General features: G+C 47.6%; 56 protein-coding genes and 2 pseudogenes (2 of these 58 cut by a window edge). 32 read left to right on the top strand and 26 right to left on the bottom strand.

What is annotated here, in order from left to right; all coding sequences use genetic code 11:
* Positions 1 to 58, top strand: partial view of a type 1 glutamine amidotransferase gene (locus H6G00_RS11350; protein WP_190796797.1) — the end only. Its footprint begins 650 nt before the window's first position; only the last 58 of its 708 coding nucleotides appear in the window; its start codon lies off the left edge, out of view; the stop codon is at positions 56 to 58.
* Entirely contained in the window at positions 59 to 328 is a 270-nt protein-coding gene (locus H6G00_RS11345; RefSeq protein ID WP_190796796.1) for a hypothetical protein, read from the top strand.
* A gap of 94 nt (positions 329 to 422) precedes the next feature.
* Here the strand turns inward: H6G00_RS11345 and H6G00_RS11340 are convergent, their stop codons facing one another.
* Entirely contained in the window at positions 423 to 1,097 is a 675-nt protein-coding gene (locus H6G00_RS11340; protein WP_190644144.1) for a carbonic anhydrase, read from the bottom strand.
* Between the two features lie 331 nt (positions 1,098 to 1,428).
* Entirely contained in the window at positions 1,429 to 1,749 is a 321-nt protein-coding gene (locus H6G00_RS11335; protein WP_190796795.1) for a hypothetical protein, read from the bottom strand.
* A 372-nt stretch (positions 1,750 to 2,121) separates the two neighbouring features.
* Between H6G00_RS11335 and H6G00_RS11330 the strand changes: the two genes are divergently transcribed.
* Positions 2,122 to 2,421: a hypothetical protein gene (locus tag H6G00_RS11330; RefSeq protein ID WP_190796794.1), complete on the top strand. Its 300-nt coding sequence runs from the start codon at positions 2,122 to 2,124 to the stop codon at positions 2,419 to 2,421.
* A 306-nt stretch (positions 2,422 to 2,727) separates the two neighbouring features.
* Here H6G00_RS11330 and H6G00_RS11325 read toward each other — a convergent pair whose 3' ends face one another.
* Entirely contained in the window at positions 2,728 to 3,558 is an 831-nt protein-coding gene (locus H6G00_RS11325; protein ID WP_190796793.1) for an oxidoreductase, read from the bottom strand.
* 115 nt (positions 3,559 to 3,673) lie between these two features.
* Entirely contained in the window at positions 3,674 to 3,880 is a 207-nt protein-coding gene (locus H6G00_RS11320) for a hypothetical protein (RefSeq protein ID WP_190644148.1), read from the bottom strand.
* 182 nt (positions 3,881 to 4,062) lie between these two features.
* On the opposite strand from H6G00_RS11320, the gene H6G00_RS36600 reads away from it, so the two are divergent.
* From H6G00_RS36600 to H6G00_RS11310, 3 genes are read left to right on the top strand one after another with little or no spacing between them, the layout of a single operon-like run.
* Positions 4,063 to 4,206: a hypothetical protein gene (locus H6G00_RS36600; RefSeq protein ID WP_347278171.1), complete on the top strand. Its 144-nt coding sequence runs from the start codon at positions 4,063 to 4,065 to the stop codon at positions 4,204 to 4,206.
* On the top strand, positions 4,145 to 4,336 hold the full coding sequence (locus tag H6G00_RS36595; protein WP_347278170.1) for a helix-turn-helix domain-containing protein: 192 nt from the start codon (positions 4,145 to 4,147) through the stop codon (positions 4,334 to 4,336). The genes H6G00_RS36600 and H6G00_RS36595 overlap by 62 nt, the downstream gene beginning before the upstream one ends.
* A 44-nt stretch (positions 4,337 to 4,380) precedes the next feature.
* A complete protein-coding gene (locus H6G00_RS11310) occupies positions 4,381 to 5,004 on the top strand; it encodes a LysE family translocator (RefSeq protein ID WP_190796791.1) in 624 nt (207 codons plus the stop codon).
* 263 nt (positions 5,005 to 5,267) lie between these two features.
* Here the strand turns inward: H6G00_RS11310 and H6G00_RS11305 are convergent, their stop codons facing one another.
* Entirely contained in the window at positions 5,268 to 5,645 is a 378-nt protein-coding gene (locus H6G00_RS11305) for a cupin domain-containing protein (RefSeq protein ID WP_199318431.1), read from the bottom strand.
* A gap of 108 nt (positions 5,646 to 5,753) precedes the next feature.
* Positions 5,754 to 7,247 carry an FAD-binding oxidoreductase gene (locus tag H6G00_RS11300; RefSeq protein ID WP_190796789.1) on the bottom strand — a complete coding sequence of 498 codons (1,494 nt, stop codon included), beginning with the start codon at positions 7,245 to 7,247 and terminating at the stop codon, positions 5,754 to 5,756.
* Between the two features lie 472 nt (positions 7,248 to 7,719).
* Between H6G00_RS11300 and H6G00_RS11295 the strand changes: the two genes are divergently transcribed.
* The gene (locus H6G00_RS11295) at positions 7,720 to 8,640 is read left to right on the top strand and encodes an AraC family transcriptional regulator (protein WP_190796788.1); all 921 of its coding nucleotides are present in this window, start codon (positions 7,720 to 7,722) and stop codon (positions 8,638 to 8,640) included.
* On the opposite strand, the pseudogene H6G00_RS35270 reads toward H6G00_RS11295, so the two are convergent.
* Together H6G00_RS35270 and H6G00_RS36070 are read right to left on the bottom strand one after the other, a co-directional pair.
* A pseudogene (locus H6G00_RS35270) lies at positions 8,632 to 8,730 on the bottom strand (IS6 family transposase); the annotation flags it as partial. The gene H6G00_RS11295 and the pseudogene H6G00_RS35270 overlap by 9 nt on opposite strands.
* On the bottom strand, positions 8,714 to 8,839 hold the full coding sequence (locus H6G00_RS36070; protein ID WP_277881867.1) for a hypothetical protein: 126 nt from the start codon (positions 8,837 to 8,839) through the stop codon (positions 8,714 to 8,716). The gene H6G00_RS36070 and the pseudogene H6G00_RS35270, both read right to left, overlap by 17 nt.
* A gap of 36 nt (positions 8,840 to 8,875) precedes the next feature.
* On the opposite strand from H6G00_RS36070, the gene H6G00_RS11290 reads away from it, so the two are divergent.
* The 3 genes from H6G00_RS11290 to H6G00_RS11280 all read left to right on the top strand — a co-directional run bounded on the left by H6G00_RS11290 (position 8,876) and on the right by H6G00_RS11280 (position 11,687).
* On the top strand, positions 8,876 to 9,286 hold the full coding sequence (locus H6G00_RS11290; RefSeq protein ID WP_190796787.1) for an NUDIX hydrolase: 411 nt from the start codon (positions 8,876 to 8,878) through the stop codon (positions 9,284 to 9,286).
* A gap of 373 nt (positions 9,287 to 9,659) precedes the next feature.
* Positions 9,660 to 10,844 (top strand): ScyD/ScyE family protein, encoded by a 1,185-nt coding sequence (locus H6G00_RS11285; RefSeq protein ID WP_190796786.1) that lies wholly within the window; start codon positions 9,660 to 9,662, stop codon positions 10,842 to 10,844.
* A gap of 162 nt (positions 10,845 to 11,006) precedes the next feature.
* The gene (locus tag H6G00_RS11280; protein ID WP_190796785.1) at positions 11,007 to 11,687 is read left to right on the top strand and encodes a DUF6629 family protein; all 681 of its coding nucleotides are present in this window, start codon (positions 11,007 to 11,009) and stop codon (positions 11,685 to 11,687) included.
* Positions 11,688 to 11,847: 160 nt separating this feature from the next.
* On the opposite strand, the gene H6G00_RS11275 is transcribed toward H6G00_RS11280, so the two are convergent.
* Entirely contained in the window at positions 11,848 to 12,189 is a 342-nt protein-coding gene (locus H6G00_RS11275; protein WP_190796784.1) for a hypothetical protein, read from the bottom strand.
* 217 nt (positions 12,190 to 12,406) lie between these two features.
* Positions 12,407 to 13,105, bottom strand: a complete 699-nt coding sequence (locus H6G00_RS11270) for an ABC transporter substrate-binding protein (protein ID WP_190796783.1) — start codon at positions 13,103 to 13,105, stop codon at positions 12,407 to 12,409.
* A gap of 324 nt (positions 13,106 to 13,429) precedes the next feature.
* On the opposite strand from H6G00_RS11270, the gene H6G00_RS11265 reads away from it, so the two are divergent.
* Complete coding sequence (locus H6G00_RS11265) at positions 13,430 to 13,798, top strand: hypothetical protein (protein WP_190796782.1); 369 nt, start codon at positions 13,430 to 13,432, stop codon at positions 13,796 to 13,798.
* 355 nt (positions 13,799 to 14,153) lie between these two features.
* Here the strand turns inward: H6G00_RS11265 and H6G00_RS11260 are convergent, their stop codons facing one another.
* Together H6G00_RS11260 and H6G00_RS11255 are read right to left on the bottom strand one after the other, a co-directional pair.
* A complete protein-coding gene (locus tag H6G00_RS11260) occupies positions 14,154 to 14,474 on the bottom strand; it encodes a hypothetical protein (protein WP_190796781.1) in 321 nt (106 codons plus the stop codon).
* Between the two features lie 20 nt (positions 14,475 to 14,494).
* Entirely contained in the window at positions 14,495 to 14,755 is a 261-nt protein-coding gene (locus H6G00_RS11255) for a hypothetical protein (protein WP_190643718.1), read from the bottom strand.
* A gap of 62 nt (positions 14,756 to 14,817) precedes the next feature.
* Between H6G00_RS11255 and H6G00_RS11250 the strand changes: the two genes are divergently transcribed.
* Positions 14,818 to 14,985 carry a hypothetical protein gene (locus tag H6G00_RS11250; protein WP_190796780.1) on the top strand — a complete coding sequence of 56 codons (168 nt, stop codon included), beginning with the start codon at positions 14,818 to 14,820 and terminating at the stop codon, positions 14,983 to 14,985.
* Between the two features lie 109 nt (positions 14,986 to 15,094).
* On the opposite strand, the gene H6G00_RS11245 is transcribed toward H6G00_RS11250, so the two are convergent.
* From H6G00_RS11245 to H6G00_RS11225, 4 genes and pseudogenes are all read right to left on the bottom strand, one after another.
* Positions 15,095 to 15,418 carry a multidrug efflux SMR transporter gene (locus H6G00_RS11245; protein ID WP_190796779.1) on the bottom strand — a complete coding sequence of 108 codons (324 nt, stop codon included), beginning with the start codon at positions 15,416 to 15,418 and terminating at the stop codon, positions 15,095 to 15,097.
* Between the two features lie 168 nt (positions 15,419 to 15,586).
* A pseudogene (locus H6G00_RS11240) lies at positions 15,587 to 15,964 on the bottom strand (TauD/TfdA family dioxygenase); the annotation flags it as partial.
* A 134-nt stretch (positions 15,965 to 16,098) separates the two neighbouring features.
* A complete protein-coding gene (locus H6G00_RS11235) occupies positions 16,099 to 18,726 on the bottom strand; it encodes an S-layer family protein (protein WP_190796777.1) in 2,628 nt (875 codons plus the stop codon).
* A gap of 1,180 nt (positions 18,727 to 19,906) precedes the next feature.
* Positions 19,907 to 20,710 (bottom strand): response regulator, encoded by an 804-nt coding sequence (locus H6G00_RS11225; RefSeq protein WP_190796775.1) that lies wholly within the window; start codon positions 20,708 to 20,710, stop codon positions 19,907 to 19,909.
* 296 nt (positions 20,711 to 21,006) lie between these two features.
* Between H6G00_RS11225 and H6G00_RS11220 the strand changes: the two genes are divergently transcribed.
* Positions 21,007 to 22,326: an ATP-binding protein gene (locus tag H6G00_RS11220; RefSeq protein ID WP_190796774.1), complete on the top strand. Its 1,320-nt coding sequence runs from the start codon at positions 21,007 to 21,009 to the stop codon at positions 22,324 to 22,326.
* Between the two features lie 63 nt (positions 22,327 to 22,389).
* On the opposite strand, the gene H6G00_RS11215 is transcribed toward H6G00_RS11220, so the two are convergent.
* A complete protein-coding gene (locus H6G00_RS11215; protein WP_190643728.1) occupies positions 22,390 to 22,572 on the bottom strand; it encodes a hypothetical protein in 183 nt (60 codons plus the stop codon).
* 184 nt (positions 22,573 to 22,756) lie between these two features.
* Positions 22,757 to 23,839 (bottom strand): AI-2E family transporter, encoded by a 1,083-nt coding sequence (locus H6G00_RS11210; RefSeq protein WP_190681937.1) that lies wholly within the window; start codon positions 23,837 to 23,839, stop codon positions 22,757 to 22,759.
* Between the two features lie 289 nt (positions 23,840 to 24,128).
* Here H6G00_RS11210 and H6G00_RS11205 point away from each other — a divergent pair, with 289 nt between their 5' ends.
* From H6G00_RS11205 to H6G00_RS11185, 5 genes are all read left to right on the top strand, one after another.
* Complete coding sequence (locus tag H6G00_RS11205; RefSeq protein WP_190643730.1) at positions 24,129 to 25,121, top strand: AraC family transcriptional regulator; 993 nt, start codon at positions 24,129 to 24,131, stop codon at positions 25,119 to 25,121.
* A gap of 113 nt (positions 25,122 to 25,234) precedes the next feature.
* Positions 25,235 to 27,811, top strand: a complete 2,577-nt coding sequence (locus H6G00_RS11200) for a TonB-dependent siderophore receptor (protein WP_347278168.1) — start codon at positions 25,235 to 25,237, stop codon at positions 27,809 to 27,811.
* 11 nt (positions 27,812 to 27,822) lie between these two features.
* Positions 27,823 to 28,797 (top strand): iron-siderophore ABC transporter substrate-binding protein, encoded by a 975-nt coding sequence (locus H6G00_RS11195; protein WP_242042227.1) that lies wholly within the window; start codon positions 27,823 to 27,825, stop codon positions 28,795 to 28,797.
* A gap of 2 nt (positions 28,798 to 28,799) precedes the next feature.
* Positions 28,800 to 29,171, top strand: coding sequence for a DUF1636 domain-containing protein (locus H6G00_RS11190; RefSeq protein ID WP_190796772.1), 372 nt, complete (start codon positions 28,800 to 28,802; stop codon positions 29,169 to 29,171).
* A 132-nt stretch (positions 29,172 to 29,303) separates the two neighbouring features.
* Positions 29,304 to 29,741 (top strand): hypothetical protein, encoded by a 438-nt coding sequence (locus H6G00_RS11185; RefSeq protein ID WP_199318430.1) that lies wholly within the window; start codon positions 29,304 to 29,306, stop codon positions 29,739 to 29,741.
* 145 nt (positions 29,742 to 29,886) lie between these two features.
* Here the strand turns inward: H6G00_RS11185 and H6G00_RS11180 are convergent, their stop codons facing one another.
* Positions 29,887 to 30,078, bottom strand: coding sequence for a hypothetical protein (locus H6G00_RS11180; RefSeq protein WP_190643733.1), 192 nt, complete (start codon positions 30,076 to 30,078; stop codon positions 29,887 to 29,889).
* Between the two features lie 102 nt (positions 30,079 to 30,180).
* Positions 30,181 to 31,785 (bottom strand): sodium:proton antiporter, encoded by a 1,605-nt coding sequence (locus tag H6G00_RS11175; protein WP_347278169.1) that lies wholly within the window; start codon positions 31,783 to 31,785, stop codon positions 30,181 to 30,183.
* 84 nt (positions 31,786 to 31,869) lie between these two features.
* Between H6G00_RS11175 and H6G00_RS11170 the strand changes: the two genes are divergently transcribed.
* The 7 genes from H6G00_RS11170 (at position 31,870) to H6G00_RS11140 (ending at position 41,530) form a co-directional block, all read left to right on the top strand.
* Positions 31,870 to 32,016, top strand: a complete 147-nt coding sequence (locus tag H6G00_RS11170) for a hypothetical protein (RefSeq protein ID WP_190796770.1) — start codon at positions 31,870 to 31,872, stop codon at positions 32,014 to 32,016.
* 197 nt (positions 32,017 to 32,213) lie between these two features.
* Entirely contained in the window at positions 32,214 to 33,200 is a 987-nt protein-coding gene (locus tag H6G00_RS11165) for an AraC family transcriptional regulator (protein WP_190796769.1), read from the top strand.
* 179 nt (positions 33,201 to 33,379) lie between these two features.
* A complete protein-coding gene (locus tag H6G00_RS11160; protein ID WP_190796768.1) occupies positions 33,380 to 35,968 on the top strand; it encodes a TonB-dependent receptor in 2,589 nt (862 codons plus the stop codon).
* A 13-nt stretch (positions 35,969 to 35,981) separates the two neighbouring features.
* A complete protein-coding gene (locus H6G00_RS11155) occupies positions 35,982 to 37,091 on the top strand; it encodes an iron-siderophore ABC transporter substrate-binding protein (RefSeq protein ID WP_190796767.1) in 1,110 nt (369 codons plus the stop codon).
* 291 nt (positions 37,092 to 37,382) lie between these two features.
* The gene (locus H6G00_RS11150; protein ID WP_190796766.1) at positions 37,383 to 39,170 is read left to right on the top strand and encodes an ABC transporter ATP-binding protein; all 1,788 of its coding nucleotides are present in this window, start codon (positions 37,383 to 37,385) and stop codon (positions 39,168 to 39,170) included.
* A gap of 62 nt (positions 39,171 to 39,232) precedes the next feature.
* Positions 39,233 to 41,113: an ABC transporter ATP-binding protein gene (locus tag H6G00_RS11145; protein ID WP_190796765.1), complete on the top strand. Its 1,881-nt coding sequence runs from the start codon at positions 39,233 to 39,235 to the stop codon at positions 41,111 to 41,113.
* 126 nt (positions 41,114 to 41,239) lie between these two features.
* Complete coding sequence (locus tag H6G00_RS11140; protein ID WP_190796764.1) at positions 41,240 to 41,530, top strand: hypothetical protein; 291 nt, start codon at positions 41,240 to 41,242, stop codon at positions 41,528 to 41,530.
* Positions 41,531 to 41,676: 146 nt separating this feature from the next.
* On the opposite strand, the gene H6G00_RS11135 is transcribed toward H6G00_RS11140, so the two are convergent.
* Both H6G00_RS11135 and H6G00_RS11130 read right to left on the bottom strand, forming a co-directional pair.
* A complete protein-coding gene (locus tag H6G00_RS11135; protein ID WP_190796763.1) occupies positions 41,677 to 42,360 on the bottom strand; it encodes a class I SAM-dependent methyltransferase in 684 nt (227 codons plus the stop codon).
* A gap of 15 nt (positions 42,361 to 42,375) precedes the next feature.
* Positions 42,376 to 44,010, bottom strand: a complete 1,635-nt coding sequence (locus tag H6G00_RS11130) for a 2-isopropylmalate synthase (protein ID WP_190796762.1) — start codon at positions 44,008 to 44,010, stop codon at positions 42,376 to 42,378.
* A 134-nt stretch (positions 44,011 to 44,144) separates the two neighbouring features.
* Between H6G00_RS11130 and H6G00_RS11125 the strand changes: the two genes are divergently transcribed.
* The 3 genes from H6G00_RS11125 to arsJ all read left to right on the top strand — a co-directional run bounded on the left by H6G00_RS11125 (position 44,145) and on the right by arsJ (position 47,625).
* Positions 44,145 to 44,825 carry a GntR family transcriptional regulator gene (locus tag H6G00_RS11125; RefSeq protein WP_190796761.1) on the top strand — a complete coding sequence of 227 codons (681 nt, stop codon included), beginning with the start codon at positions 44,145 to 44,147 and terminating at the stop codon, positions 44,823 to 44,825.
* Positions 44,826 to 45,326: 501 nt separating this feature from the next.
* A complete protein-coding gene (locus tag H6G00_RS11120; RefSeq protein ID WP_190796834.1) occupies positions 45,327 to 46,382 on the top strand; it encodes an ArsJ-associated glyceraldehyde-3-phosphate dehydrogenase in 1,056 nt (351 codons plus the stop codon).
* Complete coding sequence (arsJ, locus tag H6G00_RS11115; protein WP_190796760.1) at positions 46,363 to 47,625, top strand: organoarsenical effux MFS transporter ArsJ; 1,263 nt, start codon at positions 46,363 to 46,365, stop codon at positions 47,623 to 47,625. Before H6G00_RS11120 ends, arsJ begins: the two co-directional genes overlap by 20 nt.
* A 63-nt stretch (positions 47,626 to 47,688) precedes the next feature.
* Here the strand turns inward: arsJ and H6G00_RS11110 are convergent, their stop codons facing one another.
* The gene (locus tag H6G00_RS11110) at positions 47,689 to 50,832 is read right to left on the bottom strand and encodes an ExeM/NucH family extracellular endonuclease (RefSeq protein WP_190796759.1); all 3,144 of its coding nucleotides are present in this window, start codon (positions 50,830 to 50,832) and stop codon (positions 47,689 to 47,691) included.
* Positions 50,833 to 51,400: 568 nt separating this feature from the next.
* On the opposite strand from H6G00_RS11110, the gene H6G00_RS11105 reads away from it, so the two are divergent.
* The 4 genes from H6G00_RS11105 to H6G00_RS11090 all read left to right on the top strand — a co-directional run bounded on the left by H6G00_RS11105 (position 51,401) and on the right by H6G00_RS11090 (position 55,823).
* A complete protein-coding gene (locus H6G00_RS11105) occupies positions 51,401 to 51,595 on the top strand; it encodes a hypothetical protein (protein ID WP_190796758.1) in 195 nt (64 codons plus the stop codon).
* Between the two features lie 92 nt (positions 51,596 to 51,687).
* The gene (locus H6G00_RS11100) at positions 51,688 to 53,115 is read left to right on the top strand and encodes an ATP-binding protein (RefSeq protein ID WP_190642069.1); all 1,428 of its coding nucleotides are present in this window, start codon (positions 51,688 to 51,690) and stop codon (positions 53,113 to 53,115) included.
* A 24-nt stretch (positions 53,116 to 53,139) separates the two neighbouring features.
* Entirely contained in the window at positions 53,140 to 54,666 is a 1,527-nt protein-coding gene (locus H6G00_RS11095) for an ATP-binding protein (protein ID WP_199318429.1), read from the top strand.
* The gene (locus tag H6G00_RS11090) at positions 54,660 to 55,823 is read left to right on the top strand and encodes an acyltransferase family protein (RefSeq protein ID WP_190796757.1); all 1,164 of its coding nucleotides are present in this window, start codon (positions 54,660 to 54,662) and stop codon (positions 55,821 to 55,823) included. The genes H6G00_RS11095 and H6G00_RS11090 overlap by 7 nt, the downstream gene beginning before the upstream one ends.
* A 17-nt stretch (positions 55,824 to 55,840) precedes the next feature.
* Here the strand turns inward: H6G00_RS11090 and H6G00_RS11085 are convergent, their stop codons facing one another.
* The 3 genes from H6G00_RS11085 to H6G00_RS11075 all read right to left on the bottom strand — a co-directional run.
* The gene (locus tag H6G00_RS11085) at positions 55,841 to 56,683 is read right to left on the bottom strand and encodes an alpha/beta fold hydrolase (RefSeq protein WP_190796756.1); all 843 of its coding nucleotides are present in this window, start codon (positions 56,681 to 56,683) and stop codon (positions 55,841 to 55,843) included.
* A gap of 254 nt (positions 56,684 to 56,937) precedes the next feature.
* Positions 56,938 to 57,513: a PEP-CTERM sorting domain-containing protein gene (locus H6G00_RS11080; protein ID WP_190796755.1), complete on the bottom strand. Its 576-nt coding sequence runs from the start codon at positions 57,511 to 57,513 to the stop codon at positions 56,938 to 56,940.
* Positions 57,514 to 57,599: 86 nt separating this feature from the next.
* Positions 57,600 to 57,671, bottom strand: partial view of an alkaline phosphatase PhoX gene (locus tag H6G00_RS11075; RefSeq protein WP_190796754.1) — the final stretch only. It continues 1,821 nt past the right edge of the window; the window shows 72 of its 1,893 coding nt (coding positions 1,822–1,893); its start codon lies off the right edge, out of view; its stop codon occupies positions 57,600 to 57,602.

The following is a 57,671-nucleotide window of genomic DNA, read 5'->3' as shown; positions in this document are numbered from 1 at the left end:
TGAGGTCATGTACCAGTTTCTGGAACTGCTCTCACATCAATACCAAAGAGGCAAGTGAATGTGTTGGGCAAAAGGCGCTCAGAGTTTCAACAATGACTCCCACGTAGATTTAGAGCAAGTGAGTGCAAAATATCAGCAGATCTTTCAGAGTACTCAGCGATCGATGTTTAATCTGTTCTCAATACGATTCATTCGCTCACTCGAGCGATCGCCACAACAGTTCATTCAGGGATCGACAATGCAGAAAATTTATGAAATCAATTACGATCGATTTAACTCGAATAATTTCTTGCCGATCACACCACAACTGGAGGACAGTACGATCTGATCGAAGGTTATTTTCCATCTGGTTCTCAAACTCCTCTCCATCGCCACACGCGCTATTCCAAACAGCTATACGTGCTAGAAGGAGAGTTCACCGTTTACTCTGAAATAGTTGTGATCAATGGGTCAGGCACCGGGAAGGAGCGCTGCTTCAGCAGCGTAAACTGTCGTAATCCGGCATCATAAGCGAATACCTTGCCGGTCTCTATTTCGTACATCCAAGCATGTAGATTCATCTGCCCGCTATGCAGGGTGGACCGAATAACAGGATACGTTTCTAAATTCTCTATTTGCGTCAACACATTCTGCTCGATCGCGATCTTGAGCAATCGCTCGGGCTCCACGTTCGCATAATTATCTAACACTAACCGCCGGGTCGCTTCTCCATGGCGCTTCAACCAGTCGTAGACCAGCGGCATCTGCTCACTCAGATTGCCGATTTGCAGCAACCCCTTCATGGCTCCACAGTGGGAATGACCACAAACAATGATGTCTCGCACTCCGACTCCAGCTACCGCATACTCTACCCCGGCGGCTTCAGCACCACTAGCGGCTCCATAGGACGGAATGATATTACCCACATTCCGCATCACGAATAGTTCACCGGGCTGAGACTGTGTGATCAAGCAGGGATCAATCCGTGAATCGGAACAAGTAATGAATAGAACTTCGGGGGTCTGCCCGTTCGACAGTCGTTCAAACAGTTCTCGATTTTCGGTGAAGTAGTCGCTGTGAAACGCATTGAGTCCTTGGATCAGACCGGTCACTGACATAAATTGATTCCTACTGTTGATAAAGCTAGTGAGTGTACTCGCACTGCATCCTCAGAAGCGGATGTAGTTCTATCCTTCCCTTACTACACGCGAGTCGTAACATTTTCCGTACTTCCGTAAAGGAATGTTAACAAGTCCTTAGTCGTGTGTCTCAAGCAAAGTTTGTCGAAGTAGTCCTTGAAATTGCTGCTTAGAGAAACACGAATGATGCAAATTGTTCGTCACTCAGGGATCCTACGACACAACCATTTTTGCGACACAACCGGAAGAATTGGGTGAGTAATCTACCACTCAATTAACTTATGCATTAGCTTGATCAGATTGGAGTTAATCAGAGTGAATCTATCCGGTGGAGCGATTCAATCAATTCCTCAACCTCATCATCATTGGGACACTGCTTAACCTGCGACTTGAACCATTCCACCTCTTCAGACTCCACATCTTGCAGTTGATAAACTAGCAATGTCCCAGCTAAACGAGCTAGGGTAATGGGTGCATAAACAATATGACTCAACAAATCAACGGTAGCCTGATAAACCTGCTGGGCGGCTTGCTGATCAATTCGTTGTCCCATTTGCAGAGCAATTTCTTGTAAGCTCTGCTCAATCGAGCGCTGCAACTGTTGTTCATCGTTTGGAGAAGGGGAGTTCATCTGATTCACTGAAATGGGTTAGAAAAAAGCTAAAGGCAAAACGGAGCAGTTGCAAGCAGCAGCAGGGAGAGAGCTGATTCTATCCCAAATAATAAACTGGTAGTAAACAACTGTATAAGCTCCACCAGAATTCACTAACTGCCTTTGTTAACCTGTTTGGTAGGGGTCTAGGATCGGTGGATAGTAGTTTCAAAGTACTCATTGTTGCTGACATTGCGCTTTCAGCAGTCATAGGTCTAGAACGCTAGCAACTTGCTTAGCTCACAAGTTTAAGACGGGGCAACATCAGAATGCACCAGATACGATTGCGTTAGGGGATAATGGTGACTGGTGCGTCAAAGGCACTTAAAAAAGTTACGCCAGATAGATCCGATGAAACCGATTCAAGAAACGTTTTTAGAGCTGGACTGGGAAGATGCCGATGAGGCCCGCCAAGCGAGAGATACAAGGGCTGAAGAACTGCAGGCTCAAGGCTTTGTTTGTGTCCTTGAAAATCTTTACAACGCGGTTGATGGGCGGCAAGTGTTTATGATTGTCGCTACAGAAGCAGAAAAAATTGATGCGCTGAGGACGCGAGACTCGAATCGGAGTGACTCTCGCGATGGTTTCAGGAGCCGATCGCTCGTCCCAAAACGAAAGGGCAAGTCTGTAGCAGAGCCGGAAATCTGCTGAGTTCCTGACGGCAGGACGAATGCTAACTCTACTTTCCCTACCTGAAACCTGGTGAGAGCCCGGTGCTACGGCTGTGTCGAAAAAAAAAGAACTGCTACCCATAGAGCAGCAGTATATGTGCTTCAACGCTACTTATAGCGCTTTCAGAATTTTTTGCGACACAGCAAGCTTTTGGTGCTTAGTTCGATGTTACTGCAACCGCTGAACGCAGCCGTTATGTGCCTCAAGTCCTCGGTAGGATGTAATGTCGCCACCGAGGACTTGAAAGCATTCGTTCGCTATCCTTCCTTCACCCTGCTGCGCTCACTATCTGTAATCAGTCGATTCAGCCAGAGCACGCCATTGTGCCGTTTCTTGCTCGACGTAAGCGTTCTTCTGGGCAATGGCTCGAAGGGTGTCTGTACCGAGCGGCAACCGTAATGGTGGAGTATCTGCATTTGCAAGCTGAAGCATCGCTTGGGCAAGCTTGGTGGGGTCTCCCGGTTGTTGATAGCTCAGTTCAGAGGCAAGTTTACGAACTTTACCAACCGTCTCCGCGTAATCTGGAATTTCTGTCGCGGTTTTCTGGAGCGAGCTACCATCGAGAAAATTGGTCCGAAAGTATCCCGGCTCGACAACCGTCGCATGGATACCCAGAGGCGCTAACTCATCATGCATGGCTTCGGTAATACCTTCGACCGCAAACTTCGTTGAGGAGTAGACACCCCAGCCTGGTGTGGCACGATAGCCGCCGATCGACGATAGGTTGATAATGTGTCCAGAGCGGCGCTGACGCATACTGGGCAATACGGCACGGGTCATATTCAACAGTCCAAAGACATTTGTGCGATAGACCCGCTCAACCTCTTGGGCACTGGTTTCTTCGATACCGCCGAGTAGACCGAATCCTGCATTGTTGACTAACACATCAATCTGCCCAAAGCGTTCCAGTGCTGCTGCAACTGCCGCTTGCACCTGAGTCTCATCGGTAATATCCAGGCTGAGCGCCAACACATTTGGGTTCGACTCGAATTGATCCAGATCAGTCTTTTTACGAGCGGTCGCAATTAATTGGTCTCCTGCTGCTAAAACGGCTTTCGCGATTTCGGCTCCAATTCCACGAGAAGCCCCTGTAACGAACCATGTTTTCTGAGTCATTGGTCTATCTCCTTTATTGCCTTATTCTTTCACTACCTTTTTGGTATGGATTTATCATAGGGTTTAGAGAAAAGGTTCTAAATACCTAAATTTTGCAGGTTCTTGCCTAATTTTCTCAAGCAGGAGGATGGTGCTCAAAAGAATTCTCTACAATAGGCACAACACAACGAGGAGAGGGATGTCTCACGATTGGGTCAAAGTATTTACTCGCCCACGGTTTAGCGTCTTTGGGCAAATCTTTAGTTGATACACCGTTTGAGTGGTTGCAGATTGACGAGGTGCGATCGCCGTCAGCAGAGTAGATGCCAGGATCTGCACTCATTTTGCTGGTCAAAGTATGTTGCCTACTAGAGCATTCCAGCACCGAGACAGCTTTGAGGCATTTGGGTAGAGGAAAAACTCCAAAAGTTGCGCGATGCTGAAAGTAGGACCTACTAAAATTGTTTAACTATGAATCGACCGGATAAGAGCTGCTCAGATGTTGCTTGGTTGTGGGATTCGAGCGTGCCTGGGATTGAGCTCTTCTCTGCCCGATTGTTTCGTCATAGCTTTACCAAGCACGTTCACGAAACCTACACTGTGGGTATTGCAGTACTGCCAACTCCGGCAGGCGAAACAATCACTCCGCACGGCAACACCTCTTTGTGAGATCGCGACCGACCACGGTTTTTACGATCAAAGTCACTTGAATCGCCACTTCAAGCGCGTTTTTGGAGTTACTCCAGGGCAATATCGTGAGTCAGTTTTGTCCAAGACGGTTAGGTTGCACGAACCGTAGGCTGAGGAGATGATTCAACACTTTAGACGGAGGAAGTGAACAAAATGGAACAAATAAACTTTTTGCTGTTTTGCACCACTGCATTAGCCTTGATAGCTACTCCGGGTCCAGATATGCTCTACGTTGCCACCCGGAGCCTGACCCAGGGCAAAGCAATTGGACTCGTATCAATGCTCGGTGTTTGTGCTGGATACCTTGTCCATACCTGTTTCGCCATGATGGGTCTGTCGGCGATTCTTCAAGCGTCGGAAGTTCTATTCAACATTGTTCGCTTGTCGGGTGCTGCCTATCTCCTCTACTTAGGTATCCAAATGTGGTTGAGCAAACCGCAAAAACAGCCAGTGCAAAAGGCTCAAAGCAAACAAGGCAAACTCTTTTGGACTGGACTAATCACGAGCGTTACTAATCCTAAAGGCATTCTGTTTTTCCTTGCGTTTTTGCCTCAATTTGTAGTTTCCCATGCAAACCATGTTCCACTGCAAATGCTAGTTCTAGGCTTAATCTTTACTCTGCTGTGTGCGATCGTCTACGGACTTGTAGCACTGTTGGCTGGAACCGTTGGCGATAATCTCTCTGGTACACCTCGCTTTAGTCAATTAATGCAGCGTGTTACAGGCAGTGTGTTGATTCTTCTCGGAGTGCGACTGGTTGCTCTGGAGTATCGTTAAACGAACAGTGGCTTTATGTTCTTGCCGTTGTATAGCTGTCGAGAACAAATAGTCGTCAAGAGAAACTGTTCCATTTACGATGTTGATCTGATAGCCGTACTATAGCTGATGCAGATAAGTTGTGAACAAAATAGGTTGTGAAATTCACGTCCCTAAGGAATATAACTTTCACAACCTATTTAGGGTTACTACACAGACCGATTGCAGTTAGCGTCTTTGCGGTAATTCAGTGTAGGTTCAGCGGCAGCGTTGGGCGATGGAGCTTAAACAGACAGGGGCGCTCCAACGATCCAAGTGTCGTGCTGGCGTGCAAGATCCATCCAACCTTCGGGTGGAGTTTGACCAATTTGAGGGAAGAACTCGTCGATGCCACCGGGCACGAAGGTGCCGAGCATCCGAGCCCTTTCGGGTCCAAGATTCACCCATGTATGCACGGTGTTACGGGGCACCACAACCGAGGTTCCGGGACCGACCTCAAACTCTTCGCCCTCAACGTGAAAGCGAAAGCTGCCTTCAAGGACTTCAAAGATCTCTTCCCGATCTTGGTGATAGTGAAGTGGCGGACCTGAGAACGCTGGAACATTCACTTCAATAATTGTGAAAGCTCCGTTGACATCTTTGCTATGAACGCGGATAGCCATCTGCTCGCCAGGCATTGTATTGAACCAATCGAGGTTCTCACTCTGTCCGACAATTGCAACTTTGCTTTGGTTGAATTGAGTACTCATTGTTTTAGGGGTGGAGGTACGCTATAAACTCACTGGCTCAGCCAGTGCCATTGGGACAACGGTGGGTTGGATGTTCTGATTCCGATGAAACAGATTGGTCGGGTCATACTGGTTCTTGAGTGCAACGAGTCTTGCATAGGTAGCGGGCGGGTAAACTTCACGAATCCGCTCTCCCTCGTCTGCCAGAAAGCCCACATAAGCCCCGTTAGCGTAAGGTAAGAGTGCCCGAAAGACTCGCTGGGTGCAGGCATCGAGACTGGCAGCATCAGCCGATAGTGGTGCAAAATGAGTGATTAACACCATGCCCTGTTTATCGCGATGAGCAAAGGCTGTTGCATCAGGTGCGACCCGACTCATAGCGCCACCCAGGACACGCAGGGTGACCAGCGTTTCAGGAGATATAACAGATTGAACAGACTCAACTAATGAGTGAATCATTTCGTCTGAGAACGTCTCGAAGAATTGCGATCGCGAATGATGCTGAAAGCCAGGAATTTCACCAGCCGCTGTGAACGCAAACATGGCCGAATAGGGCATGGGCGCAATCAGATCGGCGATCGGGGTAGCAAGCTGACGGAGGGGAGCTACAACCTGCTCACCTTCGCTGATATCACCGGTGTAGCAGACCATAATCGCGACAACCGGGGTTCCCTGTTTGTCAGGGGGAATGAAGGGGGCAGGAGGTGCCGGCATGAGCAGAACTTCAGTGGAAAGTTCATCTGGTGCTGCCGCTGCTAGACGGGTATACTCCCGCAAGATTCGCTCTGCCTCGGTTGCCTCATAAAAGACGGCACCACCCAGAACAGTTCCACCTCGATGCAGGTTTACCTCGAAGGCTGTTGCAATCCCAAAGTTGCCACCACCACCGCGCAATCCCCAGAACAGTTCGGGATGTTCGTCAGCACTGGCACGCAACAGTTGTCCATCCGCCGTGACTAGTTCTACTGCTTGCAGGCGATCGATGGTTAAACCATAGGCGCGAACCATCCAACCAATGCCACCACCCAGCAGCAATCCGCCCACCCCCACAGAGGCAACGTCGCCTGCTGTCAACGCCAATCCATAAGGCTGGAGCTTTTCAGCGACCTCACCCCAAGTGAGACCGGGTTCCAGCCGGGCTGTGTGACGTATGGGGTCGATCGTCATCGTCTTCAGGTTGGAGAGGTCAATCACCAGTCCACCATTATTGGTGCCATGTCCGGCTGCACTATGTCCACCGCTCCTCACGGAGAGCGTCATTGCCTGCTCACGGGCAAAGTTGACAGCAGTTCTGACATCTTCCGCATCGGCACAGCGCACGATCGCAGCAGGATAACAATCATAAGTACCATTCCAGACTTTTCGTTCTGCTTCATAAGCAGGGTTACCCGGAAGGATCAGTTCACCTCGGATCGTTGAGGCGAGTATCTCGATCGCTTCTTTGTAGTCATGCTGCTTCTCTTGTGGAGATGTGATTTGAACATGAGTTTGTTCATGCTGCTCGTATTGAGCCGTATCTTGATGTTGTTGTGTCACTAGTTACTTCCTTTCATTGTTTAGAGACATAGGAATACTTCTGTTCATCCATGCGCTGTGTCATGAACAGTAAGTAATTGATTCACTCCAACACACTCCGCCATTCACCATCTGTTTTGATGGCGCAGTCAACTCCGCTATCAATGGTGATCAATCGTTCAGTAACAATAGAAATGCTGGAACAGAGCCGCAGCAATCACGGAGTTCGACTCATCGCACTCACGTTTGGATTAAGAGTGTCACCTGTGTTGTAGACATGCTCTCCTTCATTGCCTTATCCTTTCATTACCTTTCTGGCATGAATTCATCATAGGCTTCGGACAAAGGGTTCTGAATACATAAACTTTGCAGATTCTTGCCTAATTTTCTCAAGCAGAAAGATGATGCTCAAAAGAATCCTCTATAATAGGCACAGCAAAACGATCAGAGGAATGTCTCACAATCCCTCACTAAGCGTTTACAAGAACCTGATATGGCAGATGAATTCCTAAAGCGCAAGACGACGATTGATGCTTGTCAAGAACTGGCGGAATTAGTGAACCGCCACACTCACGACAGGGGAAACGGTATCCATGCAACGGCGATCGCCCAGTTAGAATTGATGCGGGAATCTGTGGCTCCTACAGTACTCCGCGCTGTGTATGAACCGACGCTTTGCATCATTCTTCAAGGTAAAAAGGAAACCTTACTGGGCAAGGAAACCTATCACTATGGTGCGGCTCAATATATTGTGGTCACGGTCGATCTGCCGCTCAGTGGAAACATTGTTGAAGCGACACCGAATCAGCCATATCTATGCTTTAAGCTAAGCTTGGACGCGACTCAGCTTTGGGATATTATCGATCAACTCCACCGAAGCTCAGATCAGAAAGAGAGTTCAGTGAGAGGCTTGTTCGTAAGCGATGCAAATGCTCCGTTGATTGAGTGTGCCACCCGACTCACACGGCTTCTGGATACGCCCGAAGATATTCCATTCTTGGCACCAATGATGATTCGTGAGATTTATTACCGTCTTTTAATGGGCGATCAGAGCGAAGCGGTTTGGCAGATTGCGACCTCCGGCAGCCATATGCAGCGCATTGCAGAAGTGATTAGACAGATCAAAGCTGAATTTACAAAGGCATTGAGCATGGATGATCTGGCAAAGCAAGCAAGGATGTCTTCCGCATCATTCCATCGTCACTTCAAGGCAGTGACCTCAATGAGTCCGTTGCAATATCAAAAACAGTTGAGGTTACTGGAAGCCCGTCGTTTGATGATAGCTGAAGATGCAGATGCCACCCATGCAGCGTATCAGGTGGGTTATGAGAGCCCTTCTCAGTTCAATCGCGAATATTCCCGCATGTTTGGTGCGCCACCGAAGAAGGATATTGAGCGTTTACGAGTTGCCTGAGGATTGACGGTCTCGATATAGATACTTCCATACGCCCTTGACTTTGCCGTACGTTTCATCCACCTGCTATGAATCATTCGTCGGCTTTAGCTAGCTCACTGTCCCAGACCTGGGCAAGTGGGTCGGGGCGCGTCCGCCACTCGCGCTCTGGGTCAAGTTGTTGCTTTTCGACCCAGCCAAGGTTATTGTCACCAAACACCGCCTCTACTACTGACGCAATACATACGCGAAAAATATGCCTGCAGTTTGGCAATCGGGGGTAATTCCCTATCGAATTAATCGGGGGAAGATAGAAGTATTACTTATTACTACTTCCAGCGGTAAACATTGGGTGATTCCTAAAGGTTGGATTCCGCTTTGGATGACATCATCGTCCTCTGCGGCAAAAGAAGCGCTAGAAGAAGCAGGAGTTACCGGAACTGTTATAACTCCTGCAATTGGTCGCTACTCTAATCAAAAACTGGGATATTCCTATCAGATCGAGGTGTTTTCAATGCGAGTGGAGGAAGAGCTAGAAACTTACCCTGAAGCTAAGCGCCGACAGCGTCAATGGATGAGCCCTTCTCAGGCAGTTAAAAAGGTGCGATCGCCTGAGCTAAAACGCCTTCTTATGCAATTCCGTGAATCCTATATGAATGGTGAATAAACCGCAAGAACGGCGTTGGATCGTATTGCCTTCTCAATTCCAAGACTTTTACAAGTCATTGCCAACGTAGCAAACTTGGTCACCTCTCTGAAAACAACTTAGCTTTGAAGGCATTCTGAAAAATGCAAGAACAATGAGTGCCGGTTTAATACTACATAGCCAAGTAATACTTCATCAAAACTTTAAGTAGGTGTTCTTTTAATGAAATTTGTGTGGATAAAAAGAATTATTGATATGAGTATACAGACGCTCTTCAACAATTCATTCCTCGTTCTGAAGGGGCGATCGCTCTCATTCCTCAGTGATTTTGCTTAGTGAAGCAAATGCAAGCGGGTTCAAAAACATACTGTAAAGTCGCATTTTGGAGATATTTATGTTGAAGCATCTAACCTTTGCAGCAATAGGAGCAACTATTGGCGCTCTTAGTCTCGGAAACACAGCCCATGCTGCGACCTTTGAAGTAATTGCGAGTAATTTAGATAACCCTAGAGGATTAACCATCGGAGCGAATGGTTCTCTTTATGTAACTGAAGCAGGTCGGGGTGGTACAGGACCGTGCATTCCTTCTCCAACAAATCCAACTGCATCAGTTTGTTATGGTGCTACAGGTGCACTTACCCGCATTGAAGATGGCACGGTGACCAGAGTTGTAACTGGATTGCCATCATTAGCAGCACCTGATGGTAGTGAGGCAACAGGTGCCCATGATGTTGCTTTTGATGCAACTGGGCAGCCTTATGTTCTAATCGGGCTTGGGAGTGATCCGGCTGTTCGGAGTGCTTTGGGAGTGCCAGAGTTTGGACAATTGCTGAAAATCAATACCCTCAATGGTGGCTCTGATTGGACTGCGATCGCTAACGTTTCAGCATTTGAGCAAGCTGAAAATCCTGATGGAGGCGGAATAGATTCCAACCCTTACAGCTTTGTCATTCAAAACAACGCCGCTTACGTTGCTGATGCGGGTGCTAATGCTTTGCTAAAGGTGGATCTTGATAACGGGGACGTTGATCTAGCGTCGGTTTTTGATAGTCGTCTGGTGACTAACCCATTTGGGGGTTCTGATATTCCTATGCAGTCTGTACCCAATGCAGTGGCTAGCAGTTCTGATAGCACACTCTATGTCGGTGAATTGACCGGATTCCCATTTCCAGTAGATGGTGCACGGGTCTATCGCGTTGCCAATGGTATTCCTGAGATTTTTGCCGAAGGCTTTACCAACATCATTGATTTGGATTTTGATTCCAATGGCAATTTGTATGTTTTGGAATATGCCACTAACAGCATATTGTCTGGTGATCTTACAGGTGCATTAATTCGCCTCAACCCAGATGGAACACGTACAACCCTTTTACAAGAAGGGTTACTTGCCCCGACTTCATTCACATTTGGAGATGACGGGGATATTTTTATAGCGAATCGAGGAATTGCTGCAGGTCAGGGAGAAATTATTCGATTCAATTCCAATGATGATTCTCAATCGGTTCCTGAACCTTCAAGTTGGCTCGGGTTGCTGGCGATCGCCTCTCTGGGGGGATTCCTAAAAGTGACCCGACGCTAGACGTTACTGTAGTCAATGACCGAAGTGGGACAGATAACCCAGCAAGTCGGCGTGAGAGGGGGCTGTGGTCTAGTATGGGGAGGTCCAGTCCCATCAGATGGAGATGGCGAGAAATCCTTGGCATTGCCGTCCTGCCAGGTGACACACTTCTGAGCATGAGTAATGTGTTTCTCTGCCTCTGTTAGCTTTGCTGTCAGTGGCCTGCTCCTCCCGGCAGGTCTTTATGCGTTGCGGTTGGCTTATGGGCAAAACTCCAGTTATCTTCCACTTGCGTCTATTCCGATCGCTTTTGGGGTTCAGCAAGCCTGTGAAGGATTGGTCTGGCTGGGCGTGGAAGCGAATTCTTCCGCTGAAGTAAATCTGGGAGCTTTCGGCTTCTTAGGGTTTGCCTACTGGTTCTGGCTCTTCTGGGCACCTGGGTCGGTGGCGTTCTCTGAAGCCAACGCCATCGTGCGGCAAGTGAGTTGGAGTTTAGGTGTCCTTGGCTTTATGTATGGAGCGCTGCTTTACCTTCCGCTGGTTTTTCAACCCGATTGGCTATCGGTTCAGGTTGTCCATCATTCTATTGAGTACAATACACGCTTAATTTTTGATCCCTGGCTCTCTCAGGAAGTCGAGCGCCTTATCTATGCGCTCATTATCCTCATTCCCTTTGCACTTGCGTCCAATCGCGCTCTCAAGGGGTTTGGAGCAGCGATCGCGCTGTCGGCAATCGCGTCCCACTGGCTGCTGCATCAAGTCTTTGTTTCGGTTTGGTGTTTCTTTGCGGCAATTCTGTCCCTGCTTATCGTCTTCATCTGCCAATCCTCTTCTAAAGTGAATTGGCAGCAAGGTACGGATTGACTGTAAACGGGGGCAGGTAAGTCTATTCAAATTACGAATGAGAACAATTTGCTAGAACCGTTCTATCAGGCGATTGTCGCTCAACAGCATGGGTTTAGAAGTCGCCCAAACAGCCGAGCTTACTGGTCTGCGATCGCCTCTTCCCTCACATCCCGTTTACTCATCTGATAGGAAAACACCTGAATTCGCCAATGGCCAATCGGTTAACGGCTTCAAATGCCCAATGCTCAGGCGGCACATCAGAGAAAACGGAGGCAAACTCATTACTAGCACATTGAGCAATCTCTCCTTCTAAAGGTGGCGTTAGCTGGGAGTTTGGAGCTAGCTCAGGTTGAGGCTGGGCAGGATTAATTTGCCTAGGAGGAGTAGATGGGCTTGTTTGAGCGGGGGGTTCCGTCGAGGGTAGAGGGACACGAATAGTTTGAGCGGCGACAAGTTGGATGTTTATGAGGTGAAAAGTTCCTACTGCGATCGCCAAATTGAGAAAAGTGCGTAATCTCATAGGTCTGTTAATAGGCTTTGAGTGTTGCGAGTGGTAATAGATCTAATCCACTTAATCTAACTCATTTGACCTGAGCATAGTCTATAAAGTGAGTAACTGTTTTCCTTGCCTCTATCGTCCTGGAAGCAAATAGGGGCGATCGCTCCAATACCCCTCCAACAATCGCTAGTTTCAGCAAGGACGGTTGTTTGCGGTGAAGTTAGTTTTTCACGAGAAGTTACAGTGACTTTACGACGGAGTCATCGTACAAAGAACTAGCCTCAAGCCGTTGAGGAGTAATGTCGAGGTCATAAGCAGCCTGAGCCGTGAATTGTAGATTCGTGACCAAGCTATCAGGATTGTTTGGCTCAAACGCGACCCTCTTATTCTCTTCAATGTTGAGGAACCTGACCCAATCAAGTTGCTGTTTGGTCTCCTCTGGAATGATTCCTAGTGCATCTGCAACAGAGTTGAGAGCTTCCTCATCTCCTGACTTAACTCGCTCAACACCTTGATCAATCGCTTGCAAGTAAGCTTGGAGGTCTGCTGCTCGTTGCTCAATCACTGCCTGGCGGGTAATGAGAACATCAGCAATCAAATTGGTATCCTTGCTGCTGAATATAATTCCTCCTCCACCGACCTCAGCAGCGTTGGCTAGCCAAGGTCTATAGGAGACGGCTGCATCAACCTGCTTTGAAGCAAACGCCGTTGCTGCATCTGCAGCGGTCATATTTCTCAACACGACATCCTTCTCGGTTAGTCCACCCTGCTGTAGATAAGCTCGCAGCAACACATTTACGAATAGTAAATCTTCTCTCGCAATCGTTTTACCTCTCAAGTCCTCAGGACGATTGATGTTACGTCCTAAAATTCCATCTCCACCATCTGAGTAACTGATTAAATAGAAGATTTTAACTGACGGATCCTCGTTGCTCAAGTTTCCCTAACTTCTAGCCATCGTCACTAACAAGACCACCGCCTACAGTAAAAGAGTGATGAGAAACAGCTGAGAAAACCAAAGCAAAACACTCTCACTACAACGCTGCCAAAGACTTTCAACAAGTCAACATTTCTACTCCCCATGCATCTCACCTAGCCTCAGCAAGTGAGTTGTCTCTGGAGGCTTTAGCCTGCTCATCTTCATCTAAGTCGTTCAAAACAGAGGATTTTCTCGATGAAACCATTCACTTCCTTTCCCGTACCCAAACTCAACAAATGGATAACCGGTTGCGTGCTGGGTACTACGCTTTTGGGGCTTCCTATGACAGCAGTTGCTCAAGAATTCACGACTTGCGGCATGACAATAGATAGTAGTGTTGTCTGTGGAACCCATACCTTTCTGCAGGTTGGCAACACGTCGTGGCTAGTTGAGACTGCGGAGAATGGGCGTAATTCCGACTTCCATGAAGTTCCGTGGGTGTTTTCCCAAAATGGAACAGTTCGCGCTGGTGACCTGTGGCAGGGCTCCTGGCAGGTCGAATCTGAAGACACGATTAGCGTGACCATTAGAATGAGCGGCAGTTCAGCTACCGATCAATTCACGGTCCGGTTTCATGGCTCAACAAACTTTACGGCTTATAAAAATGGACGTGCTTATCGATACGGGATTTCGGCAGATGGTCAAAGTTAATATCTTTATCCCTTGAAGGGGTCATTGAAACAGTGCTGAAGCGAGAGATAGTTAGCTGAAAACTTTGGCTAGATGCTCCTGATCTCGATAGAAATAAGATTCAGGATATGTTAATTTCTATGGCTCCTGTAGTCCCTGTAGCACATTCGCCAACAGCATCCATTACTAAAACTAAGCCCGTAATGATAAAGCCCCAGCAGCAATGCTGGGGCTTTTCGCGCGCATGCCTAAGCACTCAACCGCTCGATTTTCTCAGGCTTTTGCTGTAATGTCTCGATCTCTCGCTCCAGTCGCTTCATTTCCTTCCCGCAACCGCGATCGCCTGTAAACATTCCAGTCATTCTTTAACCAGCTCCTAGCTGGGAGAGAGGCGATCGGGGCGATCGGATGGGCGGGGCTGATCAAGGTTTACCCAAGATGGAGCGCTGATAGGAGGATTGGGTTGCTCAACTTCATTTCTAAGAAGCTGCATCTCTGTTTGTTGCCTCAAGTCAAGTAGCGTAAATTCGACTAATTGCTCGATCAGCGTTTTAAGTAACTCTCTCTGTTCAGTATTTAATTCGCTAGCCAGCAAATAGAACGGATGTGCATTATTTGAAGAGGCAGGATGCTTGTAATAGTTTTCAATGATTTGATCTCTCCACTTTAGAGGATCATTATTTTCTGCATCATTCATTGTTGTTGCTCTAGTTGCGTTCAAACTTGTGGGGTAGTGCCTAACTCTTCACCGATCAGGCTTCGCAGTCGTGCCAGTAGTTTTGTTTTCTCCTCCTGATAGGCTTCTGATGCCTCCAATTTGGCGATCGCCTTATCAGTCATGCCCAGATAATCCAACACTCGCTGCTTAGGCTTGGGGCAATCGTCAGTCCAGTAGTTTTTCACTCGATAGTAGTAGAAATAGTCTTTTCGCCCCTCCGAAGTGCACGTGTGAACTCGTTTGCGGCGAATGAAGGACATGCTTCTGTAGTGCCTAACTCGTCATCCATCATAGCAAAAGTTGGGCACGACAATGAGCTAGCTTGCTTAACCCGCTGGCGAAGCTGGGCGAAGGCTTTGTCCCACTTGCGAAACCATTTCCGCGAAAAATTGACCATTTGGGCAACCTTGCCCAACCATTGTTTGCTGCCATCAACGGTGCCAATGCCCCAACGCTGCTCAATGATTTGGCGATCGCCCCTTCCATCTAAACTGCACGACGCTTTTCCCCAGACTGACGAAGATGCCCCCTTCTAAAAAATTCTTGCAACACAACCGTACAGGTTTGATTCAGTCAATTGTTTACTGATTCGCTTGGATTTAGTGTCCGTTGCTACTTAATCTCAACCCAATTACACCTAAAACAATCAAGCCGATGGAGATAATTTTGAGAGCGTTAGCTGGTTCTCTAAACCACACAATGCTGACAATGGTAATTAAAGCTGTTCCTAAACCTGCCCATATTGCATAAGCTGTAGTAATTTCCATCTTCTTTAACGCCATCGTTAGGAAGACAAAGCACAGTCCGTAAAAGCAAAAGATTAGAATGCTGGGAAGGGTTTTAGTAAAACCCTGTGACAACTTCATGCAGGTAGTTCCAGCAACTTCAGCAACAATAGCCAAGCCCAAATAAAGCCACTGCATGAAATAATTGCCTTGTGATGTTACTAACCAAAGCGGAAAAACCAGGTCATCCGTTAACGAGAGCACCTCACTTCGATTAACTCATGTGCATCTGCTGTCGTCACCAGTGCTGTCACTCTAATTTCGAGAAGACATTTAGAAATTGCGGATAGCGTCCGAATGATTGTTTTAAATTAAAGCAGGTTCACGAACATAGGTTGAAGAGTCACCCTTGAGTGCCTGACTCAATTTGCCATCAATGCTTTGTGGGCGATCGCCTACGATGGTGACTCGCTGTACCCGTCGAGGTTGCCCTTCATAGTCATAAATGGCGTAGTGTTGGGTCGATCGGTTGTCCCAAAATGCAACATCTCCGACTTGCCACTTCCATCGGACTGTATTTTCTAAGCGTGTCACATAGGACTGCAACAGCCGCAGCACATCTTTTGACTCCGTCTCAGATAGCCTCTGGATGCGTTGCACAAATGCGCCAATAAACAATCCCCGTTCACCTGACTCTGGATGTACCCGCACAACAAGGTGCAGGGTTTCGGTAGAGCTATTTATCAGATTAAGCATGAGATGCTCTCGAACTACTTGATTGAGCAACTCAAGCACCCATCCATTCCAAAGTCCTTTGCGTAAGTCTTGATTTGTTCTAGTTCAGTGGTTTTGTCTTCCGAAAACTCCGAGGAGACACTCTAGCGAATTAGACAACTCTCTTGTGCGAGTGAAGAAGCCTCTGCTACTAACACAACCTCGCCTTGTGCATCAACCCGCCATCCTTGTGCTTCTGCAATTGAGCTAGGCACGTCTGTTGCAGAGCTACGAGAATCATCAGGAGAAGCCGCTAATTGAACAGGTGACTGCACGTCATCTAATACATTACTGCCACTCAGTGGTTCATAAGGACTGGTTGGCAAGCCACCCCTTCCACTGCTAATAAATCGGCTAGTAGCGCGATCTCCTCCCCCCCCACAGGCTTGGCTGATTTCTGTTGTTACAGGAGCATCAGGCAGCTCAACAGTTCCCTGGCTAGGATCAACGTCAGGAGTTGTGATAATTACCTGACCACTTAATGCAGGATTAACCTGCGAAATGGCAGTAATGTCATTGCTGGGTAAACGCTGCGGGTCCAGTTCAGTTGGATCATCGGTTTCCAGCAGGGTTTCAAGTTCTGTTCTACTGCGAGGTGCTAAGCCTAAAATACTTTGAGATGTAATGCTGACTTCACCTCCTGAACCAGCAAAAGCATTCGCAGTAATGTCACTGTTTTCTGAAGGGACAGCCACAATAAAGTCAGCATTAATCGTGATATTGCCACCACTACTATCATTTAGTGCTCGAGCAGAGATAAGGCTGCGATCGCGCATCAGCAGGATATCCAAGTCTTGTAAAACAATATTTGCACCGCTTCCTGCTTGAGTTTGTGCGGTTAGCGCTCCCTCATCTAAAAGAACAGATCCAGCACTAATCGACAAATTACCTGCCGCCCCCAGGTCGTCCCCTTCCACCGTCACTTCTGCTCCATCCCGAACTATCAACTCCCCGGTTGTAATCCTGACATCTCCAGCTTCTCCAGCCCCCGTAGACTTAGCAGACAAAGTACTGCGAGTTTCCCCAGTCGTGCCTTCTACAAGGATGAAATCAGTAGCCTGTACATCCAGAAAACCACCTTGACCTTGACCTCGAGTACGAACTTGAACAATCGCTCCATCTTGAACGGTCAACTCTCTGGTTGTTATTGTTACTCTTCCGGCGCTGCCAATACCGTTAGGTCCGGCGTTAGAGTTTAGACTACTGCGAGAGCTTCCATTGATTCCGATCAGCCGGATAGAATCAGCAACTACCTCTAGTTCTCCTGCCTGTCCATCACCACGAGTCGTCGTTGTAATAATGCCTCCGTCTTCAGCAATCAATCTCCCGGTCTGAATTCTTAAATCTCCAGCATCGCCTACGCTTCCATCTTCAGCACGCACACTCAGTTCGCTACAGTTTGCAGGAATACAGCCTGTGACTTCTACCTCTGTCGCCTGTACATTCAAACTCCCAGCGTCTCCATCTCCTAAGGTTTCCGTCAAAATTCTTCCTCCATTGCGGATGCTTAACCTCCCAGTTTCGATAGAGATATTGCCTCCATTCCCCGAGCCAAAAGTGGTTGCAGATATAAAACCGTTATCATTTAGTACCCTTACAAAATCAGTAGTTTGTACTGTCACGTTGCCTGAATCGACTTCTGTTCTAGTTTCAGTTAGTAGTCGAGATTGGTCTAGAGTCAGGGATTCAGCTTGAATATCGATATCACCCCCAGTGGTTGAGACTTCGCTTAGACTCGTAATTTCTACTGCGCCTGTGGAATTGAACCTAAAGTTTCCGAGCTGATTATCGTTTAATCCATTACTAATGCAATAAGTTTGTCCAGTTGAAAGGCAACTTGCTCTAATCACTAAATCGCGAGCATTAATTTCGATACTGCCTCCGTCAGCACCGGCAAGAAGCATACGAGATCCGTTGATTATTACGTTTGATTGGGCAATCCCATTCGGAAAGATTAAACGGAGGTGGTTGTTCACAAACCGTAAGCCTACTATTCCTGGTTCTGCAAGCCCACCTAATTCGATTCGACCGCCCGGAGCAATGAGAACGCTACTAGTTAACCTAACGTCACCTCCTACCAGTACTAAAGCTTCACCTGGCTGTACCTGTAGTCCATCAACGGCTTCATTTGTATCAGCAACTCTTCCAGCTTGATGAATGATGCTTTGGGGTGCCCTGCCAAATTGCAAACCGATCGGAAGGTTCACAACTAGAGTGGGAATAGGTTGGGGATCGGTAGCACTAAACTCCCAATCGTCAAACTGTAAGCTATCTGCTGTACTTGCCAGAAATGAGCCTCTGGTATCTAGCTTTGCATTTTCTCCAAATAAAATTCCGTTGGGGTTGAGCAAAAATAGATCGGCAGTACCCAATGCACTGGGAGAGCCTACCCCTAATGTCCCTAAAATCTCAGAACGGTCATTTCCTGTGATTCGGCTCAGGATGTGGGTAATTCCAGACGGATTTTCGAAGTAGACACTGCGGTCCTCAGGAATATTGAATTCTAAGAAGCTATGGAAAAGAATGCTTCCTCGCTGAGTACCGCCTCGAATTTGATTTATTAAAGGGGTGAGCGATTCAACTTGTGTCTCCAAATTGCGATCTGGGGCAGTATCAGGCGTGAGATTAGATTGAGCAAAGGCACAATGTTTAGATGAGGTAAGCACCCAAACCAGGGTTATAGAACTTACTAACCCAAGCCTCCAAGTCTGCAACCACTTACGCTGAAACATAAAACCACGTCATCTCTTGCAATCTCTAAGATGCGATCGCCCCAGTGCCTCACGCCCAAACTTCAAACTACTTATGAGAATTTAAATAACACAAGTGGAATAAGGGCTGTGAGTTTACTTTAGAAAAATTATTTTTGCTGATTTAGGTTGGACGCTTAAAAACTGAGTTTTAAAATCTATTTCAACCAATCTTTATAGAATCTTTAAACTGTCCCTTATTACCGGGTTAATAAACCGAAGTAGTTTTCAAATACGGCACTGCTCAATTCAGGTATGAATTGTATGCTGCGCGGAGTGCGTTACTCTCACTACAATTCATCCTTCAAATCAGCAAGACTACTTGTTGCCTTTATGAACAACATTTTGCTGATGAAGTTTCAGTAAACGCATTGTTAATCTCCGGAGGAGCATGTCAGTATTTACACAGATATTGGAATGTGTTGGTGCTGTAAGCAAGATAGTTAGAAAAAAGCGTCGTTAAAGATTCTCAACCATTGCATCAATCCCTAATTTCAGCATTGATTGCATCAGCAGAGAAATGAAACATTGTGAATTTACTAACTTTTAAGGAGGCAAAGGCTCTATGAATTTCAAGTCTACTTTGATCTGTCTTGGGTTGATTGCTGGCAGTACTGTCGCTTTACCCACTGAAGCTCAAGCAATAGTCCTTTCTATTAACAGCAATGCTGCTACAAAGTCAGTGACCTTTGGTGAACCTATTAACATTGAGTCTATTCAAATACTTACGCCTGGAAGCGGTGTTACGGCTTTTGCTTGTCTCTCTGGCTCACGATGCCGCGCTGGGACAACTGAAAGAATTAATAGCCGCCCTCTTATCCTTGTGCGAGGAGAACGAGGGAACGTATACAGGTTTCCCTTTGGAAGCGTTAGTATTGACAAGTTAATACTAAGATCGAGATCGCGTTCATCTTTTCGAGTCAAAGTTAAGACAGTACCTGAGCCTTCTACTGTACTAGGTACGCTAGTGGTCGGTACGCTTGGTGCAGGTCTATTACGGAATCGAAAACAACGACAAACCCAGTGAGACCTAGCTTTTGCTAGCCTTCTGTATAAATTGTGGTGCAACGGAGCTGCACCACAATTTATGCTGCTAAAGCAGATCTGTTTACGGGTAGAGCAAGCATTCATTATCTCTACAACAAGGTAAATATTGCTCCTCTTACACTGCCTGAGCCTCTACCTCTTGAAAGTTGATGGAGTTCCGCCATGCTTGGGGTGAGGTATTGTGAAACTGACGAAATTGACGAATGAAGTAGCTGACATCTGCATAGCCAACTATTTCAGCAACCTGACTGACGGAGTGAGCTGTATTCACTAGCAGTTTACGAGCCTCGGCCATTCGCCGTTCGGTAATCCACTGTTTTACCGTTCGCCCCGTTTGACTTTGCACCAGGTTAGTCAAATAGGCAGGAGAATAACCTGCGGTTTGAGCTACATCGGTGAGGCTAATGGACTGGTGATAGTGCGCTTCAATAAAGCGAAATACTTTAGCTAGTTTGGGGTTGTTCGGGAAAATGGATTTAGGGTTTGCTGGAGCAGCGTTTGTCGCAGATAGAGATTCGAGCTGAGGGTTGGCGTACCAGTGTTTCAGGGTTTCCTGGCGTTGCAGACGAGTGGCGATCGCCAGCAAAAACTGTTCCACGGTACAGGGCTTAGTTAGGTAATCATCTGCTCCCAATTCCATTCCTCGTCGCAGGTCGGTCATGGTCACTTTGGCGGTCAAAAAGATAAAGGGAATGACTGCTGTAGAGGAGTTTTGGCGCAGGGTAGAGAGGACAGTGTAACCATCCACATCGGGCATCATGATGTCACACACGATCAGGTCGGGTAAGTGAGTTTGCGCGAGCTTCATTCCGGCTAACCCACTTTCAGCACCTAATGCGAAGAACCCCTCAAACGACAAACATCTCAAAAAGATATCTCGCGTTTGCGTTTCATCTTCAATCACAAGAATTTTTTTCATTCTATCCTTATCTCAATGCTCAAAAACAGCACGAGTTAGCCTCATGAAGCCTGCTCTGAGTGCAGATCTAAGGAAGCTACAGTTACGTTTTTCCTGCATCTATATCTAAATGTTTTTTAGATAGGTTTTATGTGTAATGCACTACAGTATGATTGGAGCGCAGCGGTTATCCCTTTGGCGAAGTATGAAGAAATTGCCCTGATACAAAGCTGATATAAGTTTATCTGTTTCAAGTCTGTTCACTATAAATCTGACTGTTCACAACCTACTCAATTAGCTAACCCTTTAATTAAACTATGCGGCAATATTACTGGCTGTCCTCCTCACCGCTATCTTCTAACCCATCTCTATCTTCTGATTCACTGTCTTCTGACTTATCTGATGCACCGATTTGCTTAGAAGCATCTACGGATGCCAGTGTAGATCTAGAGAACCTGCGCCGCCAGCATCAGCTCATTTTGAATGCCATTGGTGAAGGGGTGTATGGCGTAGATTTGCAGGGCAACGCCACTTTTGTCAATCCGGCGGGCGCTCGAATGATTGGCTGGGAGATTCACGAGCTAATTGGCAAGTCTATGCATGATGTCTTGCATCACTCCAAACGCGACCATACTCCTTACCCTAAACAGACCTGTCCAATTTATGCAGCCTTTAAAGATGGCGCTGTGCACCGGGTTACAGATGAAGTGTTTTGGCGAAAGGATGGCACCAGTTTTCCAGTGGAATATATCAGCACACCCATGCGTGACGAACAGGGAAAACTGATTGGGGCCGTCGTCACCTTTCAAGACATCACACAGCGCAAATGGGCAGAGGCAGTTTTACACCGTGCCAACGAAGAACTAGAACTTAAAGTGAGAGAACGTACGGCTGAACTCTATCAAGCCAATGAGCAGTTAAAAGAGTTAAGTGAGTTGCGATCGCGCGTTGTGTCAATGGTTTGCCATGAGTTTCGCAATCCGCTCAACAACATTTTGCTGTCGGTTTCTTCTCTAGGAAGGTACGACACTCACTTATCGGCTGAACAAAAGACAAACTATCTGCTGGGTATCGAAGAAAATGTAGAGCGTATGACCCAGATGATTGACGCAATTTTAGTCATTGGCAAGGTTGAGGCTAAGCGAATCGAAATCCAGCCCAGCCAAGTTGAGCTTGTGCAGTTTTGTCGCAATCTTGTCTCGGAGATGAATTACGGCAGCAGCGGTCATCAAATCGAGTTCATCTGCCGCAACAAAGCCATCCCTGCAAAACTGGACGAGAAACTGCTGCGATCGATTCTAACTAATATCTTGTCCAACTCTGTGCAATACTCACCGCCGCAGAGCAGCATTCAGTTTCGCCTATCGCGCCAAAAGCAGCAGGTGATCTTTCAAGTCAAGGACCGAGGAATCGGCATTCCGCCTGAAGACCAGCCTTACCTGTTTGAGCCGTTTCACCGAGGTAGGAACGTCAGCAACATTCCCGGAACTGGGCTGGGGCTGAATATTGTGAAGCGATTTGTGGATTTACAGCAGGGCACGATCGAAGTTGAAAGCCAACTTGGAGTGGGCACGACCTTTACAGTTATTTTGGACGCGGAGCGGCGATCGCTAGCTGCTCCTGAAGTTGTGGAATAGGGGCGATCGCCGATGTCCTGTGTATTCAGGGTCAAGGCACCGAGACTAAAAGGATTGAAGCATTCAGGCTGCAAGCACTTCGTCTGTGCAGGTCAAAACTTCAATTAGTGCATCAAGATTGTCTGCAATCAAAGCCTGGATCTCATTATCCTGACTAGGCAAGTTGGCAAACAAACGTTTGATTTCCTCGATCTCTGTCGAAGAGAGAGCATTCAGTTGGGCTTGTAGTTTCAGAGGAATCTGCATAAGAAGTGACCGATCAGGTGGTTGCTATAACTTAAGCATCGCTAATCGGTACTTCATTCGCAATCAGCCAAAATCCGTAAATAGTTGCCAAGATTTTGGGCTTCGACTCAATCTTTAGGTTTAGGGCGTGGCGATCGCTGCATCCTATGCCTCAAAGAGCGTTAAATTCCTGCCTGAAATTCTTTTAGGAATCTGATTTAGCAGGTTCGATAGGAATCTGATCGTTGGGTTTTATCTTCTCCTCGTCCCCTTTCCATTGGTTCAGAATATCTTCGACTAAAACTTCTTTTAACCAAATCTGCACTACAACCAGCAGGGGTACTGCCAAAAATAGTCCTAAGAAGCCAAAAAAGATGGAGGAAACGACTACGGCCAACACGGTAAACAACGGTAGCAGAGATGCTTCGTGCTTCATTAGTAGAGGCACCAACACCAAGCTTTCAAACTGTTGAATCAGGAGATATAGGATAATGACAGCGCCCGCCTTCCAAGGTGTGTCAAGTAATGCCAGCAGCGTTGGTGGAGCGATGCTCAGTGTAGGTCCAATATTGGGAATAAATTCTAGTAAACCGGCTATGAGCGCGTTCACAAGCGGCAACGGCACTCCCAGAATGAGTAGACCAATATAGCTCACAACGGCAATGGTAAGCATTGCCAGCAAAGTCCCCCGGCTCCAGCCCACCAGTGATTGTTCACACTTGTCCAAAATTTCGTCAACCCGTCGACGATAGAAGGCTGGAAACGCCAGCACAAACACCCGTCGATACTGCAACGGATCGAGCAACAGCATGATCGTGATTGCCAGAAACAGCAGCAAACTTATGACAGCGCTGACTGAGTTGCTGACCAACAGCCAAAAGTTACCCAACAAGCGGCTAGTCCAGTTCTGCAAATTTTGCAGCAGCGCACTGATACTGCGATTGTCTTCTAATATCTGCCCTGGAATCCGATCTTGTAGCCACTCATATCCTGCCCGCAGTTGCTCAATCCCTTCTGGCAAAAGAGCAGTAAACTGCTGCACCTGATCGCCGATTTTAGGCACAATCACCAAAAAGAAACCGGCTAAAGTGACAAACAGAATCAATAATGTGATGGCGATCGCAATTCCCCGCTTGACTCCGCTCATTTGCAGTCGCCGCACAACCCGATTTAACACCGTTGCGAAGACTGCCGCCCCAAACACGAGCAAAAGCACTTGACGAATGCGCCACATGATGTAAAGCGAGATCAAAAGGGCGATTACGCTGATCCATTGCCCTAAACGCACAAATTCGCCTCCTAAATCGCTTGAGCAGATGGAGTAACTTTAATCCGTTTCAAGCGGGTCGGCGTCCTCCTTAAGAGCGTAAGTCAGGCAAAACCTGAGGGCGTGTGCAGTACTCTAAATTTGCCTACTTCTGAGAATAGTTTGCAATAAGGCAAAGAGAATAGTAATCTGAAGACGGTTTTATTTTTTTCATTTCTCGTCGAATTTTGCTCGCCCTTATGCCAGAAACGTTCCTACGTGGCTCTATCAATTAGCAATCGCCCTTAATCCGCAATCCAGAATAAAGTCAATGACGATTACGCTTTCTCAATACGATTATCGGGCACTGTTTCAGGATGCAGAAGAAAATGCCCCTACTACTGACGAATTTGATACGGTCTGGAAGTACCCTGAGCAGTTGGGGCAGGGATATTGGCGCGAGATTCAATTGCGGGATGGGTTAGAACTGGCGATCGCTCATTATCAATTGCACGACTCGATCGTGATGCAGTTGCCAGAGCGAGAGCATCCCTTAGAATATACCTTTCACCTTTCTGGTGGTCATACAAATCAGGGAAGTTCTGCTCGTGCTGGGCAATACTCTCTCTACGGCAGTGGCTTAGCTCCCGCTGAACTTACAGAATGGTCTGATACTAAGCAGGTTGATGTGAATGTTCACATCGATCCAGAGCTATTCACAACCTGGCTAGGTCAAACTTCAGCCTCTCTTCCACAAGAGTTGCAGCATTTAATTAAATCTTCTCCACAAATTTATCATGTTTGCTCTGGTACCACGACAGGAGCAATGCAAACAGCACTCCAACAAATTCTTCAATGCCCGTTTCAAGGCATCACCAAACGAATGTATCTGGAGAGCAAAGTTTGGGAACTGATGGCTCTATTAATAGAGCAAGAGTTAAAACGACATGAGACGACAAAAAGTATCTATCCTACTCACTCATTAAAGCCTGACGATGTCGATCGGATTCACCAGGCCAGAAATATTCTATTGCAGCGACTTGACAACCCACCTTCACTGATTGAGTTGGCGCGACAAGTGGGTCTTAATGACTGCACGCTCAAGCGGGGATTCCGTCAGGTGTTTGGCACGACAGCTTTTGGATGTTTGCACGAGCATCGCCTAGAGCAAGCCCGACAGCTTCTGGAAGAACGTCGTTTGAACATCTCTGAAATTGCTCAATCCATTGGATTTGCCAACCGCAGCTACTTTGCAGCGGCTTTTCGCAAAAGGTTTGGGGTAACTCCCAGGGCGTATCTATCGAGAGATAGGAATTCCGCCTAACGTTCAAAAAATTCCGGGTAGCAGTCAGAGCGATCGCTAATATACCCACATTTACCAGTATCTTACTGAGAAGAATTCTTATTTACCTGAACAGAACAGTGGTGTGTGGCGTAGTGTTAAGACCAATTCAGCAATCGGCATTTCTAGCATTTGCGTTAGTTCTAATGGCTTCTCCTGCCTGGGCAGAAGCTAATTTTTCTGATGAAGAGAGGGAACGATCGGCAGAAGCAGAAGCAGAAACTCAAGAAGAATCAGTTGCAACAAGCGATATTCCTCAATTAAGTGAACTCGACCGTCCAGCAACAACCCTTTCGGAATGGGTCGCTCAATCTACGGCCGCACCTGTACCCATTACGGGAGTGCAGTTAAATTCAACGCCACAGGGACTAGAATTACAGTTGGAAACAACTGGGGTGCCTCAACCTGCCGCACCATCTGTTGTTGGAAACGCGTTAATTGTCAATATTGATAATGCAACGTTGGAATTACCCGATGGAGATGAATTTCAGGCATCTAATCCGGTTGAAGGTGTTGCTCTAATCGCCGTTACCTCTTTACCTAATAATCGTGTGCGCGTTGCGATCACAGGTTCAGAAGCACCTCCAACAGTCGAGATTGTAGAAGGGCAGGGGTTGCTGTTTAGTATTGCTGCAGGGGCAGACACAGCAGAAGGAACAGAGACAGAAGCGATCCAGATCGTAGCGACGGATGAACAGGAGGACGGCTATAACCCGTCAAACTCCAGTACGGCAACGGGCACGAATACTCCTCTACGCGACATTCCACTCTCGATTCAGGTGATTCCACAAGAAGTGCTTGAAGACCGAAACGTTGCTGAAGTAGGAGATGCACTTGAAACAGCAGGGAGTGTAGTTTCAGTAGGTGGACGAGGAACCAGCGTATTTGGGCCAGGTTTTCTGATTCGAGGCTTTCCGTCCGACAACGGCATCTTTCGAGATGGCATTGCTACTTTTTCACTAGCCCCGTCCAGCACGATTGATCTAGAACGGGTTGAAGTTTTGAGAGGTCCGGCTTCTGTGCTGTTTGGTCAAGGAGAACCAGGCGGTATCATCAACCTGGTTTCTAAGAGACCCCTGAGTGAGCCGTTTTACTCAGCCTCATTCACCGCAGGTAGTTTTGACACCTATCGCGGCGCTCTAGATTTCTCCGGACCTTTGAATGAAGCAAGCACTGTTCGATATCGGCTAAATTTAGGCTATGAGAACTACGGCAGTTTTCGCGATTTTGTCGATGGAGAAAGATTAGTTATTTCTCCTATTCTCACGTGGGATATTGGGGAAAATACTTCTCTTGATTTGTATGGTCAATACGTTAGAAATCAGGAGACAGTTGATGAAGGGATTCCCGCATTTGGCGATGGGATTCTGGACGTTCCACGCGATCGCTTCTTTGGTGAAGACTTTGGTGAGTTTGAGCAGGAGCAGTTTAGTCTGGGCTACAGGCTCAATCACCAATTCAATGAGGCACTATCTGTAAGACACACGCTGCAATACTTGCAGTACGAACCAGAACGATATTATCCATCCTTTGACTCATTCGATGAGGCGACTGGAGAACTTTCTCGCCTCGAATACTTTGCGGGTGGCTCATATCGACGATTCTTCACCAACGCTGAGGCGATCGCCGAGTTCAACACAGGTTCGATTGAGCATCAGGTACTAGCAGGAGTTGAATATCGCCATGATGCAGAAGCTCCAGAGTTTCAATTCAGCAATCTCTACACACCGATTAATGTATTTGATCCGGTTTACACCAGAGATCCTTACGATATTGAGCCCGAGTTTTTCCGAGATGACAACATCGATACGATCAGCGTTTATCTGCAAGACCAGGTTGAACTTCTGCCTAACCTAAATCTACTGGCAGGCGTTCGCTATGATTCTGCTGATCAATTTCGCACGACTCAAAATCTAGATGAACCTAGATCAGAGTTTGAGCAAACCGATAGTGAGTTTAGCCCTCGATTTGGCATCGTTTACCAACCGGTTGAGTCGATCTCACTTTATGCTGCTTACACTCGCTCGTTTAATCCCTCCTTTGGAGCCAGCCGCAATGCGGATGCTTCAACCTTTGAGCCAGAAACAGGGCGACAGTTTGAAGTGGGAATGAAAGCCGATTTGTCAGACCAACTGAGTTTAACCCTGTCTGCCTTTGATATTCGCCGACAAAATGTCAGCAATCCTGATCCCGACGATCCTGATTTCTCGCTTCAAACCGGCGAAGTCACTAGTCGCGGTGTTGAACTGGGCTTGGGCGGAGAAATCTCATCAGGTTGGGATATTACGGCTGCTTACACTTACCTGGATGCCTATGTGAGTCAGGATACCCGCCCTACAGTGGGTAATGATTTGGCTAACGTTCCTGATCATCAGTTCAGCCTATGGACAACCCACGAAATTCAGCAAGGTGATTTAGAAGGACTAGGATTTGGTCTAGGGTTTCTGTATCTGAGCGATCGCTTCGGTGATTTAGACAATACTTTCACCATTCCCAGCTTTTTCCGAACGGATGCTGCTGTGTTTTATCGGCGGAACAATTGGCGTGCTCAGTTAAACATTGAAAATCTGTTTGACATTGAGTACTTCACATCGGCAAACTTTGACTCTCGATTAGGAGTTAACCCGGGTGCGCCTCTGACCGTATTAGGGACAATCACAGTAGAGTTCTAAGGGTAGAAATGATGCCTAGGTGGAAACGGTGGAGAATGCTGGTGCTGGTACTGCTAACACTAGGATTAGTAGCTGCTTGCCAGGGAGGTTCTTCAACCGAAAGGTCGGGAGCAATCACAGAAAACTGCACTTCAGTAGAACATGTGGCGGGGACAACCTGTGTACCCGATTCCTTTGAGCGATTAGTCACGCTAGACTCTGTCACCTTTGAAGCTGCGATCGCAGTGGACCTTAAACCCACTGCGACCGTTTTCTCTAACCTTTCATCCCACTTAGGCAATCAACTGAATAACGTTGAGAACATTGGTCAATTCGGGGAGCCCAGTTTGGAGAAGGTGATTGAACTCAATCCCGATCTGATCGTGGGGGTGGATTCTTACCAAACGATTTATGCTCAAACATCACAAATTGCGCCAACCGTTCTGTTCAAATTTGAGCATAGTGGTCAGTGGAAAGAGTTTTTTCAAACTGTGAGTGAAGCGTTGGGACGAGGAGATGTCGCCCAGCAGGTAATGGCAGACTACTCTAAAAGGTTGGAGGAGTTTAAAGCTGCAATGGGCGATCGCCAACCCAAAGTTTCTGTTATCAGAATTTATCCCAACAGTATCAATCTTTACCTGCGAGATTCCTTTCCTGGCACTGTTTTGCAAGATGCTGGGCTAGCCCGTCCCCCTGCTCAAGACTTGGGTGCAGAGGAAGCTCAACGCTCTGCCAATAACCCAATTCAACAGGCGATTAGCCGCGAGTTATTGAGTCAGGCAGATGGAGATGTCTTGTTTGTTTGGACGGCAGAAAATGAGGCTGAGGCAAATCAGGAAGCCCAGAAAAAGCTAGAGGAGTTGCAGAATGATCCCCTCTGGAAAACACTTAATGTTGTGCAAAACAACAAAGTGTATCTCGTTCCAAGCTATTGGATTGGCAGTGGACCTCTAGCCGCCAATGCGATCGTTGATGACTTGTTTGAGTACCTTATTGAAGCACCCTAACCATGACAAAACATACGCTGTTTGTTTGTAGAACATGTAGTGCGACGATCGCCCACGATGATGTCACCGACGACACCATTACAGAGGGAGTTTTGTTACTTAAACAGTTACAGGAATTGAATCTGACCGAACTGAATGTGCAATCAGTAGGGTGTTTATGGACGTGCGATCGCCCCTGCTCTGTTACTTTTGCCTGTCCTGGAAAATACACCTATCACTTTTTTGATCTGCACCATGCCGAATGTGTATCTGAATTGCAGCAGTTTAGCGAACTCTACCAGAATAGCGCTGACGGATATGTGAAACCGCCCAAAATGCCAGGAGAGTTGCGATCGCGCTTGCTAGTTAGAGTTCCACCCTTGCCAGAACCTTGAAGGAAAGATGCGATCGCTATAGTAGATCTCCTCCTGCGTGAAATCGCCTGGAACCGACCCTTAGACAGTTGTTCGATGCTCAATCAACTCGTTAAAAATAGAGAAATGCTATGAAGATCAGGAGTTTAAACGATGAGTACACAGCAGGAGCATCCGGATGACAGCGCTATCACTCCTTTAGGGGAAGATCAGCAAAACGTGAGAATGCTTGGAATTGATGGCAATCGCCCGATTGATGGCAGCGATCTTCAGGTACAGAACGTTTTACCAGTAGATGGCAATCGTCCGATCGTTTCTGATGACCTTGATGTACGCGACACCCTCGAAGTGGATGGCCGCCGTCCAATTGCGGCTAGCCCAATAGAGACTGATAAAACTTTGGGGATTGATGGTAATCGCCCAATTACTCCTAGCAATTTTGATGTGAAAGAAGTTGTCCACGAAGATGGCAGACGACCGATTGAAACAAACGAAGTTCAAGTTCTCAAAACGCTTCCAGTGGATGGCGATCGCCCAATCACTTCAAATAATCTAGAAACTCCGGATATGATCCGCGACTATATTGACTAGGCAGATACTCAATTCTTACCATTGCCTCCTTGTATCCGCTCTCATAGCAAAATCACAAGACTTACGCAACTATTTGCGCTCTAGTATAGCCATTCGTAATCCTAGCCCAATCAAAACACTTCCTGAAGTCAGCAATTCGCGGTTGTCAGGTTAAGCGATCGCCTAGCCTACCTGCAAAATGACCAATCATTCCATAAATTAGTAAGCACAGAGTTGTAAAGGAGAGTCCATAAATTAGCATCTGTAAGGCCACATACCCGATCTGAGCATCTACAAATTGAGGCAGAAATGCCACGAAAAGTAGAATGCCTTTAGGATTAAGAATGCTAGTAATCATCCTTTCCTATCTGAGATGCGTCACACACAATGCAGTCATTGTGAATAGGTTAACGTTTTTTTCAGCTTCCTACTATTGGGCAATTTAGACTAGGCATTTGCACTAGTCATCTTCCAACGATAGAAGTTTCTCATCCAAATCCTTGACATAAGGCTGTACTAAATCTTCTGGGACAATGCGTTTGCGGAGCGCATCGCTCACGGCTCCTTTTTCTGCAAGAAGCAGTCGCCGTCGAACTGCATCTAGCCCGCTGCGATCGCTCTGCAATTCACCTACTCGATGCTGATTATGAAAATCTCGCAGCACTCGTTCTGATTGTGCCACTCGCGCTTGATAAGATGCCCACAGTTCCTCGTAAACTGCCTTGGGTAGCACACCTGATTTTAGTAAACTATCCAATTCATCTTGAGCTGCTTTAGCCGCAATCAACTGGATCTGCAACTTTCCCATCTCCTGCATTATCTCAGAAGCATGGCTAATGTTAAGGCGTTTGATTATCCAGGGTATGACTAATCCTTGTATCACCAGAGAAAATAAAACGGCACCAAACACCAATTCAATAATGAGATCTCGTCCAGTTAAAGTGAGGGGAATCGCAACGGCTAGCGCCATTGAAAGAGAACCTTTGATATTCCCTAAGACTAGAACGTGCTGCCATCGTAGTGGAATAGGACGATCAAATCTTCGCAGTCCTGCTAGCAGTAAATAAACTGAGAGAATCCGTCCCAGTTGGTATGCCAAAATCACAAGTAGAATCGATGGCAAAATTCTCCAGAGTGTGGCTGGATTGATCTCGATACCAATCAGCAGAAAAATAAATGTGTTGACTCCAAAACCTGCATATTCCCAAAAGCTCAGCAGAGTAATGCGATCAGATGCAGAGGAACTGCGAGGTAGTCCCAGACTGCCGAAAACCAGTCCCGCGATGACTACAGCCACCGCACCCGATACGCCCAAAAGTTGCCCGATCTGAAAGGTTCCCAACGCTAGAGCGACCGTCAGCAAGAGACTACTTAACGGGTCATTCAAGCGAACAAATATGGGTAGGCTCAAGTAGCCTAAAATGGCACCCACTAGTCCCCCGCCCAAAGAAACAACAAGCAGTTCCTTCACACCTTGCACAGCCGTGAGCGAACCTGTTGTATAAATAACTAAAATTAAATTGAAAGAAATTAGAGCAGCTGCATCATTAAACAGGGTTTCTCCCTCGACAATGGTGGATAGTCGAGAAGGCACACGGATTTCCTTAAAGACTGCAATCATCGAAACTGTATCGGTATTTGCCAGAATCACTCCAATCAGCAAGGCAGGAATCCAATCCATCCCCAAACCATACTTCACGATCGCTGCAATGATTGCCGAAGATAAGATTGACCCTGGTCCTGCTAAAAGGGCGATCGGCTTGAAGGTACTGCGGAGACGGCTGACATCGGTATTGATTGCCGCTTCAAAAATCAAAATTGGCAGGAAAAGATTGAGAACTAGAGAGGGGTCTAACCCAATCCGATGCGAGAGAACCTCTGTAATGGGTAACCCTGCCAGAACTAACCCTGTTACATAGGGAATTCGCAACCGCTGAGTCACCAGAGCAACCACCGTTGCGATCATAAGCAAAATAATCAGAACAATGACCAGTTCAGGAATGCTGCCTGCCGCTTGACCGCTTTCAACAGGGCTGTTGCTTAACGGATTTTGTTGCGCGACCATCCACTCCATTGCCGATCCTCCCATAAGTCGCTATTCCCTGAATTCAAAGGTTAACTACTGTTTGAGTCTACAGGAATTCCCACTGTGCTTGAAGGATCAACGCTGCATCAGAGTAATAAGGTGAATGTTAATGGGGTTGAAACATCATCTGTGTTTTGCTTGGGTGATTGTGGCGATCGCGCTTGTTTCTTGCTCAACTCAATCTACCCCACAGAAGCAACGAACCATTAGAGAGCGCGAAACGTCACTAAGGGAAGTCACGTTAGACGAGACAAAAGTGGTAATGGGGCAACCGTATAGGTCCCTGTGTATTCACACATTTATCATTACAATAGCCCCTAGAAACGGTATAAGTATTGAGAAAATTTTCATTAATGATAGGCTTCTTGGTGTAAGCTCGTTTTCCCTTTCTCACTTACCTAGAAACAATGGCGATCGCCCTTTCTCAAAGTGACTACTGGAATTTGGTTCAGAAGAATATAGCTGATGAGCAAACTGCATCTACCCCCGATTCGGCTGACATTACCTGGCACTATCCAGCCCAGTTGGGGCACGGTTCTATTCGAGAAATTCGGCTGCGTGAGGGGTTAGTTTTAGCAATCGCCGACTACCAACTTCACCAGGATTTGATTGTTGAGGTGCCTGAACGTGAACACCCGCTGGAATATGAATTTACGGTTGTTCAAGAGCATCCTCAACAGTCTTGTTTTTCAGAGCATTACTTCTTTTCGGGAGGTGGTTTGGCTGAAAGCAGCATTCATGAGGATGTTTCGGGTTGGCAGGTTCTCGACGTGAGTTTTCATCTGGAACCAGAGTTGTTTCGGTTGTGGATGGGCGATCGCCTCGAACATGCACCCCCGCTGAGGGAATTGGTGAATCCCTTGAAACAAGACCGCTATACCTATGAGGCAACTCCGACGATGGCAATGCGAGCTGTCGTGCAGCAAGTTCTCAACTGCCCTTACACAGATATGACCCGGCAGATTTACCTGGAGAGCAAAGTTTGGGAACTGGTGTCCCTCCATCTGGAACAAATGCTGCATCCGCTCCAAAACCCGCCTCAACCGTCCTTTAAGCCCGATGATATTGATCGACTTCACCATGCCAGGAAAATTCTGTCGCAACACCTCAATAATCCACCCTCACTTAAAGGTTTAGCTCGTCAAGTCGGGTTAAATGAGTTCACGCTAAAGCAAGGCTTCCGCACTATTTTTGGCACTACTGTCTTTGGCTGCTTACACCACTACCGCATGGAACGAGCCAGAGCATTGCTGGAAGCTGGAAGCTTGAACGTGAGCGAAGTTGCTCGTGAAGTGGGGTTTGCTAACCGAGGCTATTTTGCGGCTGCCTTTCGCAAAAAATTTGGCACTAATCCTAAAGCCTATTCGCTTGTTGCTAAGCAGCAGGTAGGTTAAAAAATTCCTGTTAGTGATCAAAAAATTCCCGCTGTTGATCAAAGCGATCGCTCACACGTTCAATCTTACCTGTAAGCTATTTGAGAATTATTTGCAGATAAGCAAATGCAAAACGAAGTAAGGGAATCGCCTGGTTTTTCTGGTCTGATTTCCTTTCCCTGGTGTTGGCGTGTGGAGGCATGATGAATCAATTACAGCGATCGATCTTTGTGGCAACGGTGCTGTCAGTTTGCTGTGTCCAATCGGCATGGGCAGAAGTCAATTCAGAAAATTTAGGAGTTGAGAATTCTCTAGACATCAATTCTTTAGAACAGGTAAGTGCAGCCAACAGCATTCCTCAAATCAGTGAGTTAGAACCTTCTGCAACAACTGTTGATGAGTGGATTACCCAAATTGCTCAGTCCTCCATTGTTGAGATTACTGGAATACAGGTGAATCCATCGGATGCTGGACTTGAAGTAACCCTGGAAATAACCGGAACGCAGCCAACACCGTCTACATCCGTTGTCGGAAATGCATTGATCATCAATATCCCTGCTGCGGTGTTATCTCTATCTGATGCGGATGAGTTTCAACAGTCTAATCCGGCAGAGGGAATTGCGCTAATCAGTGCAACAAACTTACCCAATAACCGCGTGCGAGTAGCTATTACTGGAGCAGATGCACCTCCGACAGTCTCCATCAACGGAGTAGACCAAAATTTAATATTAAGTATCACTTCAAATGCCGAAAGCGTTGGGGCAACCGAAGAGGACGCTATTCAAGTAGTAGTAACGGATGAGCAAGAGGAAGGGTACATTGTGGATAATTCCACGACCGCAACCCGGACTGATACGCTCATTCTAGAAGTTCCTGGTTCGATTCAGATAGTTCCACAGCAGGTGATTCAAGAGCAGAACGCACTACGATTACCTGATATTTTTCGTAACGTGAGCGGGATTGGAGAAGAAGGCGGATTTGGTGATGCGCTGGATCAGTTCAACATTCGAGGGTTTACGGCAACGGGTCAAATATTTCGCAATGGAATTCGGGTGCCCAATGTTTTTTCACCCCTAGTTGAAACAGAAAATTTGGAGCGGGTTGAAATTCTAAAGGGGCCCGCATCGGTGTTGTATGGGGCACTTGAGCCAGGTGGCATTATCAATTTAGTGACCGAACAGCCACTCGATGATCCACGCTATGCAGCATCACTCTCAGTCGGTAGTTTTGGGCTACTTCGTCCTACGTTTGATTTAACAGGACCATTAAACGCAGATGAAACTCTGCTTTACCGCATCAATGCAGTGTATGAAACAGGAGAAAGATGGCGCGATTTTGATACGGATATTGATCGGTTCTATGTTTCACCTGTTTTAACCTGGCGGATTAGCGATCGCACCGACCTCACGATTGATGGAGAATACCTATATGATGAACGTCCCGTGGACCGAGGCATTCCAGCAATAGGCGATCGCCCTGCTGATATTCCGCGCGATCGTGTCTTTGGCGACCCCGATGATTTTATTCGCACGGAAAGCTACAGCCTTGGCTATCAGTTAGAGCATGAATTGAATGACGACTGGCGCGTTCGCAATGCCTTTCGTTTCCTGCAAACTAACTCCATCAACCTGCGGCTTGATCCATTCTCTCCAGAAGGTCTAGATGAAACAACGGGCATTCTGACCCGTGCCTTTAACTTTAATGATCCGCTCGAAGAAAGCTACATTGTACAAACTGATGTAGTCGGTGAGTTTGCGACTGGTCCAGTCGATCACACACTCCTGTTTGGGGTTGACTATGTCCGTCAGTATCAGCATTTTGAGACTTTCTTTGGCGATGCGATCGCACCCATTAACATCTTTGATCCGGTCTACGAAGAACTCGATCGTCCCTCACTGTCTGACTTTGTCGTGCCGGGATTTGATATCGTTAGCGACAGCGTTGGCATTTTTCTTCAAGACCAAATTGACCTGACTGATGATCTCATTCTTTTAGTAGGTGGACGCTTTGACTTCATTGACCAGGAATCAATCGACATTGAATCCAGCTCTACAACCACCCAATACGATGAAGCATTTAGCCCGCGTGTTGGAATTGTTTATCAGCCGATTGAGGATCTTTCTTTCTATGCTAGTTTTTCGCGATCGCTCGTTCTGAATGACTCAGTTCAAGCTGATGGATCATTCCTGGAACCAATTCGTGGCACGCAGTATGAGATCGGCGTTAAAGGGGAACTGTTGGATGGCAGACTGCTGACGACCCTGGCTGCCTACAACCTTACCAGAACCAACATTGGAGTACCTGACCCCGAAAACATTGATTTTTTCATTTCCACCGGGGAACAGCGGAGCCGAGGCATTGAACTGGATGTTTTAGGAGAAATCTTGCCAGGTTGGAATGTCATCGCCTCCTTGGGCTACATTGAGGCCGAAGTCACAGAAGACGGAGGCAGTGAGCTAGAAGGCAATCGACTGCGAAACGTGCCAGACTACACCGCCAGCCTGTGGACAAGCTACGAAATTCAGTCGGGTAACCTGGCAGGACTCGGATTTGGAGCCGGAATCTTCTATATTGGCAACCGTGCAGGCGATGCCCAAAACACCTTTGAGCTACCGAGCTACCTGAGAACCGATGCCGCACTCTATTACCAACGTGATAACTGGCAAGTGGCGCTAAATGTCAAAAACTTGTTTGATGTAGAGTACTTTGAATCGGTGAACTTTGGCAGATTATCCATCGAACCGGGGGCACCCAGAACTGTCGTTGGTACAGTATCGGTAGAGTTTTGATGGTAAGTGAGTCATGTCTTTACAACGTTGGCTGCATATGCAGAAAATTCCTTTTCTCATTTCAAAATTGTGCAGTTCCATTCGTTGGGGGCTACTCACTTGCTTTTGTGTAGGATTGGTCATCGCTTGTGCTGGAAAGCCTCAAACGTCTGTCCCTTCAGCCTCACCATCAGACTGCCGCGTAATTCAACACGCAATGGGAGAAACTTGTGTTCCGGCAAATCCTCAACGGGTGGTGGCGCTCAGCGGCTTTGCTGTTGATACGATCTTTTCCCTGGACATGCAGCCCGTTGGTGCAATCACAAATGTTTCAAGCCAGTGGGCGAATAAGATGCAGGAAGTTGCCTCTCTAGGAATGGATGAGCAGGTAAACCTGGAAAAGATTCTTGCTCTTCAGCCCGATCTGATTTTGGCAAGCCGATGGAACGCTGAACCTATTTATGAACAGCTATCGGCGATCGCCCCCACCGTCCTTGATGATGCCATTCTGGGTGAGTGGAAGAAATCATTTACCCTTCATGCTGCTGCCCTCGGCAAAACGCAGGAAGCTAAACAACTCATGAATCAATATCAGCAGCGAGTAGAAGACTTGCGATCGCAATTGGGCAACTCCATCCAGCAAACCAAAGTCTCACTGGTTCGCATCTTTCCAGAAGGGATTGGTCTTTATCTCAAAAACTCCTTTGCAGGTCATGTTTTAGACGACATTGGCTTCCCTCGACCTCCTGCCCAAGACAAAGGCGTTCTCGGTGAAGAACCGTTTGTCGTTGTAGTGAGTAAGGAAAACATCCAAGATGCAGATGGAGACGTTATCTTTGTCTGGACATTCGGTGCAACGCCAGAGATTGCCCAATCTGCTCAAACTGCATTACAGCGTATTCAAACTGATCCCTTATGGTTACAGCTCAATGCAGTACAGCAAGGAAAGGTCTTTGAAGTCAAGGATCACTGGCATGTAGCCAGCACACCTACTCAAGCCATGATGGTTTTGGATGATTTGTCTAACTATCTAATGAATTCAGCATCTTCAAAACTCGATCGCGTTCTAGAACGCCAAACTTCAACGACTCAAACCAGTTGGCAGAAAAATGCGATCGCCCAATCCCTTCCTGCAAACCAATAAAACCGGGTCTTTTTTAGGACTTATGATCTCTGGAATGGCTTAAATGGTCCTATCGGCATGGAACTGGTGATTGAACAATTGCGGCAATTTCTGCTGTGATTTTTGACCTTGAATTTGACATTGAGTAGATCGGGTTGCGTTGCGTAAACTATTCCGTTTAGGCATCAAAATACTCCCGCTAGGAGCCAAACCTGCCTTACCCACAGGCAATCTTTGCGGTAAGCTGCACCAAGACCTTTTGAAGGGCGATCGCACCTGCTAGTGAGGGTTCCACCTGTGCTCAGCTAAACAATGCAAATTCCTCTCAAGCAATACACTTCTCTCCTAGTACACTACCTCAAGCCACAGCAGGGCCGTGTGGTTGGATTGGCGATCGCCCTCCTCAGTAGCATTGGCTTCCAAATTCTCAATCCGCAAATTCTGGGCTACTTCATTGATACTGCCGTATCCGGTGGCTCCCAGCAAAAACTTTTGACAGCGGCCTTTCTCTTCATGGGTCTGGCTTTACTGACACAGATTTTAACGGTCACGGCTACCTACTTAGGCGAAATGGTTGCCTGGACTGCTACTAATGCTCTACGGCTCGATTTAGCCAAACATTGTTTAAACCTAGATCTGTCCTTTCATAAATCTCACACCCCTGGAGAATTATTAGAGCGAGTGGATGGAGATGTGAATCTGTTGTCTCGTTTCTTTTCTCAACTCGTCATTCATGTGTTAGGCAACGGTGTTTTATTGCTGGGAATTCTAATCATTTTGTTTGCTGAAAACCTGTTAGCAGGTGTGAGTTTAACTTTATTTTCACTCATCGCATTGTCACTGTTGCTAGGCATACAAGCCGTTGCCGCTACTCCCTGGGCAGCCTATCGGCAGGTGAGTGCTGATTTTTTTGGCTTCTTAGGTGAACATCTAGTAGGACGGGAAGACATTCGTGCCAATGGAGCCGTTAGCTATGTCATGCGCCGTTTTTATGAACTCTTACAACGATGGTTGCCCATCTATCAAAAAGCTAGATTTGCGAGTACGATCCTTTGGTCTACGAGCGTGGGGTTGTTTACCCTGGGCAATGCGATTGCCCTTGCCGTTTCTGCTTACCTGTGGAACCAAAACGCGATCACGATTGGGACTGCCTATCTCATCTTTCACTACACCAACCTCCTCAACCAACCGATCGAACGCATCCGCGAAGAACTGGAAGAATTGCAGCAAGTTGAAGCCAGTATTCACCGGATTCGAGAGTTGTTGAATGTGCGATCGCAGATACAAGATTTGGGTAATGCTCATTTGCCAGCAGGAGCTTTGTCCGTTTCATTTCAACAGGTTTGGTTTAGTTATGAAAGCATTAAACAGGGGAATCGTGAGCAAAAGATTACTCCTTCACCCTCTATCCATACGCTTCAGAACCTCTCCCTGCATCTACCTGCTGGACAGACCCTCGGATTGCTTGGACGCACTGGAAGCGGCAAAAGCACGATCGCCCGTTTGCTCCTGCGGCTCTACGATGTTCAGACCGGGGAGATCCGCTTAGGAAATATTCCGATCGCCCAAACCCCCCTTTCTGAGCTTAGGCAACGAGTGGGGTTAGTAACCCAAGATGTACAGTTATTTCAAGCTAGTGTTCGAGATAATTTGACTTTTTTTGATGCTCGAATTCGGGATACAGAAATTCTGGAAACGTTGAATAACTTGGAGCTAACGGAATGGCTCCAGTCATTACCCAATGGGTTAGATACTCAACTTGGGGCAGACAGTGCCGGACTTTCAGCAGGGCAGGCGCAGCTATTAGCTTTTGCCCGTGTGTTTCTCAAAAACCCAGGACTGGTGATTCTCGATGAAGCCTCGTCTCGGCTTGATCCAATAACAGAGCAATGCATTGAACGGGCGATCGCCCGACTTCTCCACAATCGCACAGGAATCATCATTGCCCATCGGTTAGCCACTATCCAGAGAGTTGATCAAATTCTGATATTAGAGCAGGGGAAAGTGGTGGAATATGGCGATCGCTTTACCCTCCAAAATGATCAGCGATCGCGCTTTTCACAATTACTCAAGGTGAACGCTACGACTCTAATGGCATAGTTCAGAATGTCATATTCAGACTTTTGCGTTGTAACTCTATTCAATATTCAATCTAATTAAGAATGACCACTCAAAGAATAGCAATCTGGAAACTTCTCTGGCGAATGATTCGCTACGCCTTTGGGCTGTACTTGCTAGATACCATTTTGTGGCTGTTTATTGCAGGACTACCTGTTGTACCCGGTTTAATCATCCGTGAGTTTTTTAACACCCTAACCAGCACAGAGACAAGTGGCAGCGCTCAATTGATCTCTCTGCAATCCCCGATGGTGTGGGTGGCGTTGATCTTTGCAGTGGGTGCTGCTCGCATTGTCGCTATCTTTGCTGGACGCGTTACCAAAACCCAGCACCGCTTTACGATGAGTTCTTTACTGCGACGCAATTTGTTAGACAAGTTGTTGCAGCGTCCAGGTGCAGAATCTCTCACAGTGGGTCGTAAAACAGTTTCACCCGGTGAGGTCATTAGTTTCTTTCGAGATGATGCGGCTCAGGTAGAAGATACTGTGGTGGGCACCAATGAAATTTTTTCAGCCGGGGTGTTCGCAATCGTTGCTCTCATCATTCTTTTCAACGTCAATGCACGGTTAACCTTACTAGTCTTTTTACCCTTGGTGGCGATCGCTCTCACCCTTCAACATGCTGAGGCTCGCATAAAGCGGTATCGCTCTGCTAGCCGTCAGGCAACCCAACAGGTAACTGGATTAATTGGAGAATTATTCTCCGCTGTGCAAGCCATTCAGGTCGCAGGAGCCGAAACTCCTATTCTCAACCATCTGCGCTGGCTCGGTGACCAACGCCAACAACGTGTGGTGCAAGATCAGGTTTTTACAGCAATCATCCAGTCTAGTTTAGAAAATTTGGTCAGCCTGGGTACCGGTCTAATCCTATTAGTGGCAGCCCAATCTGGAGTGGGGGTTGGCGATTTGCTTTCAGAGACACTTCGCGAACACACGCTCAGTGTGGGTGACTTTGCTTTATTTGTGTATTACCTGGCGTTTGTTACAGATTTTTTGTGGTTTTTCGGCGGCTTCTTAGCTCTAACAAAGCAAACAGAGGTGTCATTAGAGCGGATGGGAACGTTGATTAGCAGTGTGGAAGAGCAGGAGAGTAACAGAGTGGAAGGGCTGGTTGAACCTGCACCGCTGTATTTGCCCGATCTCAAAGGGCGAATGACTGAATTGCCTGCGATCGCCCAACCCAAAAGAGATACTGCCCTTGAAGAGTTAAGAGTGGAAAATCTGACCTACCGCTATCCAGGCAGTGACGCTGCTTCGCAGCGCTGGACTGATCGTGGCATTACCAATATCAGCATGACGTTGAAACGAGGTAGCCTGACCGTTATCACAGGTCGAGTCGGATCAGGGAAAACGACGTTGCTGCGAGTCTTACTGGGTCTACTCCCCAGACAATCTGGGGAAATCTACTGGAACGGATCGCGCATCGAACAGCCTGATCGGTTTTTTGTGCCGCCACGCAGTGCCTATACACCACAGGTACCCCAGTTGTTCAGCAATACGCTGCAAGAGAATTTGTTGATGGGATTTCAGACTGATGAGGCGGAATTGAGGAAGGCGATCGCCATTGCTGCGCTGGATCACGATCTCGCTGCAATGCCAGAAGAACTCAATACCCTGATCGGCTCCAAAGGAATGCGTCTTTCCGGTGGGCAACAGCAACGCGCTGCCGCTGCCCGAATGTTGCTCCGGCGACCCGAACTACTCGTCTTTGACGACCTCTCCAGTGCGCTTGACCTTGAAACCGAACAAATCCTCTGGTCACACCTCCTTGCCGCTACACCTCGCTCCCCTATTTCTTACAACCCTACCTACCTCGTCGTTTCTCACCGTCCCTTTGTTCTACGTCAAGCCGATTACATCATTGTTCTTAAGAATGGTGTGGTTGACGCAGCAGGGAAACCAGAAGATCTCAATATTGTGATGTAAAGCAAAAAATAAATTAACCGAATTGGGTGTAATACCGTTTCTAATGAAGCTGCATATTTTGAAACGTGCTAAACGACCCAATCTTTGGGTTATTTGTTAGGGTTAGAGAGAGTTCGAGGTCAGGCTATGCAACCTATCATTCGTAATACTTTCATTCGTCTCATCGCCTTTGTTGAGCGAGTCTTGCGCGGACTAATTACAGCATTGCAGAAAACGTTCGTTTTCTTTAGTAAGCTCTTTGGTTTGAGCACACCCAGCTATTACTTTGAGGACAAAGCTCAAGAGGATGAACCGGCTGAATCTGCTACAACCTCAGTTGCTAGCAATGCAGTTAATCTTCGTCCCAATCGCCGCCGCTCTGAAAGCGAAATGGACTACTTCCGCAACATGGCCCGACAGATTGATAAACCTAATTAACATCAAACCCTCCTAGATAACCGCAGTTCCCGTAGGGATAGGTTTTGCCATTCAGCCTCGGCTCCATCTGAGTTTTGGCTGCTAAATCTACCCGTACCATGTTGCCGTTGTTTAGAAGGATTTGATCTGAGTAACGCCTGCAAAGTCTATACAGTTTCTCGATATCCGCCGAATACCACAAAGCTAAAGTTTTTGTACCAGCAGTCTACATCTTGAAACCCTGCGGCTTCTAGCCAGCTTAACTGGAGATCAAGAGGGGCAAGGCGATCGAACTCCATTCGCTTTTGGGCAGCAGCAAGTTCATCGGTCGAAACACCGAGAGTTTGCACTGAGTTGAGCCAGTTTTGCCGATAGAGCTTATCCAAATAAGCTGTTTTGCCCTGTACCTGATCAGCGTTGATAAATATTCCACCGGGTTTGAGTGACTGATAGATGCGACGGTAGAGCGTTGCTTTACTTGCATCAGACAAGTGGTGAATGGATAGGGCAGAAATGATCAGGTCGTAGGAGTTACCAAAGTCGGTTTCTGCATAGTCTCCAATCAAAACTTGGGGAGATTTGCCTAGTCCTGCAAACCGAGCCTGGGCTTTTTCTAACATCTCTAGCGCAAAATCCATTAGGGTGAATTCTGCGTTGGGAAATAGCGCCTGCACCATGCCGGAATACAGTCCAGTTCCTGCTCCCAAGTCCAGAGCTTTGAGGGATTTAGTACGTTCAAATGGAATCACCTGAACGGCTGTGCCATAAAAGTCATCAAAACAGGGAATCAGAATGCGCCGCAGCCCATCGTACTCGGCAGCAGCCCGATTAAACGCAGTTTGGATATTCATGAATTCTCAAGTTCTCTAAAAGTTGGGAATTTCGGCGAACATACTCACTCTCTGATGCGGTTCTGCGGAAGGTTGCTTTTGCCAATAGCTATAGAGCCGATTCAGGGCATTCACATAGGCGTAGGCAGAAGCCACGACGATATCCGTGTCAGATGCCTGCCCGACAAACAATCGCTCCTGATAGCGCAGATGGATTGTGACGCGTCCCAGTGCGTCAATGCCTTCGGTAACAGATTGGACAGAGAACTCAATCAATTCGTTGGGCACCTGAACTAGCCGATTCACGGCTTTGTAAACGGCATCAACCGGACCAGTTCCCACAGCCGCGTCGGTTAGAATCCTGCCATCAGGCATGAGAACCGTCACTGTGGCAGTTGGGCTGGAGCAATCGCCACAGGACACCTGCACCTGCTCAAGCTGAAAGGCGTGTTCGACCTGAACCTGTAGCTCGTCACGGGCGATCGCCTCCAGATCCCGGTCAGAGACCTCTTTCTTCTTATCCGCTACTTCTTTGAAGCGATGAAACGCCCGGTTCAAATCTTCCTCGTTTAGCTCAAAGCCCAACTCTTGCAAACGAGTCCTAAAGGCATTGCGACCGGAATGCTTGCCCAGCACAATCTGGTTCGCAGGCAAGCCAACTGAGGCAGCATCCATAATTTCGTAGGTTTCCCGGTGCTTGAGAATGCCGTCCTGGTGAATCCCAGACTCATGGGCAAAGGCATTTGCACCCACGATCGCCTTGTTGGGCTGCACTGACATTCCGGTTGCGGTGGAAACCAATCGGGAGGCTTTGTAGATTTCTTGAGTATTGATCCGGGTTAGCGGCGCTTCCGAATTGGCTGGACGACCTAGAAACACATTGAAGTGTGACTTGCGAACTTGCAGCGCCATCACCACTTCTTCTAATGCAGCGTTACCTGCCCGTTCGCCAATGCCGTTAATTGTGCATTCCACCTGACGCACGCCCTGCTCGATTGCCGTCAGCGCGTTTGCTGTTGCCAAACCCAAATCATTTTGCGTGTGAACCGAGAGAATGACCTGATCGATTCCAGGCACATTTTCTCGAATGCCGCGAATCAGTGCTTCCATATCCTTGGGAGTGCAGTAGCCAACGGTGTCGGGGATGTTGAGCGTAGTCGCTCCAGCGGCGATCGCCCGCTCCAACACCTGATACAAAAACTCCGGGTCAGAACGGCTAGCATCCATCGGCGAAAATTCTACGTCCGTCACAAAGCTTTTGGCATAGGCAACCATTTCTTCGGCGATCGCCAACACTTCCTGGCGCGACTTCTTCAACTGATATTTCAAGTGAATATCAGAGGTTGAAATAAACGTATGAATCCGAGGATGCGCCGCAGGCTGTAAGGCTTCTGCCGCCGTCTGAATATCTTGCCGAACCGCTCTAGCCAAACTGCAAATAATTGGCCCACCTTCAACACCGACAATCTTTGCAATGTTATTCACTGCCTCAAAATCACCGGGACTGGAAACCGCAAACCCAGCCTCAATCACATCCACACCCAGCCGCGCCAGTTGTTGAGCAATCACCAGCTTCTCTTCCGGGTTTAGCGTTGCACCGGGAGACTGTTCGCCATCCCGCAGGGTCGTATCAAAGATAATGACTCGGTCTGGTTGGGGTTGAATGCTCATGGTTGGCTCCTGATCGAGGGGGTTGAGGATGAGGGACGAGGATGAATACTGTATTCATCTTCATCCCTCATCCTTTACAATGAATATTGTATACAAAAAATCGTATACAAAAATAAAATATCCGTGATCATTTTATGGAATCAGTAGATTTAGGTGACCTAGCAGCGGGTGTGTTGCGCCATCAGCGGAGTACGCCTGACCTGATTGCCGATGCGCTGCGAGAGGCGATCGTGCAGGGCGTATTCCAGGAAGGACAGTCGTTGCGGCAAGATGAAATTGCGGCTCAATTTGGTGTGAGCCGAATCCCGCTGCGGGAGGCGTTGCGACAGCTTGAGGCAGAGGGACTGGTACTGCTTTCTCCTAATCGTGGGGCAACGGTGGCGATCATGTCTCCGGCAGAGGCGCAGGAAATTTGTGAGATTCGTGTCGCGCTAGAGAGTTTGGCGCTTCAGCTTGCGATTCCAAAGCTGACAGAAGCAGATTTGCAGAAGGCAGCTGATATTTTGGAGAAAACCGAGCGCGAAACCGATGTGGGGCGCTGGGCAAAGCTGAACTGGGAATTTCACGCGGTGCTTTATGGGGCTGGCGATCGCCCTCGTCTACTATCCCTAATCAAAACGCTGCATGTGAATATCGATCGCTACATTCGACTGCAAATGGCGAAGATGAACTATTTAGAGAAATCGCAGCAAGAGCATCAGCAAATCCTGGATGCTTGCCGCAAGGGTGACTCAAAAACAGCAGTGAGGCTGCTCAAGCGTCACATTGAAACCGCAGGAGAGCAACTGGTTACATATTTACGGAATGGACGGTAAGCGGCTAGTAGCAGGGCGTTGCTGAATGCGGGCATGATTCACGGATTTCAATCCCCTCTGTAGGGTGCCCTTACGGAATTCATACATCAAATCAGCAACGCCAGTAACAGTGCGATCGCCTAGTGGAATTCAATATCACGAAGCAATCAATGCATTTTTGCGGCTGCGAGTGATCTAGGCGACTTGACAAATCAATTTTATTTGAAATGATGAACACAATCTGTTAGTTTAATACAAAACGATTTAGCCAGATTAAATCCAATCATGAAAGGGATATCAATGAGTGCCATCCTGTTAGGACACAACAGTCCGAATTGATATGAGCCTCTTTGAGACGGGGGTGACTGTGGAATTTTGTGCAGGCGAAACGGGTATCAACCACGTCTCCTGCTCCATTACGACTGGACCAGATCAAGTTTGGCAGGGAGAGAACTGTGTTTGAGGGGCGATCGCCGCAAATCTCACCCTAGAGCAGTTGTTGGAAAGAGAGGCAGCATTTTAATGAGTGTGAAAGTCGGCATCAATGGATTTGGCAGAATTGGGCGACTCGCATTGCGGGCTGCGTGGGATTGGCCAGAACTAAAATTTACTCATATTAATGAAGTAAAGGGTGGATCAGAAACCGCAGCACACCTACTCAAATTTGACTCCGTTCATGGACGCTGGGCACCGGAAGTAGCCGCCAAAGATGGGCAAGTTTGGATTGCAGACCAATCCCTCAGCTTCAGCGAACACAGCACTCCCGATGAAGTGCCCTGGGAAGATCTGGGTATTGACTTGGTTCTAGAATGCTCCGGCAAATTCAGAACCGTGCAATCTCTTGATCCTTATTTCAAGCGAGGGGTGCGAAAAGTCATCGTGGCGGCACCCGTGAAAGAAGGGGCGCTAAACGTCGTCATGGGGGTGAACGATCATCTGTATGAACCTGACAAATACGATCTGCTCACAGCCGCTTCCTGCACCACAAACTGTCTGGCTCCTGTGGTAAAGGTGATTCATGAAGGGATGGGAATTCGTCATGGTGTCATCACTACAATTCATGACAACACTAATACCCAAACGATTGTGGATGCACCTCACAAAGACCTGCGACGGGCTAGAGCCACTAGTTTGTCTCTGATTCCCACGACTACCGGGTCGGCAACGGCGATCGGGCTAATTTATCCAGAGCTAAACGGTAAGCTCAACGGCTTAGCCGTGCGAGTCCCCCTACTCAATGCATCTCTCACCGACTGTGTATTTGAAGTGAATCGTCCGACTACCGTTGCAGAAGTCAACAGTTTGCTCAAAACCGCTGCTGAAGGTTCACTCCAAGGCATTTTGGGTTACGAAGAACGTCCTCTTGTCTCGATTGACTACAAAGACGATCCACGTTCTTCCATCATTGATGCCCTCTCAACAATGGTTGTGGATGACACTCAGGTCAAAATTCTCGCCTGGTATGACAACGAATGGGGCTATGCCAACCGCATGGTAGAACTAGCGCGAAAAGTTGCGTTGAACCTTTACACGAACTGCCCTTCTCACTTTTATGGAAATGACTGCATCCACTGCTGACCGAGCCAATCTACGCAACTACATTCTGGTGACGATCGCCTATTGGGGATTCACTATCACCGATGGTGCCCTACGAATGCTGGTGTTGCTCTATTTCAACCGGATTGGCTATAGTCCGCTAGAAATTGCAATGCTGTTTTTGTTCTATGAAGTTTTTGGCGTTGTCGCCAACTTTTTAGGTGGATGGATTGGTTCCCAGATGGGGCTAAAGGTGACGCTCTACACAGGCATCGGGCTACAGGTCTTCTCACTGGTGTTGCTGGCGTTTCTCAATCCAGAGTGGACGCAGTGGTTTGCGGTGGTTTTTGTCATGGTTGCTCAGGCATTCTCTGGCATTGCCAAAGACCTAACCAAAATGAGTTCCAAAAGCGCCATTCGACTGGTGGTGCCTCAGGAAGCACAGTCCTCATTGTTTAAGTGGGTAGCAGTCCTGACTGGCTCCAAGAATGCACTCAAAGGAGTAGGTTTCTTTGTTGGTAGCGCTCTGCTTGCTACAGTTGGCTTTGAAAACTCACTATTAATCATGGCAGCAGGACTGTTTGCTATCATGCTGACGGGCTTCTTCCTACCCAAAGGGATGGGGAGAATCAAAGCAAAAATAGGATTCAAACAACTCTTTTCTAAGAGCCGTGAGATTAATATCTTGTCTGCTGCCCGGTTTTTCCTGTTTGGCTCTAGGGATGTCTGGTTTGTCGTCGGTCTGCCGGTCTTTCTGTATGACGTGTTGGGTTGGACATTCACGCAGGTCGGAGGGTTTCTAGCCTGCTGGGTGATTGGCTATGGCACCATTCAATTTCTTGCGCCAACACTATTAAACCGATTTGGCTCCGGTCAACCGCCCAGAGCAGCAACGATTCAGTTCTGGACGTTTACCCTAACCGCAGTGCCAGCGGCGATCGCCCTCGCACTCTCCCTCAATCTTCCAGCCAACCTGGTGATCATTGCCGGACTCACCATTTTTGGCGTTGTTTTTGCTTTTAACTCAGCCGTTCATTCCTATCTGGTATTGGCATTCACCGATGATGACAAAGTGGCGCTAAACGTCGGGTTTTACTACATGGCGAACTCTGGTGGACGATTAGCAGGTACGGTTCTATCAGGACTCATTTTTCAGTTTTTTGGGCTGGTCGGCTGTCTCTGGACATCGATGATTCTAGTGTTAGCAGCAGGAATCATTTCCTTGAAATTGCCTGACCCACAGCCTCAAAAGGCGATCGCCTGGAAAGCTGGCAGTGGAGACTAGTACATTCATCAACCATTGACGCAATGGCACCAGTAAATTGCCATTGCGTCAATGATCAATCACCTAAAACACAAAGTTACTTGCTGCATTCAAACTCTCTAACGAGAGATTGTTTCCTTGGACATTGATAAATGGGATAGATGGACGATTTCCGGTTGAGCCGTCTTCATCGATCTGGATGGAGAATCTGCCAGAGTTCCCCTGCTGGAAGACTTCAACATAACCATCGGCGATCGCATCATTACCGCTGTAGCCACCTGCAATCAGGCTATCTAACAATTGGGTCAACACCAGTTTGTCTTGCCCCACTTCAAAATCGGTGATGGTGTCACCGCGATCGTCAATATTCGTGTAAACGATGCGATCGCGTCCGCCGCCCGTTGTGACCGCATCATTTCCGGCAAAGCCAGTAATCTGGTCGTTGCGATCGGTTCCGGTGAGATTGTCACGTTGGGAAGTGCCGTTAATCACATTAAACTCTGGTGCGAGGTCGAGTCCGATGACAACCGGATCGTGGTCAGAGGTGCGAAAAGCGTTGGGTTCATACAGATCATTGCCAGAGGGTTCCGCCTCAAAACTGGCTTCTCCTGCGCCGTCATCAATGGTGTCGTTGTAGTCAAATACAGGAATTTCATCTGCGTTGATGTGCCATTCTGCAACACCCGTTACCTGTGGTTCCATCGACTCACTGGCTAAAGCATGATCGAGGTAGCCAAGCTGCCCGTTAAAGACATAGCTGTAGGCATCATCACCGCCAAATTTTTCCACCAGATCGGTGTAGCCTGCATTCTTGATCGTTGTGATTGGCGTTTCCCCTTTGTAGGCATTTAAGTCGCCAATAATCAGATAGTCCGTATCACCCTGCCCGGTTGGGTCAGTGGGAAGCCAGGTATTCACCAAATAGTCGGCAGCTTTGGTGCGCGTGTCGTTAAATTGACCCTGACCATCATTCTGGTCAACATCTGCTCCTGTGGCATCGCCTCCACCCTTGGACTTGAGGTGATTCACCACCACATTAAATACAGAGCCGAAGTCTGCATCATTAGAGTCGATTACCTCAAATGCCTGGGCGATCGCCGGACGATTGCGCTGAATGCCAGCGTTGTTGGGATCGGTGAATTCGGAGTCAAGCAAAATTGCTTCTTCTCCTCTAGGCTGCAACACAGCAGGCTTATAAATGACAGCAACCGTGATTTGATCCGTGCCTACTACACCCGTGTCGATGTAGTCGTAGGTTCCTTCACCCACAACGGCATTCAGACGATTCACCAGTTCTTGGACAGCAGTACCATTGTTTTCAATTTCAACCAAACCAAATACGTCTGCGTCAATTTCCGCTAGAGCAGCCGTGAGTTTTGCATTTTGCCGCTCAAACTCAGCTGCACTATCGGCTCCACGAGGGGAACCATTGCCGCCCGTAGTGTCGATGCTGGTGAAATAGTTTAACACGTTGAAGTTAGCGACTTTAATATTACCGCCAACGTCGGGTGATGTTTCAGGACGAGGATTATTCACAGTGAACTCAACCGGATCAGCCTCGGTAGGACGAATTCTCCAGGCATCCGTACCAGCCTGCCCAGCAAATGACCAGTGCAATACTCCAGTCAAGTTGTTGATCGTGTCTCCACCCCGGAAGAAATCAGTGCCTTGAGTCCCGGTACTTAATCCATCGGGCTGCGGGTAGTAGATTACACCGTTTGACAACGGTGAGTTTTGAATGTTATCATCATCATCCAAAATAATCCGGCTGCGCTCTAAGTTATCCAAAAACTCAGTGTATTCTGCTGCGGTTGGGGTGTCATCAATGTGACTGTATTGGAAGGGGCGATCGCCTTCGGTCAAAACGATCTGACCATAGCGGGCTAGCTCAAAGTACTCGGAGACATGCAGCGTATCTGCAAACTCGACGCGCATTCCTTCAGATTGTTCGTAGTAGTCATCAATGTTACCCGTCGCAGGCAAATCAAGGGTCGTCGTCGTGACTTGTCCGATATTGTTATCGCCATCGACCAGTTTGATGCTGTCAGCCGTAGTAGCACTGACCTGAGTCATACCAAAAAACTCACTGACATTGCCTGTCACCCGAACAACTTGCCCCTCCTGCACGTCTAAAGGCGCATTGTTGCCCGTAAAAACAAAGATGCCTTCAGAGGTGGTTGCATCTCCATCCTGATCAGCCGTTTCCTCTTGAATGAAGAAGCCTCGAAGCTGGTTGGTCAACTGAAAGTCAGCAACAACCACTCCCTCAAGGGTGACGTTTTGCCCCGTAAGCGGGCTGACATCGTTGTGAGCACCACCTGCCTGCTGAGTAGATGCGTTGCCCTGAATCTGATGGATTTTGGTGACTGCGATATCATTATCTGTGATATTGACTGTCAAGTTTGGTATGGCAAGCCCGTTATAGTTTGCGTCTGCACTTGCAGTTATGTGAGAGATGGTACCCGTATGGGGAGAAGTCTCAGCGTCGTTATCATCAATTGCCCTGACCGTAACTGTCTGGGGTGTGGTGTTACCCAGCCTCACCTCTAACGATCGCGTGAAAGTTGTGCCATCCACACTGATCTCAGTTTGAGTATCTGCATTGATTGTGATGATGACTGGGTTGCTGGGCGTAGTTTTAAGAGCGATCGCATAGGTATCAGTCTGACCCGCCTCACTCACGGCAGTGCTGCTATCTGTTCGGGTAATGGTGATTCCTGTATCATCATTGCCCTGAAAGATTTGACCTACATTCACCTCACCAAAGCTGTCATCAGCCGCAGGTGCCCAGGTAAAATCTGTACTGGTGCGACCTGTTCCCTGAAGCTGGAGGGAAGAGCCAACCGGAGTCGAATCTAGTTCCCGTACGCCAATATCGACGCTCTCTAGTCCGACAGCGGGGCCATCAAGGGCTGTAAAAACGCCTTCGTAGCTGAGAAATTGTACGACAGCACCCGTGTCATCGACTAAGGCGATACCATCCGGAGCACCGTTCTGGATACCGTTAGAAGGATAAGTAACGGTGATAGTGCCAAACCCATTTTCCTGATCGGAGATAGTGAGTCCGGCGAGCGATCGCCTACTGTACTCTAAGCCATTTGCTCCGTTATAAAGAACAATCTGCCATCCGGTCAAATCAGTTCCGGCTAACCCCGCTAGTTCAATCGCTTCGCCAGTATCAGTTCCAGCGTTGTCGTAGTGAAATTCGTTGATAAATATGTTCGCCATGAGCCGCCTTTGTGAATGTGAAGAATAAGTGTGAAGAACAACCGTGAACCGTCTAGCGCTTTGGCACGCAGCAAAACTTGTAGCCCCTTCTTTAATAAGCAGGGACAATTCACTCAGGGCACCGATGATGGTATGAAGGCTAAACTGTGTTCAAATTTACCAACTTAACAATTCTCACAGTCACTTTAAGGCGGGTTTAACCCTGACTTAAGCCTCAATGCGACTACGGAAACTTCACAATCGCTTCACACTTGTAAAGGGATTTTCAGGGACATCAGCTAAATGCTTAGGCTCGTTGAACCATGGCATCAATACCAATTTCAACCATTCCTATTCCAACCATTGGTGTTTTCAAAACTCTAATGTTCTCAAAATTCATATCCTTTTTATTCGCAGCTAAGCATTTTGGAGCATACGCGGGGCACGCTCCAGGATGCTCAGCCTTAGGAAAAGTTAGTATCAGTTAAACTTAAAGCATTTCGATAGGCATCCAATACCGTTGAATGACTTGGAGGAGAGACAGGTGAATTCTAAAAATACTGAGCCACACCCCCGTACTTTGAAACAGATGACCCTGTTATTCTTAGGCGGCTCGGGTGCGGGTCTTATTCTCTTTGCTCTGTTTGGTGGAGTATGGCACGTCTCCCATTTTGGCTGGGCGATGGGAACTACAACGGTATCGTGTGGACTGTTGGCCGTGCTATTCCGCCAAAACTTTGAAAAGATGTTAACTGCGTTAATGGATAATGCCCCTTGGCTTTAGCACTCGCTGAGAATTGAATCTTTAAGTGCAGAGTGCTACAGCATCATTACAATAAAAGGTGGCTAAATGGGATCACTGCTGGGGCATGGCTCATGATTGATCTGAAGATGCTGCGTCGGATACCGCTGTTTGCTGACCTGAGCGACGAGCAGCTTGACTTTGCCAAACTGGGATGCGAGCGATCGCTTGAACCAGGAGAAATTTTGGCAGTCGAAGGCGAACCGTCAGGCTCTTTTTGGGTGCTGCTAGATGGCGAAATTCAGTGCACCAAGCAGATGGGCGATCGCCAAATTCCTTGGACTAATTTTGAGCCTTACTCCTACTTTGGTCACGAACTAATTTTGTTAGAACAGCCCTATCTAGCTACAGCACGAGCCTTACCTAAAAGCAATCTGCTGGAGTTTGACACGGCTGCATTCTGGAAAATGATGGAGTTGTGTCCCCTGATCAACCGTGAGTTGCTGATTTCAACCGCTCAGCGAACACAGGATCTAGGAACCGTCTCCTTACAGGCGGAAAAGCTGGTATCCCTTGGCACACTCACCTCAGGACTGGCTCAGGAGCTACGGCAGGTGTCCGCTACAGGGCGAGAAGCGGTCGAGCGTTTGCAGGAGTTATTTCAATGGCTCCAACCGCTGACCGTCAAGCTTAACGCCCATCAGATGACCTCTGATCAGCAAGAGTTTTTGATTACGCTTCAGCAAACCCTCCTGCAACGGATGACGATCTTTCCGGCAGAGATTAATCCGCAGGGATGGCAAGTGCAGGAGGAAGACATTGTTCAATGGCTGATCAAACGCAGCATTCCACACCCGCAACACTTTGCTAAAGTTTTGACTCGTGCGGGTTTGGATGTTACTGTCCTCAATGATATCGAGAGTGTTGTTCCCAATGGAGCCGTGTGTGCGGTTTTAGCCTGGTTAAAAGGCACGCTTAAGAGCTTAGCCTTAACGAATGATGTCGAGTTTAGTACTCAGCACATCGCCGAACTTGTCCAGGCTGCAAAAGATTACACCTATCTCGACCAGGCTCCTTTGCAGGAAATGGATATCCACGAAGGGTTAGAGAGAACTTTAGCAGTTTTGAATCATCGGCTAGTCACTGGGATTGAAGTGATTCGCGACTTTGATCGCACCTTACCTCCTATCTGTGTGTATGGGGGGGATTTGAACCAGGTCTGGACACATCTGATCGACAATGCGATCGACGCAATGGCAGGACAGGGAAAACTCACTCTGCGAACGTCTCAAGTTGGCGAAAGCGTGTTAGTAGAAATTGTGGATACTGGCCCTGGCATTCCGGATGAAATTCAGCCTTACGTTTTTGACCAGTTTTTTACAACGAAAGCAACAGATAATGGAACGGGTTTAGGACTTCCGATCGCCCACCGAGTGATTGTAAGTCAGCATCAAGGTCAGATTCAGGTTACTTCAAAACCTGGCTGTACCTGCTTCCAAATATACCTACCCATGGATTTAAAGGAATCTGACAGTTCCGCTGCCCCCTCTCAAGTTGCATAAGTTGCAATCAATCGGTAACTACCTATGCTGAGCCTCAAACCTGCTCCTGTCACCACTGATCTACTTCGCCGAATTCCCGTTTTTGCCCAAATACCGGAGGCAAAGCTGGAATGGATGGTTGCCCAAGGAAAAGCGGTTAGAGTTCCACCGGGCGGGCTGTTGCGGGCTGAGGGAGACCCGGCAAACTGTGTGTTTGTGCTGCTGGAAGGGATTTGCCGCATGACTCAGCGCTCTGGCAATCAGGATATTTTGCTGGTGCAGCACGATCGCCCCACGCTGATTGGTGAAGTGCCACTGCTAATGGGCGTACCCTACTTTTGGGCTAGCGGTAGAGCCGTTACAACCTGTCACATCCTGGAACTGGATGCAGATACTTTCTGGCAGTTTATGGGGCTGTGCCCGACCGTTGCAAAAAGCGTTTTGCAAACCATGATTGTGCGGATGCAGGAGATTCAAGTCCTGGCGCAGCATCGAGAGCGCCTAATTTCACTGGGTACGCTTGCTGCGGGGTTGGCGCATGAGCTAAATAATCCTGCTTCAGCCGCGCAGCGGGCAGCACGGGAGTTGCGACGGGTGTTTCCGCTGATGCAAACCCAGACACTCAAGCTCACTCATAAGTGTTTGACGGACGAACAACGTGAGTTTTTGATCCGTTTGCAGCAGGACGCGATCGTCCAGGCTCAAAACCCACCCACGCTCGACTCAATGACCCAGAGTGATTGCGAAGACCAGCTTACCGATTGGATGGATGACCACAACATACAAAACAGTTGGCAGTTTGCTTCCACGTTTGTCAATGCTGGACTAGATAGTGACTGGCTTGACCAAATTCTCACTTGCTTAAACAACATTTGTCTTCAAGACGTTTTCACCTGGCTGGAAGCTACCCTGACCGTGGTGGGATTATTGAATACTTTAGGACACAGCACTGAACGAATTCATCAACTCGTGGGAGCCGTTCAGGATTACTCTACGCTCGATCCAGACGACCTTCAGCTTGTTGACATTCACAAAGGCTTAGAAAGCACACTCACAATTTTGGGACACAAGCTGAAGCGAGGTGTGACAATAGTTCGAGATTACGCCGAAGATTTGCCCAAGGTGATGTCACACGGGTCAGAGCTAGAGCAGGTGTGGATGAATGTGATTGATAATGCGATCGCCGCCACACTAGAACGGTTTAACCTCAATACAAGCAGCACTCCAATGTCGGTCACGCCAGCACTCCATACCAATCCTGTGATGATTCCAACGGGCTGGCAAAACAGAGCAAGGCACTTCTCAACCACAAGTCAGCCAACGATCTGGATACGCACTCGTTGTGAGGCAGACTGGGTGCTGATTGAGATTGCAGACAATGGCATTGGCATTCCGCCCGAAGTGCAGCCTCACATCTATGAGCCCTTCTTTACTACAAAAGGCGTTGGTAAGGGCACCGGCTTAGGATTAAACACGAGCTACAAAATCGTTAAACGTCATGAGGGGGATATTCGTGTTACCTCTCAACCTGGCGATACCTGTTTTCAGATTCGCTTTCCCAGTCAATGTTGAATAAGTCTACAAACACTACCCGCCGCTACGACTTCGATTGGCTACGAGTGCTAGCGGTGCTTTTGCTGATCTACTTTCACGCGGCCGCGGTCTTCTACAAAGGTGAACTGGGCGAATTTTACATTCAAAACGATGTTTTGAGTCCAGGAATGAATGCTTTCGTCCTATTTGTTCATCAGTGGCATATGCCGCTGTTTTTCTTGCTTTCGGGCGCTGCTTCCTGGTTTATTCTGCAAACTCAGATGGCAGTTCAGTACGTTTTAGAACGGTTTAAGCGGCTATTCATTCCTTTTCTGTTTGGCACTCTGATCTTAATTCCGCCTCAAGTTTACTATCATCTTTTAAGCACTTCGAGCGATCGCCCTTCATACCTTCAGTTTTATCCCCAGTTCTTTAATGGCGTTCGTCCTGAAGGAAATTTTGAGTGGGGACATCTCTGGTTTTTGATCTATTTGTTTACCTTTTCTCTGCTGGCTTTGCCGCTGTTTCTGTATTTCAAAAACTCCGGTCAATTCTGGATTTCAAAGCTGGCAACACTAGTCGAAAAACCCGGAGCAATCTTCCTGTTAGCCTTACCCTTAGTACTCATTGAAGCAGCTTTGCGCCCTCACTGGATTGGATTTCAGAACCTTTACAACGACTGGGCAAATTTCTGTTTATATCTTGCTTACTTTATTTATGGCTACTTAATTTGTGCAGATCCAAGATTTGAACTGGCAATAGAGCGAAATTGGAAGGCGATCGCACTATTGGCGATCGCCTCTATGTCAGTGCTATTTGGGCTATGGCAAACCAATGTTTTACCAGAGCGAAGCTATTCGTTGGGGTATGTGCTGTACCAGATGTTGCGCGGCTTAAACTCCTGGCTTTGGGTAATGGCGCTTTTGGGTCTAGGTCGCAAATACTTAAACTTCAACAATCGAGTATTGCGATATTTTAATCCCGCGTCTTACCCCATTTATGTGTTGCATCAAACTGTTTTGGTGGCGATCGCCTTCTATGTCGTGCAGTGGCAAACAGGTGTGTTCGCAAAATTCTTTTTGATTAGCACTGCTTCACTCTTTATAACCATCCTGCTCTATGACCTGTTCGTAAAACGCCATAACATTCTGCGATTTCTCTTTGGGCTAAAGCCAATCAATAGACCTTCTGCATAAACGCAGCCAGGTTGCATTCAATCCTGCAAAAAATTCAGAATTGCAGCGTTGAACTCTTGCGATCGCTCAACCTGCGACCAGTGCCCACACTCATCAAAAATCTGTAGATCAGCGTTGGGCAACTGTTCTGCTGCAAACTGGGCATGGGCAACCGGCAATATCGGATCTTGTTGTCCCCAAATAACGAGGGTCGGTGTATGAATCGTGGCAAATTGATCAACAATGGGGCGATAAACCTCCGGGCGAACTCCCCAAAAATCAATATTAGCCCTAAGTTGCCTCTGTAATGCCTCTGGCGTACCAGGAAGATTGCCAATCTGATACAGCACTTCAACCCAATCGTCTGTAATCACCGCTGAGTCATACACAATTTGCTTTAATACAGAAGCGGTACTAATCCGACTGGGACGGAACAACTGGCTAGGCCAGGGCAATGAAGCTAACCGGAGGAAAAACATAATCTCCTTGCCCAACCCTAAACTGTTTGCCAGGACTAATTTTTCTATTTGCTCAGGAAAAAGCAGGGCAAACTGTAGGGCAATTCCGCCTCCTAACGAGTTTCCCACCAGGCTAGCTCGTTCCAAGTTAAGAACATCCATGAAAGCCTGAACAAACTTCGCCAGGTCAACTAAAGAGTAAGAAGTTGGCGGCTTATCGGAGCGACCCGAACCAACCAGATCAATCGCGTAAACTCGATGGTGCTGCGCCAAAGCACCAATATTGTATGTCCACGTTTCTACACAGCTTCCTAGACCATGAAGCAAGATGACTGTGGTTTCTCCATCCCCCAAAGCCCAGTAGCGAGTATTAATGTCTCCGACTTTAATGTATTGGTCCTGTGGAGTTTGGGTAAGACTCATAATGAAATCAAACTTCTAAACGTTGTACATACTTGATCCAGGATAATAAATCAGGCCAGATTTAGAGAGATTGCCTCGTTTGCCTCGTTTCCAGGTATAGCTTGAGAATACTGCTTCGAGGTACCTCCTCCAGCTGCAAGAGGCAGAGCCTCTAGAATTACATTCTGGTTAAAAGCTAGAAACGAGAAAAAAGGGAGACAGGGCTTTACCCTGCCTCCCTTCCTTTGTTCTAACCTTAAGGAGTTTACAGCCCTCTAAGCTTCTAGCTTCTGGCGCTTGAGGGTGGTAGCAGCCAAACCCGCTAGAGCAGTTAAACCTAAAACAGCAGCAGGTTCAGGAACAGGAACGGGATCTGCGACGGCAACCGTTCCAAGCACTGCTTCGGGATTGCCGGGTGAGAGAGATTCAACGCCATCGGTGTAGGAGATTGCGTACAGGAATTCTAAATCTAGAACTGCATCACCAGAACCAGAAGTGAAAGTTCCCTGGTCAAGTCCATCTAGCAGTTCGGGCTGATTCAGTCTGCCATCAACATAAAAGCTAGCGTCAAAGTCTGCTGTTGCACCTGACTCTTTAGAAGAGAAGAAAAACGCAGGTACAACATCATTTCCGCTCCAGTTCCAGAGCCAGGATTTCAACTCATCACCGGAGATGATGCCATCCTGAGTGTCTTCCTCATCTGCAACGATTGTTCCAAAGATAGAACCGCCGCCACTTTCTTCCCACCAACCTCTATATTCAACATCCCAAGCAAAGAGTGCAGCATGAGCAGGGGCAGCGATCGCCGTTAAACCTAAACCCAACCCGACAGCAAGCGCAAAACGTTTCATAAAATTACCTAGTGAGTAATTGCGGATAAAACAAACTGCTGGACGTTGGATTTGCTGCTAGCAGCAAACCCAACGCCATACCGAATCTAGGAACCGATGATGCCGCCGTTTTTACGGGTGATTACAATGGTTGCGTCACGAGGAATTCTGCCGCTTCC

The sequence above is a fragment of the Leptolyngbya sp. FACHB-541 genome, from assembly GCF_014695875.1.
In the GTDB taxonomy this organism is placed as follows: domain Bacteria; phylum Cyanobacteriota; class Cyanobacteriia; order Elainellales; family Elainellaceae; genus JAAUTN01.
The sequence above is the reverse complement of the archived record's forward strand: the minus strand, read 5'-3'. Positions and strand labels throughout refer to the sequence as shown.

Coding starts and splice junctions, on each gene's coding strand:
- H6G00_RS11140 (WP_190796764.1), top strand. CDS start 41,240: ATGCAACCTATCATTCGTAATACTTTCATTCGTCTCATCGCCTTTGTT.
- H6G00_RS11340 (WP_190644144.1), bottom strand. CDS start 1,097: ATGTCAGTGACCGGTCTGATCCAAGGACTCAATGCGTTTCACAGCGAC.
- H6G00_RS11225 (WP_190796775.1), bottom strand. CDS start 20,710: ATGAAAAAAATTCTTGTGATTGAAGATGAAACGCAAACGCGAGATATC.
- H6G00_RS11245 (WP_190796779.1), bottom strand. CDS start 15,418: ATGCAGTGGCTTTATTTGGGCTTGGCTATTGTTGCTGAAGTTGCTGGA.
- H6G00_RS11190 (WP_190796772.1), top strand. CDS start 28,800: ATGACAAAACATACGCTGTTTGTTTGTAGAACATGTAGTGCGACGATC.
- H6G00_RS11220 (WP_190796774.1), top strand. CDS start 21,007: ATGCGGCAATATTACTGGCTGTCCTCCTCACCGCTATCTTCTAACCCA.
- arsJ (WP_190796760.1), top strand. CDS start 46,363: ATGACTGCATCCACTGCTGACCGAGCCAATCTACGCAACTACATTCTG.
- H6G00_RS11345 (WP_190796796.1), top strand. CDS start 59: ATGTGTTGGGCAAAAGGCGCTCAGAGTTTCAACAATGACTCCCACGTA.
- H6G00_RS11125 (WP_190796761.1), top strand. CDS start 44,145: ATGGAATCAGTAGATTTAGGTGACCTAGCAGCGGGTGTGTTGCGCCAT.
- H6G00_RS11215 (WP_190643728.1), bottom strand. CDS start 22,572: ATGCAGATTCCTCTGAAACTACAAGCCCAACTGAATGCTCTCTCTTCG.
- H6G00_RS11160 (WP_190796768.1), top strand. CDS start 33,380: ATGATGAATCAATTACAGCGATCGATCTTTGTGGCAACGGTGCTGTCA.
- H6G00_RS11175 (WP_347278169.1), bottom strand. CDS start 31,785: ATGGTCGCGCAACAAAATCCGTTAAGCAACAGCCCTGTTGAAAGCGGT.
- H6G00_RS11195 (WP_242042227.1), top strand. CDS start 27,823: ATGCCTAGGTGGAAACGGTGGAGAATGCTGGTGCTGGTACTGCTAACA.
- H6G00_RS11120 (WP_190796834.1), top strand. CDS start 45,327: ATGAGTGTGAAAGTCGGCATCAATGGATTTGGCAGAATTGGGCGACTC.
- H6G00_RS11180 (WP_190643733.1), bottom strand. CDS start 30,078: ATGATTACTAGCATTCTTAATCCTAAAGGCATTCTACTTTTCGTGGCA.
- H6G00_RS11265 (WP_190796782.1), top strand. CDS start 13,430: ATGACAGCAGTTGCTCAAGAATTCACGACTTGCGGCATGACAATAGAT.
- H6G00_RS11085 (WP_190796756.1), bottom strand. CDS start 56,683: ATGAGTCTTACCCAAACTCCACAGGACCAATACATTAAAGTCGGAGAC.
- H6G00_RS11205 (WP_190643730.1), top strand. CDS start 24,129: ATGACGATTACGCTTTCTCAATACGATTATCGGGCACTGTTTCAGGAT.
- H6G00_RS11260 (WP_190796781.1), bottom strand. CDS start 14,474: ATGAATGATGCAGAAAATAATGATCCTCTAAAGTGGAGAGATCAAATC.
- H6G00_RS11110 (WP_190796759.1), bottom strand. CDS start 50,832: ATGGCGAACATATTTATCAACGAATTTCACTACGACAACGCTGGAACT.
- H6G00_RS11100 (WP_190642069.1), top strand. CDS start 51,688: ATGATTGATCTGAAGATGCTGCGTCGGATACCGCTGTTTGCTGACCTG.
- H6G00_RS11105 (WP_190796758.1), top strand. CDS start 51,401: ATGACCCTGTTATTCTTAGGCGGCTCGGGTGCGGGTCTTATTCTCTTT.
- H6G00_RS11135 (WP_190796763.1), bottom strand. CDS start 42,360: ATGAATATCCAAACTGCGTTTAATCGGGCTGCTGCCGAGTACGATGGG.
- H6G00_RS11080 (WP_190796755.1), bottom strand. CDS start 57,513: ATGAAACGTTTTGCGCTTGCTGTCGGGTTGGGTTTAGGTTTAACGGCG.
- H6G00_RS11330 (WP_190796794.1), top strand. CDS start 2,122: ATGAAACCGATTCAAGAAACGTTTTTAGAGCTGGACTGGGAAGATGCC.
- H6G00_RS11325 (WP_190796793.1), bottom strand. CDS start 3,558: ATGACTCAGAAAACATGGTTCGTTACAGGGGCTTCTCGTGGAATTGGA.
- H6G00_RS11130 (WP_190796762.1), bottom strand. CDS start 44,010: ATGAGCATTCAACCCCAACCAGACCGAGTCATTATCTTTGATACGACC.
- H6G00_RS11295 (WP_190796788.1), top strand. CDS start 7,720: ATGGCAGATGAATTCCTAAAGCGCAAGACGACGATTGATGCTTGTCAA.
- H6G00_RS11090 (WP_190796757.1), top strand. CDS start 54,660: ATGTTGAATAAGTCTACAAACACTACCCGCCGCTACGACTTCGATTGG.
- H6G00_RS11290 (WP_190796787.1), top strand. CDS start 8,876: ATGCCTGCAGTTTGGCAATCGGGGGTAATTCCCTATCGAATTAATCGG.
- H6G00_RS11310 (WP_190796791.1), top strand. CDS start 4,381: ATGGAACAAATAAACTTTTTGCTGTTTTGCACCACTGCATTAGCCTTG.
- H6G00_RS11320 (WP_190644148.1), bottom strand. CDS start 3,880: ATGAGTGCAGATCCTGGCATCTACTCTGCTGACGGCGATCGCACCTCG.
- H6G00_RS11185 (WP_199318430.1), top strand. CDS start 29,304: ATGAGTACACAGCAGGAGCATCCGGATGACAGCGCTATCACTCCTTTA.
- H6G00_RS11255 (WP_190643718.1), bottom strand. CDS start 14,755: ATGTCCTTCATTCGCCGCAAACGAGTTCACACGTGCACTTCGGAGGGG.
- H6G00_RS11145 (WP_190796765.1), top strand. CDS start 39,233: ATGACCACTCAAAGAATAGCAATCTGGAAACTTCTCTGGCGAATGATT.
- H6G00_RS11165 (WP_190796769.1), top strand. CDS start 32,214: ATGGCGATCGCCCTTTCTCAAAGTGACTACTGGAATTTGGTTCAGAAG.
- H6G00_RS11095 (WP_199318429.1), top strand. CDS start 53,140: ATGCTGAGCCTCAAACCTGCTCCTGTCACCACTGATCTACTTCGCCGA.
- H6G00_RS11275 (WP_190796784.1), bottom strand. CDS start 12,189: ATGAGATTACGCACTTTTCTCAATTTGGCGATCGCAGTAGGAACTTTT.
- H6G00_RS11150 (WP_190796766.1), top strand. CDS start 37,383: ATGCAAATTCCTCTCAAGCAATACACTTCTCTCCTAGTACACTACCTC.
- H6G00_RS11280 (WP_190796785.1), top strand. CDS start 11,007: ATGTGTTTCTCTGCCTCTGTTAGCTTTGCTGTCAGTGGCCTGCTCCTC.
- H6G00_RS11155 (WP_190796767.1), top strand. CDS start 35,982: ATGTCTTTACAACGTTGGCTGCATATGCAGAAAATTCCTTTTCTCATT.
- H6G00_RS11285 (WP_190796786.1), top strand. CDS start 9,660: ATGTTGAAGCATCTAACCTTTGCAGCAATAGGAGCAACTATTGGCGCT.
- H6G00_RS11305 (WP_199318431.1), bottom strand. CDS start 5,645: ATGGCTATCCGCGTTCATAGCAAAGATGTCAACGGAGCTTTCACAATT.
- H6G00_RS11235 (WP_190796777.1), bottom strand. CDS start 18,726: ATGTTTCAGCGTAAGTGGTTGCAGACTTGGAGGCTTGGGTTAGTAAGT.
- H6G00_RS11335 (WP_190796795.1), bottom strand. CDS start 1,749: ATGAACTCCCCTTCTCCAAACGATGAACAACAGTTGCAGCGCTCGATT.